The sequence below is a fragment of the Variovorax boronicumulans genome, assembly GCF_040544675.1.
GTDB classification, from domain to species: domain Bacteria; phylum Pseudomonadota; class Gammaproteobacteria; order Burkholderiales; family Burkholderiaceae_C; genus Variovorax; species Variovorax boronicumulans_D.
Genome location: NZ_JBEPKK010000014.1, coordinates 113395 through 163023 on the forward strand (window position 1 = coordinate 113395; position 49629 = coordinate 163023).

At 66.8% G+C, this 49629-nt stretch carries 51 protein-coding genes and 1 pseudogene (1 of these 52 only partly in view); 32 read left to right on the forward strand and 20 right to left on the reverse strand.

Annotated features, from left to right (window positions below; genetic code table 11):
• Together kefC and ABIC90_RS22120 are read right to left on the reverse strand one after the other, a co-directional pair.
• Window positions 1–1553, reverse strand: the 5' portion of a protein-coding gene (gene kefC / locus ABIC90_RS22115; protein ID WP_354357895.1) for a glutathione-regulated potassium-efflux system protein KefC. It extends 298 nt beyond the left edge of the window; only the first 1553 of its 1851 coding nucleotides appear in the window; the start codon lies at window positions 1551–1553; the stop codon falls past the left edge of the window.
• A 2-nt stretch (window positions 1554–1555) separates the two neighbouring features.
• The gene (locus ABIC90_RS22120) at window positions 1556–2302 is read right to left on the reverse strand and encodes an NAD(P)H-dependent oxidoreductase (protein WP_354357897.1); all 747 of its coding nucleotides are present in this window, start codon (window positions 2300–2302) and stop codon (window positions 1556–1558) included.
• A gap of 92 nt (window positions 2303–2394) precedes the next feature.
• On the opposite strand from ABIC90_RS22120, the gene ABIC90_RS22125 reads away from it, so the two are divergent.
• Complete coding sequence (locus ABIC90_RS22125) at window positions 2395–3015, forward strand: ParA family protein (RefSeq protein WP_354357899.1); 621 nt, start codon at window positions 2395–2397, stop codon at window positions 3013–3015.
• Window positions 3016–3088: 73 nt separating this feature from the next.
• The gene (locus ABIC90_RS22130; RefSeq protein WP_354357901.1) at window positions 3089–3559 is read left to right on the forward strand and encodes a MaoC family dehydratase; all 471 of its coding nucleotides are present in this window, start codon (window positions 3089–3091) and stop codon (window positions 3557–3559) included.
• A gap of 18 nt (window positions 3560–3577) precedes the next feature.
• Here ABIC90_RS22130 and ABIC90_RS22135 read toward each other — a convergent pair whose 3' ends face one another.
• The 3 genes from ABIC90_RS22135 to ABIC90_RS22145 form a co-directional block, all read right to left on the reverse strand.
• On the reverse strand, window positions 3578–3880 hold the full coding sequence (locus ABIC90_RS22135) for a DUF4148 domain-containing protein (protein WP_354357903.1): 303 nt from the start codon (window positions 3878–3880) through the stop codon (window positions 3578–3580).
• Window positions 3881–4045: 165 nt separating this feature from the next.
• Window positions 4046–4507 carry a tRNA (uridine(34)/cytosine(34)/5-carboxymethylaminomethyluridine(34)-2'-O)-methyltransferase TrmL gene (trmL, locus tag ABIC90_RS22140; protein ID WP_354357905.1) on the reverse strand — a complete coding sequence of 154 codons (462 nt, stop codon included), beginning with the start codon at window positions 4505–4507 and terminating at the stop codon, window positions 4046–4048.
• A 39-nt stretch (window positions 4508–4546) separates the two neighbouring features.
• Window positions 4547–5272: a ComF family protein gene (locus tag ABIC90_RS22145; RefSeq protein ID WP_354357907.1), complete on the reverse strand. Its 726-nt coding sequence runs from the start codon at window positions 5270–5272 to the stop codon at window positions 4547–4549.
• Window positions 5273–5295: 23 nt separating this feature from the next.
• Here ABIC90_RS22145 and ABIC90_RS22150 point away from each other — a divergent pair, with 23 nt between their 5' ends.
• The 8 genes from ABIC90_RS22150 (at window position 5296) to ABIC90_RS22185 (ending at window position 11734) form a co-directional block, all read left to right on the forward strand.
• Window positions 5296–6210 (forward strand): biotin synthase, encoded by a 915-nt coding sequence (locus ABIC90_RS22150; protein ID WP_354357909.1) that lies wholly within the window; start codon window positions 5296–5298, stop codon window positions 6208–6210.
• Window positions 6211–6388: 178 nt separating this feature from the next.
• Window positions 6389–6865: a DUF2244 domain-containing protein gene (locus ABIC90_RS22155; protein ID WP_354357911.1), complete on the forward strand. Its 477-nt coding sequence runs from the start codon at window positions 6389–6391 to the stop codon at window positions 6863–6865.
• A gap of 61 nt (window positions 6866–6926) precedes the next feature.
• The gene (coxB, locus tag ABIC90_RS22160) at window positions 6927–8105 is read left to right on the forward strand and encodes a cytochrome c oxidase subunit II (RefSeq protein ID WP_354357913.1); all 1179 of its coding nucleotides are present in this window, start codon (window positions 6927–6929) and stop codon (window positions 8103–8105) included.
• Window positions 8106–8157: 52 nt separating this feature from the next.
• The gene (gene ctaD / locus ABIC90_RS22165) at window positions 8158–9789 is read left to right on the forward strand and encodes a cytochrome c oxidase subunit I (RefSeq protein WP_354357915.1); all 1632 of its coding nucleotides are present in this window, start codon (window positions 8158–8160) and stop codon (window positions 9787–9789) included.
• Between the two features lie 17 nt (window positions 9790–9806).
• Window positions 9807–9923 carry a cytochrome oxidase small assembly protein gene (locus tag ABIC90_RS22170; RefSeq protein WP_354357997.1) on the forward strand — a complete coding sequence of 39 codons (117 nt, stop codon included), beginning with the start codon at window positions 9807–9809 and terminating at the stop codon, window positions 9921–9923.
• Between the two features lie 28 nt (window positions 9924–9951).
• On the forward strand, window positions 9952–10578 hold the full coding sequence (locus ABIC90_RS22175; RefSeq protein ID WP_354357917.1) for a cytochrome c oxidase assembly protein: 627 nt from the start codon (window positions 9952–9954) through the stop codon (window positions 10576–10578).
• Window positions 10578–10790 carry a DUF2970 domain-containing protein gene (locus tag ABIC90_RS22180; protein WP_354357919.1) on the forward strand — a complete coding sequence of 71 codons (213 nt, stop codon included), beginning with the start codon at window positions 10578–10580 and terminating at the stop codon, window positions 10788–10790. The genes ABIC90_RS22175 and ABIC90_RS22180 overlap by 1 nt, the downstream gene beginning before the upstream one ends.
• 62 nt (window positions 10791–10852) lie before the next feature.
• Entirely contained in the window at window positions 10853–11734 is an 882-nt protein-coding gene (locus tag ABIC90_RS22185) for a cytochrome c oxidase subunit 3 (protein WP_354357921.1), read from the forward strand.
• Between the two features lie 77 nt (window positions 11735–11811).
• Here ABIC90_RS22185 and ABIC90_RS22190 read toward each other — a convergent pair whose 3' ends face one another.
• The gene (locus tag ABIC90_RS22190) at window positions 11812–12042 is read right to left on the reverse strand and encodes a twin transmembrane helix small protein (protein WP_354357923.1); all 231 of its coding nucleotides are present in this window, start codon (window positions 12040–12042) and stop codon (window positions 11812–11814) included.
• Window positions 12043–12162: 120 nt separating this feature from the next.
• Between ABIC90_RS22190 and ABIC90_RS22195 the strand changes: the two genes are divergently transcribed.
• The 6 genes from ABIC90_RS22195 to ABIC90_RS22220 are packed head-to-tail and all read left to right on the forward strand — an operon-like array spanning window position 12163 to window position 17245.
• Window positions 12163–12954, forward strand: a complete 792-nt coding sequence (locus ABIC90_RS22195) for an SURF1 family protein (RefSeq protein ID WP_354357925.1) — start codon at window positions 12163–12165, stop codon at window positions 12952–12954.
• Complete coding sequence (locus ABIC90_RS22200) at window positions 12938–13621, forward strand: hypothetical protein (RefSeq protein WP_354357927.1); 684 nt, start codon at window positions 12938–12940, stop codon at window positions 13619–13621. The genes ABIC90_RS22195 and ABIC90_RS22200 overlap by 17 nt, the downstream gene beginning before the upstream one ends.
• Window positions 13622–13644: 23 nt before the next feature.
• Window positions 13645–14859 carry a COX15/CtaA family protein gene (locus ABIC90_RS22205; RefSeq protein WP_354357929.1) on the forward strand — a complete coding sequence of 405 codons (1215 nt, stop codon included), beginning with the start codon at window positions 13645–13647 and terminating at the stop codon, window positions 14857–14859.
• Window positions 14856–15761, forward strand: coding sequence for a heme o synthase (gene cyoE, locus ABIC90_RS22210; RefSeq protein ID WP_354357931.1), 906 nt, complete (start codon window positions 14856–14858; stop codon window positions 15759–15761). The genes ABIC90_RS22205 and cyoE overlap by 4 nt, the downstream gene beginning before the upstream one ends.
• 16 nt (window positions 15762–15777) lie before the next feature.
• Window positions 15778–16383: an SCO family protein gene (locus tag ABIC90_RS22215; protein ID WP_354357999.1), complete on the forward strand. Its 606-nt coding sequence runs from the start codon at window positions 15778–15780 to the stop codon at window positions 16381–16383.
• A gap of 16 nt (window positions 16384–16399) precedes the next feature.
• On the forward strand, window positions 16400–17245 hold the full coding sequence (locus ABIC90_RS22220; protein ID WP_354357933.1) for a DNA alkylation repair protein: 846 nt from the start codon (window positions 16400–16402) through the stop codon (window positions 17243–17245).
• Window positions 17246–17290: 45 nt separating this feature from the next.
• Here ABIC90_RS22220 and rpoH read toward each other — a convergent pair whose 3' ends face one another.
• Entirely contained in the window at window positions 17291–18232 is a 942-nt protein-coding gene (gene rpoH, locus ABIC90_RS22225; protein WP_354357935.1) for an RNA polymerase sigma factor RpoH, read from the reverse strand.
• A 98-nt stretch (window positions 18233–18330) separates the two neighbouring features.
• Window positions 18331–18795 carry a DUF962 domain-containing protein gene (locus tag ABIC90_RS22230; protein WP_354357937.1) on the reverse strand — a complete coding sequence of 155 codons (465 nt, stop codon included), beginning with the start codon at window positions 18793–18795 and terminating at the stop codon, window positions 18331–18333.
• A 202-nt stretch (window positions 18796–18997) separates the two neighbouring features.
• Between ABIC90_RS22230 and ABIC90_RS22235 the strand changes: the two genes are divergently transcribed.
• The 3 genes from ABIC90_RS22235 (at window position 18998) to ABIC90_RS22245 (ending at window position 22718) form a co-directional block, all read left to right on the forward strand.
• On the forward strand, window positions 18998–19672 hold the full coding sequence (locus tag ABIC90_RS22235; RefSeq protein ID WP_354357939.1) for a response regulator transcription factor: 675 nt from the start codon (window positions 18998–19000) through the stop codon (window positions 19670–19672).
• Window positions 19669–21534, forward strand: coding sequence for an ATP-binding response regulator (locus ABIC90_RS22240; protein WP_354357941.1), 1866 nt, complete (start codon window positions 19669–19671; stop codon window positions 21532–21534). The genes ABIC90_RS22235 and ABIC90_RS22240 overlap by 4 nt, the downstream gene beginning before the upstream one ends.
• 173 nt (window positions 21535–21707) lie before the next feature.
• The gene (locus ABIC90_RS22245) at window positions 21708–22718 is read left to right on the forward strand and encodes a hypothetical protein (protein WP_354357943.1); all 1011 of its coding nucleotides are present in this window, start codon (window positions 21708–21710) and stop codon (window positions 22716–22718) included.
• Between the two features lie 107 nt (window positions 22719–22825).
• On the opposite strand, the gene ftsY is transcribed toward ABIC90_RS22245, so the two are convergent.
• The gene (gene ftsY, locus ABIC90_RS22250) at window positions 22826–24112 is read right to left on the reverse strand and encodes a signal recognition particle-docking protein FtsY (RefSeq protein ID WP_354357945.1); all 1287 of its coding nucleotides are present in this window, start codon (window positions 24110–24112) and stop codon (window positions 22826–22828) included.
• A gap of 29 nt (window positions 24113–24141) precedes the next feature.
• Between ftsY and ABIC90_RS22255 the strand changes: the two genes are divergently transcribed.
• Both ABIC90_RS22255 and ABIC90_RS22260 read left to right on the forward strand, forming a co-directional pair.
• On the forward strand, window positions 24142–25593 hold the full coding sequence (locus ABIC90_RS22255; protein WP_354357947.1) for a M16 family metallopeptidase: 1452 nt from the start codon (window positions 24142–24144) through the stop codon (window positions 25591–25593).
• Between the two features lie 16 nt (window positions 25594–25609).
• On the forward strand, window positions 25610–26956 hold the full coding sequence (locus ABIC90_RS22260; protein ID WP_354357949.1) for a M16 family metallopeptidase: 1347 nt from the start codon (window positions 25610–25612) through the stop codon (window positions 26954–26956).
• A gap of 3 nt (window positions 26957–26959) precedes the next feature.
• Here ABIC90_RS22260 and ABIC90_RS22265 read toward each other — a convergent pair whose 3' ends face one another.
• A complete protein-coding gene (locus tag ABIC90_RS22265; RefSeq protein ID WP_354357951.1) occupies window positions 26960–27871 on the reverse strand; it encodes a LysR family transcriptional regulator ArgP in 912 nt (303 codons plus the stop codon).
• Window positions 27872–27948: 77 nt separating this feature from the next.
• On the opposite strand from ABIC90_RS22265, the gene ABIC90_RS22270 reads away from it, so the two are divergent.
• The 7 genes from ABIC90_RS22270 (at window position 27949) to pcp (ending at window position 33151) form a co-directional block, all read left to right on the forward strand.
• The gene (locus ABIC90_RS22270) at window positions 27949–28587 is read left to right on the forward strand and encodes a LysE/ArgO family amino acid transporter (protein WP_354357953.1); all 639 of its coding nucleotides are present in this window, start codon (window positions 27949–27951) and stop codon (window positions 28585–28587) included.
• A 54-nt stretch (window positions 28588–28641) separates the two neighbouring features.
• Window positions 28642–29304: an RsmD family RNA methyltransferase gene (locus ABIC90_RS22275; protein WP_354357955.1), complete on the forward strand. Its 663-nt coding sequence runs from the start codon at window positions 28642–28644 to the stop codon at window positions 29302–29304.
• 43 nt (window positions 29305–29347) lie between these two features.
• Window positions 29348–29851: a pantetheine-phosphate adenylyltransferase gene (coaD, locus tag ABIC90_RS22280; protein WP_354357957.1), complete on the forward strand. Its 504-nt coding sequence runs from the start codon at window positions 29348–29350 to the stop codon at window positions 29849–29851.
• 168 nt (window positions 29852–30019) lie between these two features.
• A complete protein-coding gene (gene pxpB / locus ABIC90_RS22285; protein WP_354357959.1) occupies window positions 30020–30685 on the forward strand; it encodes a 5-oxoprolinase subunit PxpB in 666 nt (221 codons plus the stop codon).
• Entirely contained in the window at window positions 30682–31680 is a 999-nt protein-coding gene (locus tag ABIC90_RS22290) for a biotin-dependent carboxyltransferase family protein (protein WP_354357961.1), read from the forward strand. Before pxpB ends, ABIC90_RS22290 begins: the two co-directional genes overlap by 4 nt.
• A gap of 50 nt (window positions 31681–31730) precedes the next feature.
• The gene (pxpA, locus tag ABIC90_RS22295) at window positions 31731–32471 is read left to right on the forward strand and encodes a 5-oxoprolinase subunit PxpA (RefSeq protein WP_354357963.1); all 741 of its coding nucleotides are present in this window, start codon (window positions 31731–31733) and stop codon (window positions 32469–32471) included.
• A 5-nt stretch (window positions 32472–32476) separates the two neighbouring features.
• Window positions 32477–33151, forward strand: a complete 675-nt coding sequence (gene pcp / locus ABIC90_RS22300; RefSeq protein ID WP_354357965.1) for a pyroglutamyl-peptidase I — start codon at window positions 32477–32479, stop codon at window positions 33149–33151.
• Window positions 33152–33187: 36 nt separating this feature from the next.
• Here pcp and ABIC90_RS22305 read toward each other — a convergent pair whose 3' ends face one another.
• Entirely contained in the window at window positions 33188–33895 is a 708-nt protein-coding gene (locus ABIC90_RS22305) for an alpha/beta fold hydrolase (protein WP_354357967.1), read from the reverse strand.
• A 134-nt stretch (window positions 33896–34029) separates the two neighbouring features.
• Between ABIC90_RS22305 and ABIC90_RS22310 the strand changes: the two genes are divergently transcribed.
• On the forward strand, window positions 34030–34626 hold the full coding sequence (locus tag ABIC90_RS22310; protein WP_354357969.1) for a Yip1 family protein: 597 nt from the start codon (window positions 34030–34032) through the stop codon (window positions 34624–34626).
• Between the two features lie 88 nt (window positions 34627–34714).
• Window positions 34715–35410, forward strand: coding sequence for a histidine phosphatase family protein (locus ABIC90_RS22315; RefSeq protein WP_354357971.1), 696 nt, complete (start codon window positions 34715–34717; stop codon window positions 35408–35410).
• Window positions 35411–35467: 57 nt separating this feature from the next.
• Here the strand turns inward: ABIC90_RS22315 and ABIC90_RS22320 are convergent, their stop codons facing one another.
• From ABIC90_RS22320 to ABIC90_RS22345, 6 genes are all read right to left on the reverse strand, one after another.
• Window positions 35468–36670: a hypothetical protein gene (locus ABIC90_RS22320; RefSeq protein WP_354357973.1), complete on the reverse strand. Its 1203-nt coding sequence runs from the start codon at window positions 36668–36670 to the stop codon at window positions 35468–35470.
• Between the two features lie 399 nt (window positions 36671–37069).
• Complete coding sequence (locus ABIC90_RS22325) at window positions 37070–38035, reverse strand: T6SS immunity protein Tli4 family protein (protein ID WP_354357975.1); 966 nt, start codon at window positions 38033–38035, stop codon at window positions 37070–37072.
• A gap of 3 nt (window positions 38036–38038) precedes the next feature.
• Window positions 38039–39877: an esterase/lipase family protein gene (locus ABIC90_RS22330; protein ID WP_354357977.1), complete on the reverse strand. Its 1839-nt coding sequence runs from the start codon at window positions 39875–39877 to the stop codon at window positions 38039–38041.
• Window positions 39877–42516, reverse strand: a complete 2640-nt coding sequence (locus ABIC90_RS22335) for a type VI secretion system Vgr family protein (RefSeq protein WP_354357979.1) — start codon at window positions 42514–42516, stop codon at window positions 39877–39879. The genes ABIC90_RS22330 and ABIC90_RS22335 overlap by 1 nt, the downstream gene beginning before the upstream one ends.
• 245 nt (window positions 42517–42761) lie before the next feature.
• Entirely contained in the window at window positions 42762–44156 is a 1395-nt protein-coding gene (locus ABIC90_RS22340; protein WP_354357981.1) for a tetratricopeptide repeat protein, read from the reverse strand.
• 30 nt (window positions 44157–44186) lie between these two features.
• Window positions 44187–44585 carry a tautomerase family protein gene (locus ABIC90_RS22345; protein ID WP_354357983.1) on the reverse strand — a complete coding sequence of 133 codons (399 nt, stop codon included), beginning with the start codon at window positions 44583–44585 and terminating at the stop codon, window positions 44187–44189.
• Window positions 44586–44694: 109 nt separating this feature from the next.
• Between ABIC90_RS22345 and ABIC90_RS22350 the strand changes: the two genes are divergently transcribed.
• The gene (locus ABIC90_RS22350) at window positions 44695–45567 is read left to right on the forward strand and encodes a LysR family transcriptional regulator (protein ID WP_354357985.1); all 873 of its coding nucleotides are present in this window, start codon (window positions 44695–44697) and stop codon (window positions 45565–45567) included.
• 38 nt (window positions 45568–45605) lie between these two features.
• Window positions 45606–46232, forward strand: a complete 627-nt coding sequence (locus tag ABIC90_RS22355; protein ID WP_354357987.1) for a YitT family protein — start codon at window positions 45606–45608, stop codon at window positions 46230–46232.
• On the opposite strand, the gene ABIC90_RS22360 is transcribed toward ABIC90_RS22355, so the two are convergent.
• The 3 genes and pseudogenes from ABIC90_RS22360 to ABIC90_RS22370 all read right to left on the reverse strand — a co-directional run.
• Entirely contained in the window at window positions 46217–47635 is a 1419-nt protein-coding gene (locus ABIC90_RS22360; protein ID WP_436318237.1) for an amidase, read from the reverse strand. The two genes, ABIC90_RS22355 and ABIC90_RS22360, sit on opposite strands and share 16 nt — an antisense overlap.
• 8 nt (window positions 47636–47643) lie before the next feature.
• Window positions 47644–49131 (reverse strand): ABC transporter substrate-binding protein, encoded by a 1488-nt coding sequence (locus ABIC90_RS22365; protein ID WP_354357991.1) that lies wholly within the window; start codon window positions 49129–49131, stop codon window positions 47644–47646.
• 216 nt (window positions 49132–49347) lie between these two features.
• Window positions 49348–49629 (reverse strand): annotated as a pseudogene (locus tag ABIC90_RS22370) (peptide ABC transporter ATP-binding protein); the annotation flags it as partial.

Consider the following 49629-nt stretch of genomic DNA (forward strand, 5'->3'; position numbering starts at 1 on the left):
ACGCCGCGGTCGCGCAGCTGGAAAAGGTGCGTCACGTTGCGCGCCCGCGCGATGATGCGGGCCTGCGGAAAGTTCTCCTTCACGAGGTCGACGATGTCGAGCGACTGCTCGATGTCGTCCACCGCCACCACGATGGCTTTGGCCGAGCCGGCACCGGCGGTGCGGAGCAGGTCGAGCCGCGTCGCGTCGCCGTAGAACACGCGAAAGCCGAACTGGCGCAGGCCCTCGACGGTGTCGGCGTCGTGGTCGAGCACCGTCACGCGCAGGCCCTGCGACATCAGCATGCGGCCGACGATCTGGCCGTAGCGGCCGAAGCCGCAGATCAGCACCTTGGCGTCCTGCTGCTCCGAAATTTCTTCCAGCTGCGGGCCGCCGGAACGGCTGTAGCGTGGCAGCACGAACTTGTCGAGCAACACCAGCAGCAGCGGCGACAGCAACATCGACAGCGCCACCGCGCCGATCAGCAGCGACGTGATCTCCGGCGGCAGCACATCGGGCCCCGCGGCCTGGAACACCACGAACGCGAACTCGCCGCCCTGCGCGAGCAGCAGGGTGAACACCGGCCGCTCCTGGTAGGCCAGGCCCATCGCCTTGGCGAGCGCGTAGATCACCACCAGCTTGATGACCATGAAGCCCGTCACCAGCGCGGCCATCAGCCAGGGGCTTGCAATCAGCACGCCGAAGTTGATCGACATGCCCACCGCAATGAAGAACAGGCCGAGCAGCAAGCCCTTGAAGGGTTCGATGTCGGTTTCCAGTTCGCGCCGGTATTCGCTTTCCGCCAGCAGCACACCGGCGAGAAAAGCGCCCAGCGCCATCGACAGGCCCACCACCTGCATCAGCGCCGCGATGGCCACCACCAGCAGCAGTGCGGCGGCGGTGAAGATTTCGGGCGTGTTGCTGCGCGCGATCCAGCGCAGCAGCGGCCGCAGCAGCAGCCGGCCGCCCAGGATGATGCCGGCGATCACGCCGACGATCTTGAGCGCTTCGAGCGCGCGGTCGAATCCGCCGAGCGAGTGCTCGGCCGCACTGGCGCCGGCCAGGAGCGGCAGCAGCGCCAGGATGGGAATCGCCGCCACGTCCTGGAACAGCAGAATCGAGAAGCCAGCCTGGCCGCTCGGCGTCTTGAGCAGGTTGCGCTCGCCGAACACCTGCAGCGCGATCGCGGTCGACGACAGCGCCAGGCCGAGAGAGGCCACCAGCGCCACGCGCCATTCCGCGCCCAAGGCGCAGCCGGCGGCGAAGAGCACGGCGGCGCAACTGAGCACCTGCGCCGCGCCCCAGCCGAAGATGGGCCGGCGCAGGTTCCACAGGCGCCTGGGTTCGAGTTCGAGGCCGACGAGAAACAGCATCAGCACCACGCCGAACTCGGCGAAATGCAGCACGTCTTCGACGCTCGACACCAGGCCCAGGCCCCAGGGGCCGATGGCGATGCCGGCCACCAGGTAGCCGATGATCGAGCCGAGCCCGAGGAATTTCGACAGCGGCACCACCAGCACGGCGGCGCCCAGGTAGATCAGGCTGCTGGTCAGCCAGGCGGGTGCGTGTTCCATGCTCAGGCCGCCTTGCCGCTGGTGTCTGCCGCGGTGGTGGCGCCGGCTGCGGTCAGGCCGTGTGCGATCGCGGCGTGGAAAGTCTTGGCGGGCAACTTGTCGATCTCGTCGGGCTCGGCCGGCCGGTCAGTCTCGGGCACGGGGCAGGCCACGCAGGCGTCGAGCTCGTCGAGCTCCGGCCATCGGGGGTAGCTGCCCAGGCGTTGGGAGAACACCTCGACGTGCGCCGCCACTTCAGCCTCGCCGGCGCTGCGTGCGCCGTGCAGCACCAGCGGCGGCAAAAAGCGCATGCCGCAGAGCGCGGCGGTCTGCTCGTACGGCGGCAGGAAGGCATCGAAGAAGTAGCGGTGGTAGTTCTGGGGGTGGTAGCTCGCCTCGGGGCTGCCGGTGGTGGCGACCAGCCAGAGGTCCTTGCCCTGCAGGGCGGTGCCGCCGGGTCCGTAGGCCCAGCCGTAGGCGAGCACGTCGTCGATCCAGAGCTTTTGCAGCGCGGGCATCGAATACCACTGGATCGGGTGCACCAGCACCACCAGGCTGGCCTTGGCGAGCCGGGCCTGTTCGGCTTCGATGTCGATGGCGAAGTCGGGGTAGCTGCCGTAGAGGTCGTTGACGTCCACGCCCGGCACCGCGCGCGCGGCGGCCAGCATGCGGCGATTGACGCGGGAATCGCGCCAGTGCGGGTGGGCTGCAAGCACGTAGATGCCCCCCGCACCGGTCGCGGGGGTCTCCGGGGATGTTGTTGTAGTCATGCCGCGAACATAGCGCAACGGCGGCCGATTCCGCGGCCGGCAAAGGGCGAGGCACTACGATGCCGGCTATTCCAACTCTGGAGGAGCACGCCATGCCGGTGGTTCTGGTCGCCAACCCCAAGGGTGGCGTAGGCAAGTCGACGATCGCGACCAACATCGCGGGTTACTTTGCAAGCCGCGGCCATGCCGTGATGCTCGGCGACGTGGACCGCCAGCAGTCCTCGCGGCTCTGGCTGGGCCTGCGGCCGCCGGTGGCCCGGCCCATTTCCACCTGGGAGGCCTCGGGCGACAGCACCGTGGTGCGCCCCCCGCGCGGCACCACGCACGCAGTGCTCGACACGCCCGCCGGCCTGCACGGCTGGCGCTTCAAGGAGGTGCTGGCGCTGGCCGACCGGGTCATCGTGCCGCTGCAGCCGAGCATCTTCGACATCTATGCGACGCGCGATTTCCTCGACCGCCTGATGGAGCAGCGCCGCGCGGAGAAAACAAGGATCGGCCTCGTGGGCATGCGCGTGAACGCCCGCACCCTGGCCGCCGACCGGCTGCACGAATTCATCGCCGGGCTGGGCGTGCCGGTGCTGGGCGAGCTGCGCGACACGCAGAACTACGTGCAGCTTGCCGCGCGCGGACTCACGCTGTTCGACATCGCGCCGGGCCGCGTGCAGCGCGATCTGGAACAGTGGCAGCCCATTTGCGAATGGCTCGACGCCTGAGGGCGTCCCCCCGGTTTTCCCTGATCCCGGTTGTCGCGATGCCGACAGCCGCGCCGAAGACCTTCACGCCAGAATGCCCCGCATGACCAAAAAGACATTCCAGACCCTTCAGGATCTCTCCGCGTGCGTTGGCCAAGAGGTCGCGGTGAGCGACTGGATCACCGTCACGCAGGAGCAGGTCAACCAGTTCGCCGAGGCGACGGGTGACCACCAGTGGATCCATGTCGACGTCGAGCGGGCCAAGGCCGGCCCCTTCGGCGGGCCGATTGCGCACGGCTTTCTCACGCTGTCGCTGCTGCCGAAATTCTTCGAGGCGGCGATCGATGTGGTCGAGTCGCGCATGGGCGTGAACTACGGCATGAACCGGGTGCGCTTCATGTCGCCGGTGCCTGTGGGCAAGCGGCTGCGCGCACGCATGAAGCTGCTGAGCTCGGAGCCCATTGCCGACGATGGCTTCCAGATGACCTGGGAGACCACCATCGAGCTCGAAGGCGCCGCCAAGCCGGCGTGTGTGGCCGAGTCGGTGGCGCGCCGCTACCGCTGAGGCAGCGGCGCTGCTTGCTTACATCCGGCGGGCGGGACGATCGGTCACTTCGCCGTAGGTGGCGGCGCCCTGGCGCGTGATGCTCAATGCGCTCTGGCGCACGGTGCCGCGGTCGGTGTTGCCGTCCCGGGCCTGAAGCGCGCCGGTGCCGCCGTTGGTGATTTTCATCGGCTGACGTGCGTCGGCCTGCACCTGCGCACGCGACAGCGTCGACTGGAACGGCGCGGGCGGCAGCGGGTTCTGTTCGCCCTGGAAGGCCTGGGCGGCGGTGCTCAGTGCGAGCGTGGCGAAGGTCGCGAGGGCAATCGACTTGGCATTCATGGTGAAACTCCTTGGGGCAAAACATTGAGGGACTCGATGCCGGTCCGACTGCATGGAAGCATTCGAGCCGGCATGTCTTTCAATACGCCGCGCGTTGCCGACCGGATGCGCCCTTGCCGCCCGCAGGGGGTGCTACTTTGTTTCTTTGTGTGAGCCGGCCGGCCGTCAGCCGAAGCCGTTTTGCCGCCAGGCCTCGAACACCGTGACGGCCACGGCGTTGGAGAGGTTCAGGCTGCGCTGGCCTTCGCGCATCGGCAGCCGCAGCCGCTGGGGCTCGGCGAAGCCGTCGCGTATCGCGGGCGGCAGGCCGCTGGTTTCGGAGCCGAACACCAGCCAGTCGCCCGGCTGGAAGCGCACGTCGTGCACGGCGCGCGTGCCGCGGGTGGTGAGGGCGAACATGCGGTCGGCGGCGGGGCTTTCCGCATCGATCAGCGCCTGCCAGTCGGCATGGCGTTTCACTTCGGCGTATTCGTGGTAGTCGAGCCCGGCGCGGCGCAGCAGGCGGTCGTCCATCGAAAAACCCAGCGGCTCGACCAGGTGCAGCGTGCAGCCGGTGTTGGCCGCGAGCCGGATCACGTTGCCGGTGTTCGGCGGAATTTCGGGGTGGACCAGGACGATATGAAACATGCGCCGATTGTCGGCGGCTCGCGCGCGGGCTTTTGCCCTTCAGCGCGGCGGATCCGTACGCGCCAGCACGACGGCGGTGATGTGGGCGGCGCCGGCCAGCTTCAGTGCCTGGGCGGCGGAGAACAGCGAGGCGCCGCTGGTCATCACGTCGTCGACCAGGACGATGCGCTTTCCGCGCGCCTTGTGCGCGCAGAGCGGCTCGACGGCAAAGGCGCCGCGCAGATTGCGCAGGCGCTCGGCGCGCGCAAGGCCGCTCTGCGGCGGGGTTTCGCGGGTGCGCAGCAGCAGGGTCGCGTCGGTCTTGGCCGGGGCGATGCGGCGCGCAAGTTCGAGCGCCTGGTTGAAGCCTCGCTCCCTCAGCCGGGCGGGCGCGAGCGGCATCGGCAGGACGATGTCGCATTGCTCCAGCGCGGGCTCCACCCACGGCGCGCTGCGCAGCAGTGTGGCGAACGGGCCGGCCCAGCCGGCGTTGCCGCGAAATTTGAAGCTGGCGATGCAGTCGGGCCAGGGCCATGCGTAGGTGCAGGCCGCCAGGCAGGCATCGAGCGGCGGCGGTTGCAGCACGCACTCGCCGCAGCGGGCAACGCCCTCGGGAAGCGGCAGGGCGCAGCCGCCGCAGCGCGCGGCCGGCGGGGCGAAGCGGGCGACGCAGGCATCGCACACCGGTTGTGACGGCCAGGCGCGGCAGACCTCGCACTGGCTGGGCAGCCGCGCAACGCCTGCAATGAGAGAGGTGAAAGGCCTCAGGGCCCCGTGGCTGAGCATGGGCTGAATATACTCAGCGCCCCATGGCCACCGACCCCGCAAGAAGACCGCCGACCATCGATCCCACGGCGGCCGAACGCTGGCGAAGGTTGGCGCCCGCCGAGGGCTCACCCTGGCTGCACGAAGAAATCGGCCGCCGCATGGAAGACCGGCTGCAATGGATCAAGGCGCAGCCCCGCAGCTGGGCCAACTGGGCGCCGCTGCGAGGCGGCCTCGAGGCGCACGAGCTGGTGGCGCGCCGCTACCGCGAGGCCGCCTGCTTCGTGATCGAGCCCGAGCCCGCGCTGGCCGCCAGAACCGGCGACGCGCTGGCCGCACCCTGGTGGAGCGCCCGCCGCTGGCAGGGCGGCAAGGCCCGTTTCGATGCGCCGCCCGAAGACGGCGTGGATCTGCTCTGGGCGAACATGTCGCTTCACATGGCGGCCGACCCCGAGGCGTTGATCTCGCAGTGGCACCGGCTGGTCGCGACCGACGGTTTCCTGATGTTCTCCTGCCTGGGCCCCGACACCGTGCGCGAACTGCGCGCGCTGCATGCCCGGCTCGGCTGGCCCGCCGCGGGCCACGAGTACACCGACATGCACGACTGGGGTGACATGCTGGTGCATGCCGGCTTTGCCGAGCCGGTGATGGACATGGAGCGCATCGTGCTGACCTGGGCCACGCCAGAGGCCGCGCTGGCCGAGCTGCGCACGCTCGGGCGCAACCTGCACCCGGCGCGCTTTGCGGCGCTGCGGGGCAAGGATTGGCACAAGGCATTGAAAACCGCGCTGCCCGAACTGGCCCCGGCCGAAGGGGGCGGGGGGCACATCGCGCTGACCTTCGAGGTCATCTACGGCCATGCCTTCAAGCCGGCGCCGCGCGTGTCGTTGTCGGCCGAAAGCGCGGTGTCGCTGCGCGAGATGCGCTCGATGCTGCAGCGAGGTCGGCCCGGCGCCTGATTGCCTAGTAGTAGTGACCCGTAGGCGTCCCATCGCGCCTGCGGTCGCCGGTATCTACCCGCTACAATCCGCCGTTGCGTGGAACTCGTGGGTATTGTCCCGCGATCGAGGGGCTGTCCGAACCTGTTGCACAAGAGGTTTTGGCGACCGTCGGCGCACCGATTTGCTGAACTCGCCCGTGTCGAATTCCGTGTTTCGTTTTGCCACCGTCTCAGGCCAGAGCACTCAATGGTTCCTGAAGCGGAACTGCTCGGTGACGCCGAGCCAGCTGGGCTGGCTCTACGCGTCGCTGTGCGTGGTGTCGCTCGGTATCGGTACGGTGTTCTGGCTGCACGGTGCGCCTCTGGTGCTGCCTTTTGCGTGGCTCGAACTCGCCGCGGTGGGCTTTGCGTTCATGCTGTACGCAAGGCATGCGACCGACGGAGAACGGATCGCGCTGCAGGGCGGCCGGCTGGTGGTGGAGCTCGAGGACGGTGGGCACTACGAGCGCATGGAATTTCTTCCGCACCAGGTGCGGATCGAACCGCAGACCAGCGATCGCTCGTTGATCGAGGTCTCGGGACAGGGTCGATCGGTCAGGGTGGGGCGCTATGTACGCCCGGAGTTGCGTGCAGCACTGGCGCGCGAGATTCGCATGGCGTTGCGTGGCGCTTGAAGCGGCTTGCGCAGCGCTGCACGGTTGGGTTTGTCGAAAAAATTGAAGAAACGTGAACACGATGAAGAGCATTTGGCGCAACAAGTACAGGCCGGCGAATCTGTTGCTGGCGGCCGGCGCGGCTTTCAGCAGCGCGGCGCACGCAGTCAACGATCTGCCCGGCGGCCCTTCGGTTCGCCAGTTGAATCTTCCGGTCGGTGTGACCAAGATCGCGCAGGAGCAGCATCTGCTCCACACGATCATGATGATTCTGTGCACGGTCATCTTCGTCGCCGTGTTCGCGGTCATGTTCTATTCCATCTGGAAGCACCGCAAGTCGGTCGGCCACAAGGCGGCCAACTTCCATGAATCGGTGGTGGTCGAGGTCATCTGGACCATCGTTCCCTTCCTCATCGTGATCGTGATGGCGCTGCCCGCCACCAAGGTGCTGGTGGCCCAGAAGGACACCACCAACGCCGACCTCACGATCAAGACCACCGGCTACCAGTGGAAGTGGGGCTACGACTACCTCAACGGCGAAGGCGAGGGCCTGGCCTTCATCTCCACGCTGGACAGCTCGCAGCGCGCCATGTCCGATGCCGGCGCCAAGGGCCCGATGCCCGACGACTACCTGTTCAAGGTCGACAACCCGCTGGTCGTGCCGGTGCAAAAGAAGATCCGCATCATCACCACTGCGAACGACGTGATCCACGCCTTCGCCGTGCCGCAGCTGGGCGTCAAGCAGGACGCCATTCCCGGCTTCGTGCGCGACACCTGGTTCCGTGCCGAAACCGTGGGCGACTACTACGGCCAGTGCCAGGAGCTGTGCGGCAAGGAACACGCCTACATGCCGATCCACGTGAAGGTGGTTTCGTCGGCCGACTACACCGCCTGGGTCGACACCAAGCGCAAGGAAGCCGCGGCCAAGCTCGACGACCCGACCAAGGTCTGGGCGTTGCCCGAGCTGCTGGTGCGCGGCGAGAAGGTCTACGCCGCCAATTGCGCGGCCTGCCACCAGGCCAACGGCAAGGGCGCCGGTCCCATCAAGCCGCTGGACGGCTCGGCGAAGGTCGTCGCAGCCGATCACAAGCTGCAGCTCGAAGTGCTGCTCAATGGCCAGAACAACGGCGCGATGCCTGCCTGGAAGCAGCTGAGCGACACCGACCTCGCGGCAGTGGCCACGTACACAAAGAACAGCTGGTCGAACAAGACGGGCCAGCTGGTGCAGCCGGCCGAAGTGCTGGCCCTGCGCGGCAAGTGACACGGCAGCATCAGCAGCGCCCCGCGAAGAAGAAATTGCAAGGAACAACGAAATGAGTGCAGTCCTCGACCCCCACGGTCACGCCCACGGCGACCACGCACACGACGAGCATCACGCGGCACCCACCGGCTGGCGTCGCTGGGTCTTCGCGACCAACCACAAGGACATCGGCACGCTCTACCTGCTGTTCAGCTTCACGATGCTGATGGTGGGCGGCGTGCTCGCGCTCCTGATTCGCGCCGAGTTGTTCCAGCCCGGCCTGCAACTGGTGAACCCGGAGCTCTTCAACCAGTTCACCACCATGCACGGCCTGATCATGGTGTTCGGCGCCATCATGCCGGCCTTCGTGGGCTTCGCGAACTGGATGATCCCGCTGCAGGTGGGTGCCTCCGACATGGCGTTCGCGCGCATGAACAACTTCAGCTTCTGGCTGCTGATTCCCGCGGCGCTGATGCTGGTGGGTTCATTCTTCATGCCCGGTGGCGCGCCGGCTGCAGGCTGGACGCTCTACGCGCCGCTCACGCTGCAGATGGGCCCTTCGATGGACGCCGGCATCTTCGCGATGCACATCATGGGCGCCTCGTCGATCATGGGCTCGATCAACATCATCGTGACCATCCTCAACATGCGCGCCCCCGGCATGACGCTGATGAAGATGCCGATGTTCTGCTGGACCTGGCTCATCACCGCCTACCTGCTGATCGCCGTGATGCCCGTGCTCGCAGGCGCCATCACCATGACGCTGACCGACCGCCACTTTGGAACCAGCTTCTTCAACCCCGCCGGCGGCGGCGACCCGGTGATGTACCAGCACATCTTCTGGTTCTTCGGCCACCCCGAGGTCTACATCATGATCTTGCCGGCCTTCGGCATCATCAGCCAGGTGGTACCGGCCTTCGCCCGCAAGAAGCTCTTCGGCTACGCCTCGATGGTGTACGCCACGTCGTCCATCGCCATCCTGTCGTTCATCGTGTGGGCCCACCACATGTTCACGACCGGCATGCCGCTCACCGGCCAGCTGTTCTTCATGTACGCGACGATGCTGATCGCGGTGCCCACGGCCGTGAAGATCTTCAACTGGATCGCCACGATGTGGCAGGGCTCGATGACCTTCGAGACGCCCATGCTGTTCGCGGTCGGCTTCATCTTCGTGTTCACGATGGGCGGCTTCACCGGCCTGATCCTTGCCGTCGCACCGATCGACACGCAGCTGCAGGACACCTACTACGTGGTGGCCCACTTCCACTACGTGCTGGTGGCCGGCTCGCTGTTCGCGATGTTCTCGGGCTTCTACTACTGGGTGCCCAAGTGGACCGGCGTGATGTACAACGAAACGCGCGGCAAGGTCCACTTCTGGTGGTCGCTGATCTCGTTCAACATCACCTTCTTCCCGATGCACTTCCTGGGTCTGGCCGGCATGCCGCGACGCTACGCCGACTACCCGATGCAGTTCGCCGACTTCAACGCCCTGGCGTCGGTCGGTGCCTTCTTCTTCGGTTTCGCGCAGGTGTATTTCTTCCTGTTCATCGTGCTGCCCACCATGCGTGGCAAGGGTGAAAAGGCTTCGGCGAAGCCCTGGGAAGCAGCCGAAGGCCTGGAATGGGAAGTGCCGTCGCCGGCGCCTTTCCACACCTTCGAGAACCCGCCCAAGCTCGATGCAACGGCCACCAAGGTGATCGGTTGAGCGACCGCACGACGACGATGACCACGCCCGAGCAAAGAAAGAACAACCGGCGCATGGGGCTGACACTGGCCTCCATTGCGGTGATTTTTTTCGTGGGCTTCATCGTCCGCATGGTCTTCTTCGGCGCTCGCTGACCGCGGCCCGAACCGAAAGCAGCACATCATGAGCCTCGGCCAACGCATCCGTCGCGCCAATGTCCGCATGGTGGGCAAGCTCGTCGTCGTGACCTGCGGCATGTTTGCCTTCGGCTACGCGCTGGTGCCTATGTATCGCGCGATCTGCGAGATGACCGGCATCAACATCCTGGCGCTCTCCGAGCTCGAGGTGCCGGGCGGGGCGAGTGGCGGCAAGAACGTGCGCGTGCCCGACAACACGCAGGTCGACATGACCCGCACGATCAAGGTCGAGTTCGACTCCAACGTGCGCGGTGGCCTCTGGGACTTCAAGCCCGCCGAGCGGACCATGGAAGTGCACCCGGGCCAGCTCAACACGGTGGTCTACGAGTTCCAGAACGTGCAGAACCGCCGCATGGCCGCACAGGCCATTCCGAGCTATGCGCCGCAGCAGGCGGCACCGTATTTCAACAAGCTCGAGTGCTTCTGCTTCAACCAGTACACGCTGGATCCGGGCGAGAAGAAGCAGTGGCCGGTCGCCTTCGTGATCGACCCGAAGATTTCCAAGGACGTGAAGACCATCACGCTGTCGTACACCTTCTTCGAGGTGGGCGGCAAGACGCCGCCGGCGCCTGTGGCCGCGGTTTCGGGCACTGCCAATGAGCCGCGCTCGTGATGACCGCGCCGTCGAACCGGCCGAAGGCCACGCTGTGGGACACCGTGAAGGCCGTGGGCTGGTCGTTCTTCGGCGTTCGCAAGAACAGCGCCTACCAGGACGACCTGGCCAAGCTGAATCCGTTGCACATCATCGCGGTGGCCTTTGTGGCGGTGATCGTCTTCGTCGTCGGCCTGGTCGTGCTGGTGCGCCATGTGGTCGCCACGGCCTGACGAAGAATCCACGATAAGCAGAATCCATTGAATCGAGAGAAGAAAGAAAGCCAGGAGCTGATATGAGTTCAACCACCCACGGCACCACGCCCTATTACTTCGTGCCCGGCCCGTCGGCCTATCCGGTGCTGGCCGCCATCGGCCTGTTCTTCGTCATCCTCGGCGCGGCTCAATGGATCAACGGCCACGCCTGGGGCGCCTGGTCGCTGCTGGTGGGCATGGTCGTCTGGCTCGGTACGCTCTTCGCCTGGTTCCGCGCCGCCGTCGGCGAGAGTGAGAGCGGCCAGTACGGCCACAAGATCGACCTCTCGTTCCGCTGGAGCATGAGCTGGTTCATCTTCTCCGAAGTGATGTTCTTCGGCGCTTTCTTCACGGCGCTGTGGTGGGCTCGTACCCATGCGCTGCCTACGCTCGGCAGCCTGGACAACGCGATCCTGTGGCCCGACTTCAAGGCGGTGTGGCCCAGCGTGGCCGCCGGCGTGACGGGTTCTCCGGCCGGCATCGTCGAGCCCTTCCAGACCGTGGGCCCGTTCTGGCTGCCCACGATCAACACCCTGCTGCTGCTCAGCTCGGGCGTGACCCTCACCATTGCCCACCACGCGCTGCGTGCAGGCCATCGTGCGCAGACCATCCGCTTCATGTGGCTGACCGTGCTGCTGGGCATCGTCTTCCTGGGCGTGCAGGGCTACGAGTACTACCACCTGTACACCGAACTGAACCTGAAGCTCAGCTCCGGTGCCTACGGCTCGACCTTCTACATGCTCACTGGCTTCCACGGCCTGCATGTGTTCATCGGCATGCTGATGCTGCTGTTCATCACCCTGCGATTGCAGAAGGGCCACTTCACGCCCGAGCGCCATTTCGGCTTCGAAGGCGCGGCGTGGTACTGGCACTTCGTGGACGTGGTGTGGCTGGGTCTTTACATTCTGGTTTACTGGCTTTGAGCGACAAACCTCGCGGCATTCCAGAAAAAAGGCGCCGTAAGGCGCCTTTTTCATGGTTCTCGTGGAACGAGCACCATCTACTTGCCGACCGGGAGCCCGGTGGGCTGGATGTAGCCGAGTTTCCAGGCCAGCAGCAAGCAGAGGAACAAAAACACCGAGAGGCCGATCCGAACGGTGAGCGCGCGCGCCATGCCGCCGCTCTTGGCGCGCCCGTTGCGACCGTCCTTCAACATGAAGTACAGCGCAAATCCGAGGCTCGCGAAGATGCCCAGGAAAGCCAGGGCGATGAAATATTTCATGACCCGCATTATCGGCCGCAAGCCCCGTCCTCTCCAGTGACCCCCGACGCCCTGGGCGACCCCGCGCCCCTTCGCACCACCGCCACCGCTGCTGCTTCGCCACGTTCCCGAAGTGGCCGCGGCCGGTTCTTGTTCCTCACCCTCGCCGCCGTGCTCACGGTGGCGGCCACGGTGTCGCTCGGCCGCTGGCAGCTCTCGCGTGCCGCGCAAAAAGAAGCGCTGCAGGCCCAGATCGACGCCCAGAAGCAGAAGCCGCCGCTCAGCCAGGCCGAGTTCCTGGCGCTCGAAAAGCCGAGCGATTCGCTGCACCGGCCGGTGCGCTTGCGCGGCCTCTGGCTCACGCCGCAGACGGTCTACCTGGACAACCGCCAGATGCACGGCGTGCCTGGCTTCTATGTGCTCACGCCCTTTGCGCTCGAAGGCACCGAGCAGACGGTGATGATCCAGCGCGGCTGGGTGCAGCGCAATTTCGTCGATCGCACGAAGCTGGGCGCGATCGAAACCCCGCCTGGCATCGTCGAGGTCACCGGCCTGATCGAGCCGCCGCCGAGCCACCTGCTTGAACTGGGCAAGGCCGAGGCGGCTGCGCCGGCGCCCGCTGCGGCCGCTTCCGGTTCGGCCTTGCAGGCACCGGCCGTCGAGGGGTCTTCCTCCATCCGGCAAAATCTCGACCTGGAGGCCTTCCGCGCCGAGACCAATTCGCCGCTGCGAACCGATGTGTCGCTGCAGCAGAGCGGACCGGCCTCCGAGGGCCTGCAGCGCGACTGGCCGGCCCCGGCGCTGGGCCTGGAGAAGCACTACGGTTACGCATTCCAGTGGTTCGGCCTCTCGGCCCTCGTCGTCATCCTCTATGTCTGGTTCCAATGCATCACCCCCTTCCGCCGCTCGCGGCGCCGTGCACGCGATGAGCGCCGCATCTGACGAACCGCTGGGCCTGACGGTGCACTCGATGCCTTCGCCCAACCAGGCGCTGGACGGCGCCGAGGGCCGGCGCACGGTCGTCGGGCGCTGGAAGATGATCGCCGTGCTGCTGATGTGCGCGGCGCCGGTCATCGCGTCTTACTTCACCTACTACGTGATCCGTCCCGAGGGCCGCAGCGTCTTCGGTCAGCTGATCGACCCGCAGCGCCCGCTGCCCGCGCTGACAGCGACCGACCGCAACGGCGCGCCGGTCGATATCGCCACGCTCAAGGGCCAGTGGCTGTTGGTCGCGGTGGCCGATGCGGCCTGCGACGCGCTGTGCGAGCAGCAGCTCTACCTGCAGCGGCAACTGCGCGAAAGCCTGGGCCGCGAAAAAGACCGCATGGACCGCGTCTGGCTGGTGAGCGACGCCGCGCCCGTGCCCGAGCGCCTGAACAACGGCCTGCACGGCGCCACCGTGCTGCGCGTGCCGGCCGAGCAGCTGGCCAGGTGGCTGGCTCCCGATGCCGGTCACACGCTGGCGGAACACCTGTACGTGATCGATCCCATGGGCAACTGGATGATGCGCTTCCCGGCCCGCATGGACGCCGCGGGCGCAAGCCGCGCCAAGCGCGACGTCGACCGCCTGCTGCGCGCCTCCTCGTCGTGGGACGAGCCCGGCCGCTGATCGATCCATCGACGCACTGACGCATGGACACGACGAGCTCCCTGTACGACCTCACACCGATCGCCTGGCTCATGGCGGCGGGCGTGCTGATCGCGCTCGGCCCGCTGCTGTGGGTGTGGCGCCGCAATGCGGGCGCGGGCCCGGCGCGGCGGCTGCATGCGCTGACGGTGCTCACGCTGTTTCTCACCTTCGACCTCACGCTCTTCGGCGCCTTCACCCGGCTCACCGATTCGGGCCTGGGCTGCCCCGACTGGCCCGGCTGCTACGGCAACGCCAGCCCGGTCGGCGCGCGGCATGAAATTGCCATGGCGCAGTCGGCCCAGCCGACCGGCCCGGTCACGCACAGCAAGGCCTGGGTCGAGATGGTTCACCGCTACCTCGCGACCGGCGTGGGGGTGCTGATCCTCACGCTGGCGGGTGCGACCTGGGTGGTGCGGCGGCGGCAGCGGCGATTGCCCGCGCCGAATGCGGATGGCGAGCACGTCACGCTGAGTGCGTGGTGGCCGGCTGCGACGCTGGTGTGGGTCTGCCTGCAGGGTGCCTTTGGCGCGATGACGGTCACCTGGAAGCTGTTTCCCGCGATCGTCACACTGCATCTGCTTGGTGCGATCGTGCTGCTCGCGCTGTTGTGCATCCAGGCCGTGCACTACCGGCAGGCTGCCGCACGGCGCCTGCCGACGCCCGTGTCGCCTGCCTTGCGCAGCGGGCTCATCGCAACCGCCGTGCTGCTCGTTCTGCAGATCGCGCTCGGCGGCTGGGTCAGCACCAACTACGCGGTGCTGGCCTGCACCCAGTTTCCGACCTGCCAGGGCAGCTGGTGGCCGGCAATGAATTTTGCGCAGGGCTTCGAGATCTGGCGGCACCTTGGCGTGACGGGCGAAGGCCAGCCGCTCGACTTCTCCGCGCTCACCGCCATTCACTATGTGCACCGACTGATGGCCTATGTGGTCTTCGTCGCGCTGGGCGTGCTCGCCTTGCGGCTGCGCCGTATCGGGTCGCTGCGTCCGCAAGCCCACTGGCTCGCCGGCCTGGCGTTGCTGCAACTGGCCACGGGCCTGGGCAACGTGCTGCTCGGCTGGCCGCTGGCGGCGGCGGTGCTCCACACCGGCGGCGCCGCGGCGCTCGCCGTGGTGCTGACCTGGGCGCTGTGCGAGAGCCGCCGCGACCTCGCCATCGCGACCCGGCGTGCCGACGACAATGCACGCACCGCCCCTCCTTCGAAGAAAGCCGCCGCTTGAGCACCCCGATCCCCGTTCAGCACACCAGCACCGCGAACGTGTTGCGTCAGTTCTATGCGCTGACCAAGCCGCGCGTGGTGCAGCTGATCGTGTTCTGCGCGCTGATCGGCATGGTGCTGGCGGTGCCCGGCCTGCCGACGTGGGCCGACGTGCAGCGCGCCGTGCTCGCCTGCATCGGCATCTGGCTGGTGGCCGGCGCGGCGGCGGCGTTCAACTGCCTGGTCGAGAAGGGCATCGACGCCAAGATGAAGCGCACCGCCTGGCGCCCCACGGCGCGCGGGCAGCTCAGCGACCGGCAGGCGCTGGTGTTCTCGGCGCTGCTGTGCGCGGCGGGCTCGGTGCTGCTGTGGTTCACCGTCAACCCGCTCACCATGTGGCTGACCTTTGCCACCTTCGTCGGCTATGCGGTGATCTACACCGTGATCCTGAAGCCGCTGACGCCGCAGAACATCGTGATCGGCGGCGCCTCGGGCGCGATGCCGCCGGTGCTGGGCTGGGCCGCGATGACGGGCGAAGTGGGCCCGCAGGCGCTGATCCTCTTTCTCATCATCTTCCTGTGGACGCCGCCGCACTTCTGGGCGCTGGCGCTCTACCGCGTGGAGGACTACCGCAAGGCGGGCCTGCCGATGCTGCCGGTCACGCACGGCAACGAGTTCACGCGGCTGCAGGTGCTGCTCTACACCTTCATTCTTTTCGCGGCCTGCCTGATGCCCTTCATCTACGGCATGAGCGGCTGGCTGTACCTGGCCGTGGCCGTGGTCGTGAGCATCGGATTCACGGGCTACGCCTTTGCGCTGTGGCGCAACTACTCGGACCTGCTTGCGCGCAAGACCTTCCGGTTTTCGCTGATTCACCTGAGCGTGCTGTTCCTGGCGCTGCTCGTCGACCACTACATCCACTGAATTGACCACCGTTCCCATGAACAAGCGCAACGCTCTCCAATTGATCGCCGTCACTGTCGGCGCGGCGGCGTTGGGCGTGGGCTTGTCGGCCTGCGGCGAGAAGAAGCAGAGCTTCACCGCCGTCGACATCACCGGCGCCGACTACGCCAAGGACTTCTCGCTGAAGGACGCCGACGGCAAGGTCCGCACCATGGCCGACTTCAAGGGCAAGGTGGTCGTGCTGTTCTTCGGCTACGCGCAATGCCCGGACGTCTGCCCGACCACGATGACCGAGATGGCGCAGGTCAAGCAGCAACTGGGCAAGGACGCTGACAAGCTGCAGGTGCTGTTCGTCACCGTCGACCCAGCGCGCGACACGCCCGAGGTGATGAAGGCCTACATGGGCGCGTTCGACCCCAATTTCGTCGCGCTCATCCCTACGCCCGACGAACTGGTCGCGACCGCCAAGGACTTCAAGGTCTACTACAAGAAGGTCGAAGGCAAGACGCCGACCAGCTACTCGATGGACCATTCGGCCGCCAGCTTCGTCTACGACACACAGGGCCGCCTGCGGCTCTATGCGCGCTACGGCGCGGGTGTGCCGTCGATGGTGTCCGACGTGAAGGCGCTGCTCGCTTCCTGAACGGGGACCGGCCCAGATGCATGCCGTTTCGGCCGCCCTTGCCGGCCCGGTCGATCACCTGAAGGGGCGCAAGGGTGCCTTCCGCATCGCGCTGATCCCGCCCGAGGTGCTGCGCGCCCTGAACGAGGGGCTGCTCGAAACCGTCAACCTCAACGAATTCATGGCGCTGGAGCTGCCACAGCTGGCGCGCAGCGTGGCGGGCCACATCGGGCTTGATGCTGCAAGCGAGCGGCTGCTCGACACCATCGCCATGCTCGATGCGTTCAAGCCGATGCAGCGGCACACACACATTGCCCGCGCGCTCTACGACCTGACAGCGCTTCATGCGGAGCGCGATGCTGTCGCGCACCGGCTGGCCACGCATCCCAGCGACGTGGCGCGCTGCTGGGCGGCGCAGTGGATCACTCTGTCCGGATTGCCTTTGCCTCTGCAACTCGAAGCGGTGCGCCGCTTTGCCGCCGACCCGCATTTCGGCGTGCGCGAGATCGCCTGGATGGCGGTGCGCGACCCGGTCATCGCTTCGCTGGACGAAGCGCTCGCGCTGCTGCAGCCGTGGGTGGTCGATGCCGACCCGAACATCCGCCGCTTCGCTTGCGAACTCACGCGTCCGCGCGGCGTGTGGTGCGCGCAGATCGAGGCGCTCAAGGCCGAGCCGTGGCGCGCCTTGCCGCTGATCGAGCCGCTGCGGGCCGACCCTGGCCGCTACGTGCAGAACTCGGTGGCGAACTGGCTCAACGACGCGAGCAAGACGCAAGGGGAGTGGGTCCGGAAACTGTGCCTTCGCTGGATCGAGGAATCCGACACGGATGCGACCCGGTACATCGCGAAGCGCGCGCTGCGGACCTTGTCCAGAACGCCATGAAAAAACCCGGCAGCGCCGGGTTTTTTCGTGGGGGCGAGCAACCGCTTACGCGTAGTCCGCCAGCGCCTTCTTCATCTTCTTCATCGCTGCGACTTCGATCTGGCGAATGCGCTCGGCGCTCACGCCGTACACCGCAGCCAGGTCGTGCAGCGTCATGCCGCCCGAGCCGTCGTCATTGACCTTGAGCCAGCGCTCTTCCACGATGCGGCGGCTGCGGTCGTCCAGCGCTTCCAGCGCTGTTGCGATGCCGTCGCTCGACAGGCGATCGCGCTGCTGCGATTCGAGCAGGGCGGTCGGTTCCTGCGCGGCGTCGGCCAGGTAGGCGATGGGGCCGAAGGCGTCGTCACCGTCGTCGGACGGACCCGGGTCGAGCAGCACGTCGCCGCCCGACAGGCGGGTTTCCATCTCGATCACCTCTTCGGGCTTGACGTTGAGCCGGGTCGCCATTTGCGCGACCTCGTCGGGGCTCAGCGTTTCGCGGTGCGTGCCGTTGTCGGACGCGGCCGAGTCGGCCTTGAAGCCCTGCTTCATCGAGCGCAGGTTGAAGAACAGCTTGCGCTGGGCCTTGGTCGTCGCGACCTTGACCATGCGCCAGTTCTTCAGGATGTACTCGTGAATCTCGGCCTTGATCCAGTGCATGGCGTAGCTCACCAGCCGCACGCCCTGGTCGGGATCGAAGCGCTTCACGGCCTTCATGAGACCGACGTTGCCCTCCTGGATCAGGTCGCCGTGCGGCAGCCCGTAGCCCAGGTATTGGCGGGAAATGGAAACCACGAGGCGCAGGTGCGACAGGATCAGCGCGCCGGCGGCGTCGAGGTCGTTCTGGTCGCGCAGCTTGCGTGCGAAGCCCTGCTCTTCTTCGAGCGTGAGCAGCGGCAGGCGATTGGCGGCCGAGATGTAGGCATCCAGGTTACCCAGCGGAGGCACCATCGACCATGGGTTGGCGACTGCCAGCTGGTTGGCAGAGACTCCAGACAGCGTTGTCATCAGGGGGAACTCCTTTGTGTGGGTCATATTAGCACTCGGTTAGAGGGAGTGCTAAACCAAGGGTTCCCTTGAGTTTCTATCGCTTGGATAGCCACAGGCTACCAGCGGACGCCCAGCTTTAGAAACAGCTTCGACAGCACGAAGAGCGGGCCGACCCAGAGATACTGGATGTCTTCGAAGAACGAAGGTTTCTTGCCCTCGATCTTGTGGCCCACGAACTGGAAGATCCACGCCACCACGAAGATAGCGGCTGAAACCGGCAAAACAAGCCCGCCCATCGCATGCACCAGCGCCAGGGCCACCACGGTAAGCATGAGCATCGTCAGCAAAAAGACCGGCGCGCGCAGCAGCGCGTAGTAGACGAGGCTGGCAGCCACGAAGCCGTAAGCCACCCACGGGTGAATCGCAAAAAGCAGCCCGACGATGCTCAGCATGATGGCCGGGATCGCCACGAAGTGGATCCGCTCATTGGTCGGGTTGAGATGGCTTTCCTCGTAGTGGGCAAGCAAGCGGTCGACCTTGCGATCGCTCGTTTCCAGTGGCGGGGCAGCGGTGTGCATCATGGTGAGCCTTCGAAAGCGCCGTGCGACGCGGCAAGGCTTCGATGGTGCCCACGGCGGCCGGCAATGGCAAGCGCTACTGAAAAAGTAGCAATTCCGCCCCGGCTGGCGCGCGATCTCATGACTTTGGGCACTGTTTCCAGACCGTTGCGCCGCTAAGATCCAACGCGTGCCGCCTTCAGATTCTTCTTCCACGCCCCCGTCCATGACCGAGGCGCCGGGTTCACCCGCCCGCGCGCCGACGGCGATCCTGGTCGTGGACGACCACGATCTGCTTCGCCTGGGCGTCTGCGCGCTGGTGCAGGCGCAGGCCAGCTCTTCGGGCGCGCGCATCGAAGTCTTCGAGGCCGGCAATGTCGCTGATGCCCTTGTGCTGTACGAAACCCACCAAGCCTCCATCGGCCTCGTGCTGCTCGACCTGGCGCTGCCCGACACCCACGGCCTGAGCGGCCTTGCGGAGTTCCGGCTGCGTTTTCCGGCCGCACGCATCGTCGTGCTCTCGGGCACCGGCAACAGCACGCTCGCGCAGGGCGTGCTGGCCCTGGGCGCCAGCGCCTTCCTGCCGAAGTCGGCCGACCTGAAGGAAGTGGTGAGTTTCATCCGCGCCTGCGGCCTGCTCGACCCCGACGCCGCGAGCAACCCGCCGCCCGCCGTTCCCAAGGCGCTCACCGGCTATGCCGAGTTCGCCCACGCCAGCGCCTGGCAGGAGCTCACGCCGCGCCAGATGCAGGTGCTGCAGTGGGTGCTCGAAGGCAAGGCCAACAAGGAGATCGCCCAGCTCGCGAACCTGAGCGAAGGCACGGTGAAGAACCACGTCTCCACCATCCTCCTGCTGTTCGGCATGCGCTCCCGCGCCCAGTTGATCAGCACGCTGCATTGAGCGAACCTGCCTTGGCGTCGAACGATCCGTACGCCGATCACGCACTCGCCCAGCGGGTGCTGCGGGAGCACGTGGCCTCGGTGTACGACACCTACGTCGCCTCGACGCTGACCCACATGGCGTTCGTGGTGGTGTTCGGCTGCATCATCTATTCGCAGCTGGGCAACGCGAGCCTCCTGTTCTGGATCGGCGGCCTGATGCTGGCCGACATCTACGTGTTCTTCACGCCGCGCTGGACCCCCTCGCGGCCCGCGCGCGAAAGCGCCTACTGGGCGCGCAAGATCTCCCGCATGGTCACGCTGGTCAGCATGATCACGGCGGTGGTGCCCTGGCTCATCGTGCCCTACGACAACCTGCCGATGACCTCGCTCTTGATGGCGGTGATCGTAGGCAGCTGCGCGCGCGCATCGCAGTCGCTCTGGCCTTTGAAGTCGGCGCTCTTCGGCTACACGCTGCCGATGTCGCTGGGCCTGATCACCGCGCTCGCCTGGCAGGGCGACGGGCTGCACCTGTTCCTGGCCGCGGCCGGTGCCGCCTACCTGCTGCTGACCCTGCGCGCGGGCATCGGCCAGCACAAGCTCCTGACCGAATCCCTCATGCTGCGCTTCGAGAACGAGGCGCTCGCCGCCCGGCTGGGCGAGCAGATCGCCGCCACCGAGCGTGCCAGCCAGGAGAAAACCCGCTTCCTCGGCACCGCCAGCCACGACCTGCGCCAGCCGCTGCACGCCATCGCGCTGTTTGGCGCGGCGCTGGAGAACGAACTGCGCGACCGCCCCGAAGGCCGCAATGCCGAACGCCTGATGCGCGCGGTGAATGCGCTGGGCGCCTCGTTGGACACCATGCTGGATGTCTCCCGGCTCGACGCCGGCGTGATCACGGCCGCGCCGCAAGCGGTGCAGCTGGATGCGCTGTTTTTGCCGCTCAACCACACCTTCTCGGCGCGGGCCGAGCAGAAGCAGCTGCAGCTGCGCGTGCGCGCCAGCGGCCTCTGGGTGCACAGCGATCCGCAACTGCTGCACCGCATGCTGTCCAACCTGATGGACAACGCCCTGAAGTACACAGCCCGCGGCGGCGTGACGGTGATGGCGCGGGCGCGCGGCGATTCGGTGTGGGTCGAGGTGCGCGACACCGGCATCGGCATCGCGCCCGAGCAGTCGGGCCGGATCTTCGAAGAGTTCTACCAGATCGACAATCCGGGCCGCGACCGCTCGCGGGGGCTGGGCATCGGCCTGTCGATCGTGCAACGGCTGTCGCGCCTGCTCGGCCATCCGGTGCAGATGCATTCGCGGCTCGGCCGGGGCACCCACTTTCGCGTCGTGCTGCCGATGACGCAGGCGCATGCCGGTGCCCTGTCGCCGACGCTGGCGGCCACCGCCGGCGCGGGTGAAGTCCAGGCGCCGCAAGCCCCGGCCCTGCCACCCCTGCCGACGCTGCCCCGCCGCGTGCTGCTGCTGGACGACGAACTGGAAATCCGCGAGGCCATGACGGGCCTGCTGCGCTCCCATGCGATCGATGCGCATGCGGTAGCGGACGAACGCGGCGCTGCGGCCGCGCTGCGTCAGGCGAACGGCGAGGGGCGCCCCTTCGACCTGCTGCTGTGCGACTACCGGCTGGCCGACGGCGTCGACGGGCTCGATGCGGGCCTGCGCCTCGCGCAAAAAGGAGGCGCGGAGCGGGGCGAGGGCGCCGCCATGCCGTTGCTGCTGATCACCGGGGAAACCTCGCCCGATCGCCTGCTGCGCGTGCGGGCGTCGAAGGTGCCGGTGCTGTTCAAGCCGGTGGTGGCGGCGGAACTGCTCCAGGTGATGGCTGAGCTTGTGGCGAAAAAGCCGACGCCGGAACCCGCCGAGATCGGCCTTTGAATCCATTGGTATTCACAGTGCGCTGCCTGTTCGGGTAGCCCGCGGCAGTCGTGACTTTTGACACTGGTGAGCAATCACCCCTCCCCGTAACTTCGTGCGGTCGGCCAGCGCTCAGCCGGCGCAACCGGGCATTGCCCGTGTTGATTCGAACAATCAGTACCGGAGGTTTACCAATGAATTTCAAACTCGCAGCGGTGGCCGTTGCAGTGGCGGCCACGCTCGCCCTGACGGCATGCGGTGGTGGCAGCAGCGGCGGTGGCGGCAACGGATTCGTGCTGCCGCCTCCGCCTCCACCCCCGCCGCCCCCACCCCCGCCACCGCCCGCTCCGCCGGCGCAGGCCACCAGCACCTTCATGTACGAAGCGCTGGCGGTGTCGGGCGACAGCAGCGCCTTTGCCGCCACGCTCAACGCCCAGGGCGCCCGAGGCTTCCGCTTTCTGAGCGGCTTCGCCTTCACGACCGGCCCCACCGCCTCCGAGCAGGTCGAAGGCTACGTGCGTGACGCCGACGCCACCTACAGCTACGAAACCAAGCCGATCACCGCCGACAACGCGGCCTTCCTGAGCCAGGTCAACGAGGCGGGCGGACGGGGCTTCCAGTGGGTCGGTTCGTACAGCGTCAACGGTGCGCAGTTCTACGTCTACCGCAGGAACAACACCACGCCCGGCACCTTCAGCTATCGCGTCGAGGCCACGGACACGAGCAAGGCCGGCTTCCTGGCCCAGGCCAACAGCCAGGGCGCGGAGGGCTTCTACGCCGTGTCGCCGTCGTTCATCGCGGGCGGTCCGCCGGCCGTGACCATCTACGAGAAGAACTCGGCCGTCAACGCCACCTACGGCTACGAGATCGGCGACTTCGCCGGCGACGATGCCGGCTACCTGGCCCAGCTGAACGAACGGGGCGCGCGCGGCTTCCGCTACAGGACCGAATTCGTCTTTTCCGACGGCAACGGCGTGATCTACGCCAAGGACCTGTCGCAGTCGGCCACCTTCAGCTTCTACGGGCTGCCGCCCGAAGCCAACAGCGCGGCCTTCATCCAGCAGGCGAACACCGAAGGCGCCAAGGGCGCGGGGCTGATCGGCGGCATCGGGCTGCCGAGCGGCACCATCCAGACGCTCTACTTCACGCCGCTCAACTGCACGCGCGGGGCGCTGTGCGTTCCGGTGTCGCTGTTCGGCGTCTGAGCCTCAGGCGCCAGCAACACACAGGCGAAAAAATAAGGGGAGAGAGGGAGAGAAGAAGATGAAGGGCGGCCCCGGCGCAAGCGGGGGCCGCTTCTTTTTTTGGGGCGTTACCCGAGCAGCGCCTGCGCGAACTCGCGCGCGTCGAAGGTTTCCAGGTCTTCGAGCTTTTCCCCCACGCCGATGAAATACACCGGAATCGGCCGCTCGCGCGCAATGGCGCACAGCACACCGCCCTTGGCGGTGCCGTCCAGCTTGGTCACGATCAGGCCGGTGAGGCCCAGCGTCTCGTCGAAGGCCTTGACCTGCGCGAGCGCGTTCTGCCCCGTGTTGCCGTCGATCACCAGCAGCACTTCGTGCGGCGCGGTGGCGTCGGCCTTGGTGACCACGCGCTTGATCTTCTTGAGCTCGTCCATCAGGTGCAGCTGCGTCGGCAGCCGGCCGGCCGTGTCGACCAGCACCACGTCCTTGCCGCGCGCCTTGCCGGCGTTCACCGCATCGAAGCTCACGGCCGAGGGGTCGCCGCCCTCGTTGCTCACAATCTCGACCGTGTTGCGGTCGGCCCAGACCAGCAGCTGCTCGCGCGCCGCCGCCCGGAAGGTGTCGGCCGCGGCCAGCAGCACCGAGGCGCCTTCGGTGGCCAGGTGCTTGGTGAGCTTGCCGATGGAGGTGGTCTTGCCCGCGCCGTTGACGCCCGCCACCATGATCACCGTGGGCGTGAACCGGCCGATGACCAGCGGCTTTTCGAGCGGCTTGAGCAGGTCGGTGATGGCGTCTGCCAGCAGCAGCTTGACCTGCGAGGCGTTGGTGGCCATCTGGCGCTTGACGCGCACCTTCAGGTCGTCGAGCAGGTACTCGGTCGCCTTGACGCCGGTGTCGGCCATCAGCAGTGCGGATTCGAGCTCTTCGTAGAGCGCATCGTCGATCTGCGCATTGACGAACACGGCCTGGATGCCGGTGCCGGTCTTGCGCAGGCCGGTCTTGAGCTTGTCGAACCAGCCCTTGCGCTCGGCGGCCGCGGCGGGTTCGGCGACGAAGGCTGGCGGCGCAGGGACGGGAGCAGGAGCGGAAACCGGGGCAGGTGCTGCAACCGGCGTTGGCGTGGGCGCTGGTGCCGGCGCTGGAATCGGGGCCGGGGAGGGCGCCGGCGCCACGACCGGGACTGGCGCGGGAGCCGCCTCGGCGGGCGGTGCGACCGGCGCGGGCGGCGCCTCTTCGGCCGCGGGCTTGCCGCCGAACCAGCTCGAAGGCGAAAACACCGAGCGCGTGGGTGCGGGCTCGGCAACAGGTGCGGGTGCAGGTGCGACTGCGGGTGCGACGACAGGCGCGGCGGGCGAGGGAGGCGCCGGTGCGACCGGGGTTTCGGCAGGCGGTTTTTTCTTGAAGAAACTGAACATCAGGAGCTTTTTACAATCCGACCCATTCTATGAAACACCTCTCGCCACGCAGTGCTGCGTCTGGTGCGGTGCTGGCGGTGGCGCTTTCGGCGTTGCTGGCCGTGCCTGCACAGGCCCAGCCGACACCGGCTCCCGCCGCTGCTTCCGCCGCCGCCGCGGCCGCCCCGGGCCCCCAGCAATTCACTCTCGCGAACGGCATGACACTGATCGTGCAGCCCGACCGGCGCGCGCCGACCGCGGTGCAGATGGTCTGGGTTCGCGTGGGCTCCATCGACGAAGTCGATGGCACCTCCGGCGTTGCACATGTGCTCGAACACATGATGTTCAAGGGCACCAAGGACATCAAGCCCGGCGAATTCTCGCGCCGCGTGGCGCAGCTGGGCGGGCAGGAAAACGCCTTCACCTCGCGCGACTTCACCGGCTATTACCAGCAGATTCCGGTGGGCAGCCTCGAGCAGATCATGAAGCTCGAGTCCGACCGCTTCGCCGGCAACCAGTGGCCCGACGACGAATTCAAGCGCGAGATCGAAGTCGTCAAGGAAGAGCGTCGCCTTCGCACCGAAGACCAGCCGCGCGCGCTGCTCGGCGAGCAGCAGAACGCCGCCGTCTTCACCGCCTCGCCCTACCACCGCCCGGTAGTCGGCTGGATGAGCGACCTGGACGCGATGACGCCCGACGACGCGCGCGAGTTCTACAAGCGCTGGTACGTGCCCGCCAACGCGGTGCTGGTGGTGGCCGGCGATGTCGACATCGCGCAGGTGCGCGCGCTCGCCGAAAAATACTACGGCCGCATCCCGTCGCGCGCCGTGCCCGCGCGCAAGCCGCGCGTGGAGCCCGCGCAGCGGGGCATTCGCCGCATCGAGTTCAAGGCGCCGGCCGAGCAGGCGTACGTGTCGCTCGCCTTCCGCGCGCCGCAGCTGGCGAGCATCGACGACACCGACAGCGATGCCTGGGCGCTGGTGGTGCTCTCCGCCGTGCTCGACGGCTACGCCGGGGCCCGGCTCGACCGCGCGCTCACCCAGGGCCCTGACCGCGTGGCCGATTCGGCCGGCGCCTATTCGGGCTTCGTGGGCCGCGGCCCGCAGCTTTTCGTGCTCGACGGCGTGCCCGCTGCTGGCAAGACCGCCGAAGCGCTCGAAGCCGCACTGCGCGCCGAGGTGGCGCGCGTGGCGAAAGACGGCGTGGGCGAGGCCGAACTGGCCCGCGTCAAGACCCAGTGGGTCGCGAGCGAAACCTACAAGCGCGATTCGGTGATGGCGCAGGCGCGCGAACTCGGCAGCAACTGGATCCAGGGCCTGCCGCTGGACGCCAGCGAGCGCATCGTCGCCCGGCTGCAGGCCGTCACGGCCGCCCAGGTGCAGGCGGTGGCCGCGAAGTACTTCGGCGACGACCAGCTCACGGTGGCCACGCTGCGTCCGCTGCCGCCCGAAGCCAAGCCCCGCGGCCGCGGCTTTGCGGCGCCCGCAGGCGAGCTGCGCTGAAAGATCCGGAACTCACATGATCACTCTCAAGAAACTGGCGCTGCGCGCCGTGTTGGCCGGCACCACGGCCTTGCTGGCCGTCGGCAGCGCGCAGGCCGCGCTGCCCATCCAGCACTGGACGCTCGCCAACGGCGCCAGGATCTATCTGGTGTCCACCAATGCGCTCCCCATCGTCGACGTGCAGGTCGACTTCGACGCCGGCAGCCGGCGCGACCCGGCGCCGCAGGCGGGTCTGGCCAGCGTCACTTCGGCCATGGTCGAGAAGGGCGTGCGCGCCGGCAAGAACGGCGAACCCGCGCTCGACCAGAACGCGCTGGGCGAAGCCTGGGCCGATCTGGGCGCGAGCTTCGACGCGAGCGCGGGCACCGACCGCACCAGCTACTCGCTGCGTACCCTGTCCGACCCGGCACTGCTGGGCAAGGCGGTGGCGCTGGCCTCGCGCGAGATCGGCGAGCCTTCGTTCCCCGACGACGTGTGGCAGCGCGAGCGCGAGCGCATCAACGCCGCCATCAAGGAGGCCAACACCAAGCCCGCGACCATCGCCGGCCGCGCGTTCGGCCAGGCCGTGTACGGCGTGCATCCCTACGGCCAGGAAGTGACCGAGCAAACGCTCGCGCGCATCGACACCGCCGCCATGCGCCAGCGCTACCAGCAGCTCATCGTGCCGTGCCGCGCCAAGCTCAGCATCGTGGGCGCCGTCACGCGCGCGGAGGCCGAGTCGGTGGCGACCACGCTGCTCTCGCGCCTGCCCGCCACCGAAGGCTGCGCGCCGCTGCCGGCCGTCGCGCCCGTGGCCGCGCTCACCGCGCCCAGGGACGAGCGCATTCCCTTCACCTCGGCCCAGGCCCATGTCTTCATCGGCCAGCCCGGCTACCCGCGGAACGACGCCGACCACTTCGCGCTCACCCTCGGCAACTATGTGCTGGGCGGCGGCGGCTTCGTCTCGCGCCTGACCAACGAGGTGCGCGAGAAGCGCGGCCTGACCTACAGCGTGTACAGCGGCTTTGCCCCCGGGCTCGATGCGGGCGCGTTCCGCGTCGGCTTCCAGACCCGGCCCGACCAGGCCGAGGAGGCGATCAAGGTGTCGCGCGAGGTGCTCGCGAAGTTCGTGGCCGAAGGCCCGACCGCCGCGGAGCTGAAGGCCGCCAAGGACAACCTGATCGGCGGCTTTCCGCTCCTGCTCGACAGCAACCGCAAGCTGATCGGCAACGTCGCCAACATCGCCTGGTACGACCTGCCCCTGGACTACCTGGACACCTGGACCGCGCGCATGAATGCGGTGACCGCGGCCGACATCAAGGCGGCGTTTGCACGCAAGCTGCAGCCCGAGCGGATGGTGACGGTGGTGGTGGGGGGCAAGTAGCGGCTAAACCAGCGCGTGCGGGCCGCTGTTCGCGGCGGCCCGCACCGCCGCGCCGAGTTTCCTGAGCAACTGCGGCGCCGCACGCGCCTGCTGCCAATAGAGCGGCACCGGCAGCGTCGAGCCCGGCACCAGCGCCACCAGCGCGCCTTCGCTGATCGCATCGGCCACCATGCTGGCCGGGTGCATGCCCCAGCCCATGCCCGCGCACGCCGCTTCGACAAAAGCGTTCGGCGACGGAATCCAGTGGCGCGGCGTCTCGACGTTGCGGTGGCAGATGCGGCGCACCCAGCGCGCCTGCAGGCGGTCCTTGCGGTCGAACACCAGGCTGGGCGCATTCGCCAGCGTTCGCGCGCCCACGCCCTTGCCGAAATGCCGCTTCACGAACTCGGGGCTCGCGGCCGCCACGTAATGCATGGTGCCCAGCGCCTCGCTGTTGCAGCCGGCCACAGGATGTGCCAGCGCGGTCACGGCAGCGAGCACGGCGCCGCTGCGCAGGCGCTCGGCCGTGTGGTCCTGGTCGTCCACGGTGAGGTCGAGCAGGGCGATGTCTTCCTGTGCCGCGAAGGCGGCCGCCGCGGGCATGAACCAGGTCGCCAGGCTGTCTGAATTGACGGCCACGCGCACCGTGACCCGCTCGCCCGCTTCGCCGCCGCCCATGCCGAGGGCGGGCAGGGCGTCGCGCAGTTCGTGCTCCAGCATGCCCACGCGCTCCACATGCCGGCACAGCTGAAGGCCGGCTTCGGTGGCCACGCAGGGTTGGCCGCGCACCAGCAGCGCGCCGCCGGTGCGCTCTTCCAGAAGCTTCACGCGCTGCGAGACGGCCGAGGGCGTGACGTTCAGCGCGCGGGCTGCGCGCTCGAAGCTGCCTTCTCGCACCACGGCGGCCAAGGCATGAAGGGCGGCGTAGTCGAGCATGCGGGATTAAGTTGAACTGAATCGAAGTTAGGAAGTTTAGTTTGAGTTAATTGACTGCAAACGGCAAGCTCGCACCCATGCCTGCCGAACTCGCCACCACTGCCTTCCTCAACGGATTCTTCATGAGCCTGGTGCTCATCGTCGCCATCGGCGCCCAGAACGCCTATGTGCTGCGCCAGGGCCTGCGGCGCGAGCACGTCAGCGCGGTGGTGCTGTTCTGCGCGGCGGGCGACGCGGTGCTGATCGGCGCGGGCGTGGCCGGCATGGCGCAGGCGCTGAACGGGCGGCCTATGCTGGCGACGGCGCTCGCGGGGCTGGGCGCGGCGTTCCTGTGCGGCTATGGCCTGCGGGCGCTGTGGCGGTCGCGGCAACCCGGCGCGTTGCAGGCGGCGTCGCAGCAGGGGGCTTCGCTTTCGCGCGCCGCGGTCGTGGCCCAGGCGGCGGGGTTCACGCTGCTGAATCCGCATGTCTACCTCGACACGGTGCTGCTCGTGGGCAGTGCGGGCGCGCAGTACGCGGGGCTGCTCAAGGTCTGGTTCGTGGTGGGCGCATCGATGGCGAGCTTGCTGTGGTTCACGGCGCTGGGCTTCGGCGCGCGCCTGCTGGCGCCCGTGTTCGCCCGTCCGCGCGCCTGGCAGATGCTCGATGCGCTGATCGGCGGCACCATGCTCGTGCTGGCCGCCATGCTGGCCCGCCGCGCGCTGACGGGTGCTTGATGGATGCCTGATCGGACTCGATGTGCACGGATGCGGTGGCGTTAAGCTCCCCGCATGCCCAAGAAAACCGCCGCAGCCCCCCGTTCGCCGGCTGCAAAGACCCCCAAGAGCCCTGCGCGCCCCAAACTCCCCAGCGAGGTCCGCATCATCGGCGGCCAGTGGAAGCGCACCCGCCTTGCCGTGGCCGACAAGCCCGGCCTGCGCCCCACGCCCGACCGCGTGCGCGAGACGCTCTTCAACTGGCTCGCGAGCCTGGCCGGCGCTGGCGGCGGCGAGCTGCCGGGCTGGCATTGCATCGATGCCTTCGCCGGCACCGGCGCCCTGGGCCTGGAAGCGGCGTCGCGCGGCGCGGCGAACGTGCTGCTGTGCGAGCAGGACGGCGACCTGGTCGTGAAGCTGCAGGCGGCCAAGGCCAAGCTGTCGGCCGAGGCGGTGCGCATCGAGCGCGGCAACGGCGTCACGGCGCTGGAGCGCACCACGGCCGGCAGCCTGCACGCGGTGTTCCTGGACCCGCCTTTCGAGAGCGTCGCCCTCTACGAACCCGCCCTGCGTGCGGCCGCACGCACGCTGCGCCCCGGCGGCGCCGTGTACCTGGAAGCCCCGCGCCGCTGGAACGACGAAGAACTCGCCGCACTCGGCCTGGCGAGCTTCAGATACCTCAAGGCCGGCGCGGTGCATGCGCACCTGTTGCTTTCGGCCTCGGAAGCGACTGCATAATCCGCCGAACAAGCCGCACCGGCTGCATGAGGAACGAGCAACCATGGCCAGCAACGTCATCGCGGTTTACCCCGGCACCTTCGACCCCATCACCCTCGGCCACGAGGACGTGGTGCGCCGTGCCACCCAGCTGTTCTCCAAGGTGATCGTCGCCGTCGCGGCGGGGCACCACAAGAAGGCACTGTTCAACCTGACCGAACGCATGGACATGGCGCGCGAAGCCGTCAAGCCCTACAGCGACCAGGTCACGGTCGAGAGCTTTTCGGGCCTGCTGCGCGACTTCGTGGTGGCGCGCGGCGGCAAGGCCATGGTGCGGGGCCTGCGCGCCGTGACCGACTTCGACTACGAGTTCCAGCTTGCGGGCATGAACCGCTCGTTGATGCCCGACGTGGAAACCGTGTTTCTCACGCCCAGCGACAAGTACCAGTTCATCTCCAGCACCTTCGTGCGCGAGATCGCGATGCTCGGCGGCGAAGTCAACAAGTTCGTCTCGCCCAATGTCGAGCACATGCTTTCCGCGAAGGTCCGCAGCCTCGGCCGTGAATAGGTACTCCCCCAGGCTTCGCGCACTTCGTGTTGTTTCCAGGTACTCCCCCAGGCTCCGCGCACTTCGTGTCGCTTCTCCTTCCCCCTCGCCGGGGGCAACACCTGCAGCCCGGCAAAGCCGGTTCTGCGGTGTTTCGCGAATGGCTCTCGCTGCGCCGGTCTGGTTCAGATGACTGATAGATTCTCACCACCCCGCCTGCATCTGCTCGGGGATGCCGCGCTGCTGTGCGAACTGCCGGCCCCGGCCACGCTGGCGCAGCAGCAGCACATCTGGGCGCTGGCCGCGCTGGCCCAGGACTGGTCCGGCGTCGGCGAAGTGCTGCCGGGCATGAACAACCTCACACTGACTTTCGACCCTGCCGCCGTCGACCTGGACGCGCTCACCGCGCAGGTGCACGCGGCCTGGCCGAAGCTTTCGGCCAGATCCATCGAAGGCCGGCGGATCGAGATCCCCGTCGCCTACGGCGGGGAGCACGGCCCCGACCTGGGCGATGTCGCGGCGCACACCGGCCTCACGCCGGCCGAGGTGGTGCGGCGCCACAGCGCAGGCGAATATGTGGTGTACCTGCTGGGCTTTTTGCCCGGCTTCGCCTTCATGGGCGGCCTTGCGCCCGAGCTCGCCACGCCGCGCCGCGCGGAGCCGCGCACCGCGGTGCCCGCGCGCTCGGTCGGCATCGGCGGCGAGCAGACCGGCATCTATCCGCTGGCCTCGCCGGGCGGCTGGCAACTCATCGGCCGCACCTCGCTCGAAATGTTCGACCCCAAGGCCGAATCGCCCACCTTGCTGCGCCCGGGCGACCGCGTGCGCTTTGTCGTCGAGAGCGTGCAGACATGATCGTGGTGCAGAAACCCGGCCTGCTGGCCTCGGTGCAGGACCTGGGACGGCACGGCCATCGCCAACTGGGCATCTGCCCCGGCGGCGCGCTCGACGTGCTGGCGCTCACGCTCGCGAACCGGCTGGTCGGCAATGCCGATGGCGCCGCGGGGCTCGAACTCACGATGGGCGGTTGCGAACTGCGCTTCGAGGCCGACACCCGCATCGCGCTCGCCGGTGACGACTTCGATGCGCACCTGGACGGTGTGCCGCTGCGGCCCTGCTGGAGCGTGCCGGTGTCCACCGGCCAGGTCCTCAAGCTCCAGGGCGCGAACGCGCCGGGTGCGAAGAAGGCCGGCTTGCGCACCTGGCTCGCGGTGGCGGGCGGCATCGACGTGGCGCCGGTGCTCGGTTCGCGCAGCACCGACCTCAAGGCCGGCTTCGGCGGCCACGAAGGCCGCGCCCTGCGCAAGGGCGACAAGCTGCCGCTGGGCGCCTCGCGCCTCGACGCCGCGCAGCGCGCCCGCAAACCCTTCGGCCTGCGCGGCCCCGACTGGGGCGCTGAAGAAGCCGATGGCGCGATCGCACTGCGCGTGTTGCCCGGCCCCGAGTTCGAACAGTTCACGCTGGCCGCGCGCGACCTGCTCTGGGGCGAGCGCTGGCGCATCACCTCGCAGAGCAACCGAATGGGCAGCCGGCTCGCGGGCACCGAACTCAAGCGCAAGCAAGCGGGCGACATGCTCTCGTCGGGCGTGATTCCCGGCACGATCCAGGTGCCGCCCACGGGCCAGCCGATCATTTTGATGGGCGACGCGCAGACCACAGGCGGCTACCCGCGCATCGGCGTGGTGATCCGCGCCGACCTGTGGAAGCTCGCACAGGCGCCGCTCAACGGCAAGCTGCGGCTGGTGCAGGTCGACATGGCCGAGGCGCTCGCCGCATGGGCCGATCAGCAGCGCTACCTGGCGCAGGCGGCACAAGGGCTGGCCATGGCAGGCTGGCCGGGCACGGCATAGACTGTGCGAGGAACCCGCCAGTGGGCGGCGGAAGAAGAAGGAGCATCCCCATGCACATCGACCTCAATGCCGACCTCGGCGAAGGCGCAGGCAGCGACGAAGCGCTGCTGGGCCTCGTGAGCTCTGCCAACATCGCCTGCGGCTGGCACGCGGGCGACGCGAAGACCATGCGCCAGTGCGTGCGCTGGGCCATCGAACACGGCGTGGCCATCGGCGCGCACCCCAGCTTTCCGGACCGCGAGAACTTCGGCCGCAGCACCATGCACCTGCCACCCGACGAGATCGTCTCCAACGTGCTCTACCAGGTCGGCGCGCTCGCCGCGATCGTCAAGGCCGAGGGCGGAAAGCTTTCGCATGTGAAGGCGCACGGCCAGCTCTACAACCAGGCGGTGAAGGAGCCCGAGCTCGCCGATGCGCTCTGCGAGGCGGTGCGACGCTTCGACCCCACGCTCAAGTTCTTCGGCCTTGCGGGCAGCAACATGATCGACGCCGCGCGCCGCGCCGGGCTCACCCCGGTCGAGGAGGTGTTCGCCGACCGCGGCTACATGCCCGACGGCAGCCTGGTGCCGCGCAGCCAGGCCGGTGCGCTGATCGAGAGCGAAGAGCAGTCGATCGCGCAGACCCTGTCGCTGGTGCGCGACCACAAGGTGACCGCCATCGACGGCAGCACCGTGGCCGTCAATGCGCAGACCGTGTGCCTGCATGGCGACGGCGCCCATGCGCTGGCCTTTGCGCGCCGCATCCGCGAGCGCTTGCAGGCCGAAGGCATCGCCGTCCGCGCGATGGCCTGAACGCCATGCGCAAAAAGACCGAGGCGACACGCGCGAATGTGCTGCTGACCGGCTTCGATCCGTTCGACCGGGAAGCCGTCAATCCGTCATGGGAGGCGGTGCGCGCGCTGGACGGCTGGAAGGTCGAGGGTGCCACGGTGCATGCGCGCCAGGTGCCCTGCGTCTTCGGCGAGGCCATCGAAACACTGGCGAGCGCCATGGATGAACTCAAGCCGCAACTGGTGCTGTGCATCGGCCAGGCCGGCGGACGCTCGGAGATCACGCCCGAGCGCGTTGCGATCAACATCGACGACGGCCGCATCGCGGACAACGCGGGCCATCAGCCCATCGACCTGCCGGTGATAGCGGGCGCGCCCGCGGCGTATTTCTCGACCTTGCCGATCAAGGCCATGGTGCGCGACTTGCGCGCGGCCGGCGTGCCGGCGTCGGTGTCGAACAGCGCGGGCACCTTCGTCTGCAACCACATCTTCTACGGCCTGATGCACCGCATCGCAACCCATCCGGTGGACGGGCTGCGGGGCGGTTTCATTCACATCCCCTACCTGCCGGAGCAGGCCGCGCGCTTTCCGGGCGCGCCGAGCATGTCATTGGCGGTGATGGTTCAGGCGCTGCGCATCGCGGTCGCGACCGCGCTCTCGGTGAAGCGCGACGTGGCCGAGACCGGCGGCCAGCTGCACTGAGCTTCTTGCCCAGGCCGCGCAGGCCGCCCAGCCCGCTCAGGCCGGGAAGTGCTTCGCGAGCCAGGCGTTCAGCGCCGGATTGACGACTTCGGGCTTTTCCATCGTCAGCATGTGGCCGCACTGCGGCACCCACACCACCTCGGCATGCGGCATCAGCGCGGCCATTTCGCGGGTGAACTCGGGCGGCGCCAATTTGTCGTCATCGCCGCACATCAACAGCACCGGCGCGCGCAGCGCGGGCAGGTGGGGGCGGGCATCGGGGCGGCGCATCACCGCGCGGTTCTGGCTGATGAGCTGGGCCGCACCGGAGCCCAGCACCATGTCCAGGTAGCACCGCACCAGCACTTCGTCGTCCGCCTGCGCGGGGTGGAACGCGAAATAGACATTCGGCTCGATCACCTCGCGCAACTCGCCGCGTTCGAAGAACTCGATGGCGCCCTCGCGCAGCGTGAACATCTCGGGCGTTTCGGGCCGCGCGCTGGTGCCGAGCAGCGCAAGGCCGGCGATGCGCTCGGGCGCCTGGCGGGCCGCTTCCATCGCGACCATGCCGCCCATCGATGCGCCGCAGAGCACCAGCGGCCCGGCGTTCTCGCGCAGCACGGCCGCGGCCATGCCTTCGATGGTGTCGTAGCGCGTCTGGACGTCGCTCACGCGGGCTTCCAACGCGGGGGGAAGGGCAGGCTGCTGGGCTTCCCAGAGGCGCTCGTCGCAAGCGAGGCCGGGCAGAAGAACAAGGTGGGACATGCCTGGATTCTGCGCGAGGGCCGCGGGCCGGCGCAACGGCATAGGCTCGATGGCCAGCAGTCGTTTCACGCATCGCGCCACATACTTTCCCGCACTGCGCGCACGCGTTTGCGCGTCATGCCGAGGACAAGACAATGAATCTGCTTCAACGAGTGCAGGACATCCTGCTCAGGCCCCGGGTCACCTGGCCGGTGGTCGACGCCGAGCCGGCCGACACCGCCTCGCTCTACAAGAACTACGTGATGATCCTCGCGCTGATCCCGGCGGTGGCGAGCTTCATCGGGCTGTCGGTCATCGGGGTCGGTGCCTTCGGCGTGAGCTTTCGCGTGCCCGTCGTCGCCGGCCTGGCGAACATGGTGGTGGGCTATGTGCTGTCGCTGGCCATGGTGTTTGCGCTGGCGCTGATCACCGACGCCATGGCACCGACCTTCGAAGGCACCAGGAGCCAGATCGGTGCGCTCAAGCTCACTGCCTATGCGAGCACAGCGGGCTTCGTCGGCGGCATCCTCAACCTCTTGCCTTCGCTGTCGGCGCTGGGCGGGCTGGCCGCGCTCTACGGGGTGTACCTGCTCTACCTGGGCCTGCCGGTGCTGATGAAATGCCCGCTCGACAAGGCACTGCCGTACACGGTGGTGGTGCTGATCTGCGCCATCGTGGGCGGCTTCACCATGGCCTGGGTGCTGGCGCTGCTCACGCCGTCGCCGCTGCGCATGGGGCTGGGCCCGGGGTAGGGGTTGGCGAGCAACGCGGTGGCGGCCGTGCAACAGCCGGTGGCCGCCAACGCCTGAGCGTCACGCGCACGGTGGAAAATGGCAGTCAATGCCAACGCCCAAACCCGACACCACCACCGACATCATCCTGATCCGTCACGGCGAGACCGCCTGGAACCGCGAGCTGCGCTTTCAGGGACATGCGGACGTGCCGCTCAACGACATCGGCCACGAGCAGGCTCGGCGCCTGGGCTTGCGTCTTGTGGGCGAGACGGCGCAGCAGCTCATCAGCAGCGATCTCATGCGCGCCCAGCAGACGGCCGCCCCGGCGGCGCTGCAGTTGTCGCTGCCGGTGGTCACCTCGGCGTCGCTGCGCGAGCAATTCTTCGGCATTGCCGAGGGCATGCGCTCCGATGAAATCCAGACCCTGCATCCGCGCGCCTGGGAAGAGTGGCTGGAGTTCCGCGAAGACCACTCCATGCCCGAAGGCGAGACGGCGCGCGAGTTCCACACCCGCATCCTCGCGGCGCTGGGCACCATCGCCGCGACGCACAAGGGGCAACACCTGATCGTCGTCACCCACGGCGGCGTGCTCGACATGGTGTGGCGCACCGCCAGGGGATTGAGCCTGAGCGGGCCGCGCCGCAGCGACATTCCCAACGCGGGCTTCAACCGCATCCGCATCGCGGACCCGGCCGCGCCGGAGGCGATCGAGATCGTCGACTGGGCCGATACGCGCCACCTGGCCGACCTGCCGCCGCAGCCGACGTACGACCAGACGCGGCATCTCAAGGGAAAGGGCTGAGGTCGGGCGTTGGCGCGGTTTTATTTGATGACCGGGCTCGTCGAAGTGCCTGCGTCATCAGTTCCGTGTCATGGTTGCCGGCTTTCCTTCTGATTGCGCTGCATCGAACAGGTCGGCACGTATCAACGTCGGTTTGATGAATATCAATTTGCGTTGTTTGCCCCGCAGCCCGTACATCTGCTGGCGAAAGTGACCACGCCGCCAGTGCGGTGACACCTGTCCATCCAAGCTCAATTCACCGGCCTGCGCGCCAGCCCAATCAGCCGCTCTAGCAGGGCCGACGATGTATCGGTCATAGAGCTGCTCAGTCTGTGCCTGCCGGAGTTCACGCTTGCGCCGACCCAGACCAGGAAACGTCGTTGGCGCATTGCTATATGCCCGATCCTGCGAGATCGTGGCATCGTCCAGGCTCAGATACAGCAAAGTCTTGACCGTGTAGTCAAGCACTGTGGACCATAGTGCCTGCATGCTCGCGTACCGGTCATCACCGTCCCGCTGACAGCACTTGATGAGCTCTGTGAGTAGATCGTGCACCGTGCGTGTTTCATCATCGATGTCCAGCCGCAGATGGAACTCCTGGATGACCCCCGCGCCATTGGCTCTGGTCGCGTGCAGTGCGATCGCACGCTGTGTGCGTCCAGTTTCCGTGCACTTTGGATGGGAGGTGAATACCAAAATCGATTCCACATCTGCACAACGCCTTCGGTGTTCTACGGGGACAAGAATGCACATGGTATTTTTCGGCGGACGCAACAAACTTACCGGGAGGTCCAGTGAAAAGTCAGCGCCCCCTAGCAAACTTCCCAAGGCGGGTGTCGGCTCATACAAAGAGCCTCCGCGCAGCCAGAACGACAACGCGACGCTGGCATGTCCCAGCCGGCTCAGTGCGTAGTTGGTCGCCTCCCTTCCCGTCTTTTCGTCCGTTGCGTCGCGAAGGCATAAGCTTTCCATCAGGACGCTTAATGTCTTCAGCACATTGCCTGCCGGTTCGTCCGGGTTGCTGGCCATATCGCGAATGGATCGTAAGGCGGGCAATGCTTCGAACACCGAATTCCAAGCTCGCAGTCCACCGCAGGCGCGAAAGGCCACGGGCATCGGAAGATGCCGAAAAGGTGGATGCAAGCCGCGCTCGGTGAGCACGAACATCGCATGCACGATGGGATCGGTGATCCACAGGCCCACGGAGTCCAAACGCTGCAGTGCGACCTGACAGGTTAGATCGACATGTGCAATTTGTTGACGTGCCGCGCGCTTCTTCATTCGACACCTGTGCTCGACACGAATCGCCACTGCTCGAACTCTGGATCGAAGAGTCCGAATTCGCATTTGTCGATCACACCTCCCGGATGAATGAATGCCTGCGACGAGCGCCTCGCCGGTTCAGCGAGTCTGTGCAGTCTCCTTGGCTCCCAGTTCCAGGCCGCATCGCTTGTTTCTCTCACAGCGATGGCGACTGAATGCGAGGCCTGTTGTCGTGTACACCGGCCCGCTCCCACAGGGAGCCTGCAGGCCGCCACTGGCAGTTGGTGGGTTCTTCCGCGAACTTGAGAATGATGGGGGGTGAGGCGTGGGAGGAGATGGGAAAAACGGTCATCGCACCCAATGCGAGCAAAGTCTCTCGGCGCGTTGGCGTTGTATTGCCGGTCATCGATGATTGCTTCATTTGATCGCCACCGCATCGGCGGGTGCGCCGGGCACGGCAACGCGAAACTTGAACCCGTCGAGCAACTTGTCCCACAAGGCAATGGCTTCTTCGTCGTTGAGCGAAGAGACGGCGGCAGCCCCCACTCGATCCGATGCGACCTTGGTATGCATCGTCACATTCAGCCGCGCGGGGCGTGCGACGTTGCCGCTCTGGCCGATGAACAGCCATTCGAATTCTTGGGTTCCGTCAGGGTAGCGCACGAGCGACTCTTCGCCATCCCAGCCGTGAACATTTTTCTTGCCTTCGCGCAAGGTGGTGAGCTTGGGGTAGCTGCTGCCTGCTTCGCGCTTGCGGTCATCGATCAGTTTGAGAAGGCTGTAGCCGTTGCTGCCTTGGGTGCTGGCGGCTTGATTGCTCTCGACGCTGAAGACCACGTCGGGCAATGCGGCCATGTGCAAGCCAACTTGCGAGAGTGCACTGCTGAACGACCCATCATGGGTGAAGCCGTATTCGTGGCAGAGGCCCTGGTCCTTGGGCACTTCATCTTGCTCACGCAATCGCAAATTTTGCGCAATATCGACGGTCCGTTGAAGAATCGTTTTTGCAGTCACATTCTTGCTTTTGGCCGTTCCCCCTCCACTCACAAAGATGTGCGGGCCAACAACGAAATAGATGTCGAATCCTTCCAGTTCGAGTTTTTTGGCTGTGTCGTCCATATAGGAGCGGATCAGCCACGTGTTTGGCGCGGGACCTTTGCCGAAGTAGGTAATCTCGGCGGTCTTCTCCGCCGTCAAAATCTTCGCCCGCTTGGCAGTCATCACTGCCTCGATGTTCTTCGCCTGGTTGGGCAAGGTTGGAAAGTCACTCCCAAAGGTCAAACGTGAGTTCGCGGGTGCCGTCAGCACGTAGCGCCCAAAGCACACTAGCTTGGCGTGCTCAAACAACTTCTCAATGCGAGAGTTCATGGTTGCATTCTTCATTGCTTATTTCTTCGAGGGATAGTCCCAGTCTTTCTTGGCCCACCATGCCGAATCGTAGGCGTTGGCAATGCGCACAATGCTGTACAACGTTGCAGCGGTGGCGCCTTGGTTCATGTAGCTGCCCTGATGGTCATAGCCAGTCTGGGAAAACTTTATTCGGGCTTGCACCTTGTCCGCACTGCGCTGCACCGGTACCGTTCCGTCTGCCGCCGTGTCGGGCGGCTGTAACCTGAGCTGAAGTTCTGCCCCATGAGCACCTCTTACTCTCAGGGTACCGGTGCCATCGTCCCCGAGCGGCGTCCACGTTAATGGGTTGCCCGCTGCCGTGGCATCGCCATTGACTACGCGCCAGACCACGTCATTCCAAGCCGGTTGATCAGGGTCGTTGCCATAGTGCGCATAGGTGCAGTCGTGGAAGGTATCCTGGATTGCATCGGCGAATTTCATGGCATTAATGACTCGCCGCATCGTTGCTTCTGTACCAATCTGAATTTCAGTCTTGCCACCACGATCTTTTGGCATCTCAGCCTGCCCCGCCGGATCAATCCACGCAGGGTTGATCAGCCGCCACCATTTATTCGGGGCCAGCGTGTAGATCTCATCCAGCGCATTGGCATCCGGTAGTCTTGCCAGGACCTTTCCATGCTGGTCCTGCACCTGCAACCACTGCGTGCCGTAGGCCGTCGCCGGCAACAACTCCAGCCCACCTTGCGCATTGGCCAGCACGGCGGTCACCTTCTCGCCGTTTTCACCCAGCACTTTCTGGGTGATGTTTCCCTTCACATCCCAGAAGCCTTTGCCGCCCTCGAAACCCGCGCGAATGCGCTTGTAGGCTGCGGCTGCGCCGGTCGTAGGCATCACCCCGTGCACGATGCCCAGCACCTTGCTCTTGATGTTGCCGTAGTCCGGATGAATGAGAGCGCGCGCCAGAATCCCGCCCATGCTGTGAGTCACGAGAATCACGCCCGGACAGTTGAATCCGTTTTCGCTGTAGGTCTCCACCAACTTGTCGATCTTTGGCGCCAGAGACTTCGCCTCGTCGCCGTTGCTCTTGAGCCAGTTGTAGCCAAAGGCATGTACCGGATACCAGCAATCGCCGATCTTCTTGAGGTCGTCTTCCGTCAACGGGTCTCCGCTTGCGCCGCCGAAGCTCGAAGGCTCCCGCCCTACCAGCGCTTCACGGCGACCCTGGTCGGACCAGCTTTTAGAGACGTTCACCGCCTCGCCCTGACCCTGAAGCATGTCATTGAGTTGCCGCTCCATGCATTGGATGATGTCGCCGTAGGAGCCGAACATCACCTCGCTCCAACCCCGTGCCCGCGCCTTCTGCGCGGCGGTGAAGCTCTGCCGGTTGCTGGCCAGCGGATGGTGGGGATCGGCCTTGGGGTCGCTCACCAGAAGTTTGCTGATATTGCCAAGATCGTCGGGTACGTTGTTGTGGCGCTTGTCGGAGTTGACGGTCTCGTCGCCCGTCGCGTCAAAGAGATTGGAGCCGTTGTCGGTGACCTTGTAACGGTCCACTTCCACTTCGTCGGGGTCCAGGCGCATCTGGCGTTCGGCGGCGCTCGCGTTGCGCCGATTCCAGGCATCCCCCGTCTTGTCGGGCCACCAGGAGATGTTGTTGTCGCGGTTGATCTGTGTCTGTCGTGTGTTGGACAAGCGCAGGTTGCTGCCCATGATGCCGGGCAAGAACACAATGGGAATGAGCTTGCCAGGTGGCACACGCACATGGACCTTGCGCTTGTCCGCGGTCGGTGTCGTCACAACAGCTACGTCGGCAAAACCACCAATCCCCAAGCTGAAGTCCAGCCAGGCATCTTCGTCTTCGCCCTGTACCGCCATTACTTGCTCCCGTTCTTGGTTTTTCCCGTCCAACGAACCCTGTAGACCTCCGGCCCGTCAGAGCGCTGCATGCGTGTGGCGCCATCCGTGCTTGTGGTGGCGCCGCCCTGCTTTGCCTGATTGCCGGGAGGTGGTGCAGGCCAGCCGTCGCGGGTGATCTTGAAACCCTGTTTGGCCGCAGGGGTGTTCTTCTCGTCGAGGTGATGAAAGATCACGTCCTGGTCAAACGGGGCCTTCACATCCTGGTTCATCATTTCGGACGTCCGGCTGTCGGGTCCTGCAAAGCTGTGCGTTGCCGCATGCTCGCGCCACCCGCCTTGGGTGCCATGCACGATGCCAGAGGTGTTCCATCGGGTGTAGCTGCTCCCCCCGTTGATCAGGATTTCCTCCTTGGCGGTGAGGGTGATCCTGTTGGCCTCCAACTTGATGTCCAGCTTGGCCATGAGCTTGATGCTGTCCTGCAGCGCCACGATGTCGATGCCCGCGGTGGCCGCCGTTAGGCGAACGGCCTTGTAGGCGAAGAGGCGTACAGCGTCCCTGACGCTGGCCAACAGGCTCTTGCCCGCACTGATGCTGGTATGCCCGCCGCTGCTCAGCGCGTTGTGCGCGATGCTGGCAATGTGCGTCGTCGTGCCTGCAGTGCTGTGAATGCCTGTCGGGCTGGCAAGCACCAGATGAGGTTCATCGAGTTCCGGAAACTGCCCTTGCGCCGCGTTGCCGCCCTTGCCCTTGATCGTGTCGTTCTGCTCCTTCAGAGCCTTCGTGACGGCACCCTGATCGCCCGCCTGGTGCGCCTTGGCCTGCTGCGCCAGCTCGCTCATCCCCTCGTGCAGATCGCGCGCTTGCGTGAGCCTGAAGATGGTCTCGCCCATGTCGGTGATGTGTGCCTGCGCATTGGGCCTGGCTTCAGTGGTGAGTAGCAGGCCCTTGGCGGCGCGGACGGCGCCATGGCCGTCCGTGCGCAGTTCGACCCCTTGGCCACGGTCGGCCTTGCGGCCGGCCGTGTCCTCGATGCGCCCGATGTGCCCCAGACTCAAGCTGCTGCTCAGGTGATCGCTCTTGAGTTGCGTCTGGATCTTGCCGGGATGGTCGTCCAGTTCGAGGTGGTTGCCGCGCGCGCCCAGGCCGCTGCCGTCGGCACTCAGCTCGCGGGTGCGAAAGCCCGAGAGATTCTTCTGCCCCGGCAGCTGCCTTGGCGGCATGTTCAACCGGTTGTAGACACGGCCGGTGATGATGGGACGGTCGGGGTCGCCGTGCTCGAAGTCGACGATCACCTCCTGGCCGATGCGTGGAACCTGCATGCCGCCGAACTGAGAGCCGGCCCAAGGGGAGGCCACTCGGATCCAGCAGGAGGAGTTCTCGTCCTTCGTGCAATAGCGGTTCCAATGGAAGCTGACCTTGATCCGGCCATATTCGTCCGTCCATATCTCCTGACCGCTCGGGCCGGTGACGATCGCCGTCTGCGGGCCCGTGGTGTGCGGCTTGGGCTGGGTCTGCGGCGAGCGAAAGATATTGTTGGCGGGCTGGACCTCGAAGTCGGTGTGGCAAACGTAGCTTTCCTGGCCGCTGGCATGCCCGCTTTCATGGAGGCGCAGGGCGCTGGCGATGACCAAGTATTCCTGGTTTGCAGCATCCTGCGGATGGTTGAGCAAAGAGAAGGTGGACCCGGTCACCACGGCGCGCAGGTTGCCGCTTCCCCGGCCACGGCTACCGGGCGCTCCAGTTGCTTCCATGCGCGTTCGCGCGAGGCCGCGGCCTTCGTCCGGATCGCTGTAGTCACCTGGCCACTTGTACATCTCCTGCGTGTTGTTGCCGGTGTTGCGCGGCATTCTTGAGATTTGCCGAAGCCGGGCGCGCGGCTTGGTGAAGTCGAAGTCATCGGTCACCCACTGGCCCGATTCCAGGTTTTCGATGCTGCAGAAGTGGTCGCAGTATTCCTCGTCGATCTTGTGCCCGGGCGGGTAGTAGCTGATGGCCTGATAGGCCTCGCTTTCGAACCGTTTGTGAGCGCCAAGGTCGTCCACCAGCACCAGCTTGTGGGCACCCTCCCTGTGTTCGAAGAAATAGTAGATGCCGAATTCCTGCATTAGCCGGGTGATGAACTCGAAGTCCGTCTCGCCGTACTGGACCTGGAAAATGCGGTTTGGATAGCGATGAGTGACGCGTTTTTCAGTCGGGAAGTTGTACTCGGCAAGAACCTCCTCGATGATCGCCAGCGGAGTCTTGTTCTGGAAGATCCTGTAGTCGCTGGTGCGTGTGGCCAGTGCCAGCCATGGCTGCAACGTGACTTCGTAGATGCCGCGGCGGTTTTCGTGCTGAACGAACCTTGCGCTGGTCACCAAGCCGTTGATCTCTCGCATTCCGGCGCCCATACGGACCGCAAAGCCCTTGCCGTCGAGCTCGATGCCGATACCGAACTCCTTGCCGATCAGTTGTTTGACCGGAACATTGGCTGTGACGTACTCGGTCAGGGCCGGGCTGTCGGGGGTTTGCAGCCGGACGGTGTATTCGAAGAGCTCGCCCAACGCCTCGCGGCCGTCAAGCGACTTGAACTCCAGCGCGGGGCTGCCTAGCAGGCTGGGCATGGCGGCACTGCCGACGGAGATGGTTCGCGAGACAGCAAAGACGGATGAAGACACGCACAGACCTTGACGAGTGATCGTCCAAAAAGTCTGAGGCCTGTATCGACGGCACCATTGCAAACAATGGTCGCCCGACTGCAATCACCGAACAATCCCAAAAAGAGTGCGGAGTAGTTGGCAAAGTCTGTTGTGTGGTGACTTAGTCGACGCATCGCTGAAGTCGCGGTGGAGCGAAATCGCCAGTGCATTGGCCACATCCGCGCAGCCCTTGGCTCCTTTGGCGATGCTTCCGTCTTCGAACATCATGACCGCGAGCGCTTCGCCCAGGGTGACGGCCGCCTGCTTGCGGCGAGCTGCCCGAGGCCCAGGCGCGCATAGACCGCACCGGTCTGCCGCCGCAGACGCAGCGATTCAGGCTGCCCATTGAGCTGTTGCTGCAAGATGCCCTGCGCCGCAGCCAACCCCGATTCGGTTCCGCTGCGCACCAGCGCATCCAGGTACACCTGCTCGAAGAGATCGCGCTGCGCATGGCTGCCGCCGATCTCGATCATGCGCGGCAGCGCCACGCCCAGCCCTTCGATGGCCCCTGCGAAATCGCCGCGCGCATGAGAGGCCAGCCCGTGCGCGGCCGGCACGCAGACGCGCTGCCATGCGGCCCGTGTGGACGGCGGTGCGCCGGGTGCGAAGGCCTCGATGTTGCGCAGCAACGCATCGGCCTCGGGCCTCCCGGCGCGCGCGAGTCCGTAGAGGTATTGCAGGTCGAGAAACGGCAGCACATGGTCGGCCTGGCGCTGCAGCAGGTAGTTCGCCACATCGTTCCAGCGCGAGCCGACATCGATGCCCGCAAGCTCCAGCCGCGCGAGCAGCGACACCGCGCCGATCTGGTCCTGCGAGTAGTCCTTGACCACGCCCCAGGCATGCTCGTCGTACACCGCGAGCGCATCGGCATCGCGGCCCAGGTCGATGAGGAACAGCGCCACATGCCACCAGTTGTGCGTGACCATGAAGGAGTTCAGGCCGGTCCAGGTGTCGCTCACGCTCTCCATGAACGCGAGCCCCTCGGCAAGCCGGCCTTCGGTGAGCATGACGTGCGCGAGCGCGTGGTGCGCCCACGGTTCCTTGCGGCACATGGCAATGGCACGGCGCGCGCTCGCCTCGGCTTCGCGCATCAGGTGGCACTGCTCGTAGCCGAAGGCCACCATGCCGTGCAGGTAGGGCACCTCGGATGCGAAAGGCAGCGCGGCCAGCGTCAGCCGCAGCATGCCCGGGCAGTCGCCGGTGTTGAAGCAGTGGTACTGGCCGAGCTTGACCGAGACGAGGTCGCGCGGAAATTCGCGCGCCTGCTCCGCATGCAGTGCGATGGCACGGGCGATGTCGCCCTCGGCCCAGGCCTCGATGGCTGCGATGTAGCGCTGCTCGCGCGGCGTGGCGCGCGCAGCGCCCTCACGCGCCTTGGAAAGAAACGGCCGCGCATTGGCAACGGCCTCGCGCGATTCGGCAAACAGGTGCAGCGTCGCGCAGTACGCCTGCACGATGGGGCTCGCATCGGTGTCGGCCAGTGCGATCAGGTTGACGGCGCGCGCCTCGGCCGAGATGAAGCCCATGACGAAGTCGTCGACCAGCGCGAGGCTGGCGGGGTCGTCGAGCGTGAGCGGATTGCCGAGGCTGTCGGCGGCGTGCGGATTTCCGGAGGGCATGGCGGCATGGTGCCATGCCCCGCAAAGCCTTCAAACCCCGGCTTGCTGGTGGCGGTACTCCTGGGTCTTTCCGCCGTAGCCGTAGGCCGCACCGCGCGCGTCGATCACATGGATGTACGACACCTCGTGAAGGTCGGGCCGGATCTTCGCCATGGCCGCATGCACCTCGCGCAGATAGCGCGCCTTCTCGGCCTTGGTGTTGGTCTCGTCGGTGACGCTGATGTCCAGGTGAAAGGCCGACTTGCCGAGCGACGCCAGCGTCTGGCCGCCGATGAACCAGGCGTCGGCGGCGATGTACTGCACCGTGATGGCGATGACCGGCAACTGCTTGCCGAGCACGCTCTGCGTGAGTTCGGCGACGGCGTCGACGGTCTTGCGGGTGAGGGCCGCGTCGGGCTGGCCGGAGAGGTGGACAACGATGTGGGGCATGGCGGACTCCTGTGGAATGAATGAACGATGGGTGATTGTGAGATTGCCCTATCAATCGGAAAAGCGGGAAGATATGATGTCATCCATCGTTTTATCGGATGGATAGGCCATGCAGACATTCGACCTGGAGCAGCTTCGCACCCTGGCGGCGGTGATCGACGCAGGCAGCCTCACGGCCGCCGCGCCGCGCGTGTTCCTTTCGCAGTCTTCCGTCAGCGAGCAGATGCGTAAGCTCGAAGAGCGGGCAGGGCAGTCGCTGCTCACGCGCAGCAAGGCCGGCGTGGCGCCCACCGAGGCGGGCACACGGCTCCTGGCCTACGCGCGGCGCATCCTTGCGCTCAGCGACGAGGCCTTCCGCGACCTGCACGGCGAAGCCCTGCAAGGCGAGTTGCGGCTGGCCGTGACCGACTACTTCCGGCCGGGCGATCTCACCCAGTTGTTGGGCCGTCTCGGCGAGAGCTATCCGCAGGTGCGGCTGAACGTGAGCATCCTCAAGAGCGACGCGCTGCGGGCGGCCTATGGGCGCGGCGAGTTCGACGTGGGGCTGGCGATGGACATCGCGGGCGCGTCGTCCTCCCCAAAGCACGGCGCGGCGAAGGCGTCGGTGCTGCGGCGCGAATCGCTCGCGTGGCTGGGCGCGACCGGCCTCCGGCTGGCGCGAGGCGAGCCGGTGCGCCTTCTGGCGCTGCCGGACACCTGTTCGCTGCACCAGTTCACCGTGGCGCTGTTGCGGCGGCGGCGGGTGCCGTATGTGCTCGCGCATGTGGCGTCGGGCGTGGCGGGCTTGCAGTCGGCGCTGGCCGCGGGGCTGGGCGTGGCCTGCCTGAACGAATCCGCGGTGTGCGAAGGCGTGAGCCGGCTGGCGGCACCGCACGGCCTGCCCGCACTGCCCAAGGTCGCGTTTCAGGTTTTGCCCGGACGCCGGGGCGAGACGGCGTTCGTGACTCGCGCCCGCGAGATGCTGGCGACCCATCTGACATGAACTTGCCGAGGTGGCGCAGGATTTGCGTCAGGTCTGCCATGGACGCGCCCAAACCCACCAACCTGCCAGATCTGCTGCGCCATTCCCGTTTCGACGACGCCCAGGCGATCTTTTCGGGCACCTTGTTCGTCGCCATTGCCATGATGCTGTTCGGGCAGGCGGGGCTGCTCACGGGCGGCACGGCGGGCATCGCGTTCATCCTGCACTACGCAACCGGCGTGAGCTTCGGCAAGTTGTTCTTCCTCGTGAACCTGCCGTTCTACTGGTTCGCCTGGCGCCACATGGGCCGGGCCTTCACGCTCAAGACCTTCTCGGCGATCGCGCTGCTGTCGGTGATGACCGATTGGGCGCCGCGCTATCTGTCGATCGATTCCCTGCATCCTGCGTTTGCGGCCGTGTTTGGCGGCCTGCTGCTGGGCACCGGCTGCCTGTTTCTCGCCCGCCATCGCGCGAGCCTGGGCGGTGCGACCGTGCTCACGCTGTATCTGCAGGAAAAGCGCGGCTGGCCCGCCGGCAAGGTGCAGATCGGCATCGACTGCACGGTGGTGCTGCTCGCGCTGTTCGTGATTCCACCGCAGCGCGTGGGATGGTCGGTGCTGGCTGCGGTGGTGATGGGGCTCTTCTTGTGGATCAACCACAAGCCGGGGCGCTACGCGGCGACTTGAGGCGCCACAGGCCAGGGCCGCTGCAACTCGCGGATCTGCTCGAACGCACGCGACACGCGCAGCACGCCCAGGTCGTCGAAGCGGTGTCCGGCAATCTGCAGGCCGATGGGCAATCCGTTCGCCGAGTACCCGCAGTTCACCGACGCCGCCGGCTGCTCCGACATGTTGAACGGCACCGTGAAGCCGATGTGCTCCAGCGGCCGCAGCGGATCGTTGGTCGGCGACGGCGCCTCGGCCGCCGCGGGCATGTTGGGCGATACCGGCGAGATCACGTAGTCGAAGCGCGCACACGCCTGCACCGCCGCCACGCGCGTCGCATGGAACTGGCTGAACCCGCGAAACACATGCTCGCCGCTGAACTCGGCCGCGCTCTCGGCCCATTCGCGGATGTAGGGCAGCACCTTGGCACGCTGGTCGGGGCGCAGGGCCTTCATGTCCACCAGCGAGCGCATGCGCCACAGGTGGTCCATGCCGTCGAGCATGGCTTGCGACATGAAGGGCTGCATGGTTTCGACGACCGCGCCGGCCTTCTCGAACAGGCGCGCCGCATGCTCGACCGCCGACTGGATCTCGGGCTCGACCGCGAGGCCGCAGCCCGCGTCGAGCAGCAGCCCGATGCGCAAGCCGCGCAGGTGGTCGGGCGAGACGTCGAAGCTCGCCCAGTCGATGTCCTGTGCCGGCAGGCTCATGCTGTCACGCGCATCGGGCTTGGAGAGCACCTGCATCATCAGCGCGGCATCGCCCACGGTGCGGGTCATCGGCCCTGCCGCGCGGCCCATGTACGGCGGGTCGATCGGAATGCGGCCCAGGCTGGGCTTGAGCGTGAAGATGCCGCACCAGCTCGCGGGCAGCCGCAGCGAGCCGCCGATGTCGGTGCCCAGGTGCAGCGGGCCGTAGCCTGCAGCGGCCGCGGCGCCGGCACCGGCGCTGGAGCCGCCGGGCGTCTTGCCCAGGTCCCAGGGGTTGCGCGCCAGCTTGTGAAAGCTCGAAAGCCCCGACGACAACATGCCGTAGTCCGGCATGGTGGTCTTGCTCACGATCACCGCGCCGGCTTCCTTCAGTCGCGCGGCCGGCGGTGCGTCGGCGGCTGCGGGCTTCAGGTCGACGGCGGCCGTGCCGGCGGGCATCGGGTCGCCGCGCGTGGCGATGTTTTCCTTGATGGTGGCCGGCACGCCGTCCAGAGGGCCGAGCGCATCGCCGCGCTGCCAGCGCGCCTCCGAGGCGCGCGCCTGTTCGAGCGCGGCCTCGGGCCGGAAGAGCCAGGTGGCCTGCAGATGCGGCTCCCAGCGCTCGATGTGCGCGATCACGGCCTGCGCCACCTCGACCGGCGAGAGGCGCTTGTCGCGGTAGGCGGCGGAGAGTTCCTGGGCCGACAGGTCGCTCAACAAAGGGGCATCGGACACAGTGCCGCTCATCCCCACGAGAGTGCGGACAGGTCGTTCACGAAGATCGGGTTCTCCTTCCAGAGGCCCTTGACGTTCTTCTTGGCGATGGTCGGGAACTGCGGCTGGTAGAGGAAGCCGTTGGCCGCGTCGGTGGCCAGCATCTTCTGCGCGTCGCCCAGCAGCTTGTTGCGCTCGGTGGCGTTGGCCGTGGACTTGATCTTGTCGAACAGCGTGTTGAAGGCCTTCGACTGGTAGCCCCAGTAGTAGTCCGACTTGGCGTAGTTGCCCAGGTCGAAGGGCTCCACGTGCGAGACGATCGACAGGTCGTAGTCCTTGTTGCCGTAGGTGCCGCTGAGCCACTGCGCCCACTCGACGTTCTGCACCTTCACCACGATGCCGATCTTGGCGAGCTGCGCCACGATGACCTCGCCGCCCTGGCGCGCGTAGGGCGGCGGCGGCAGCGTCATCTTGAGTTCGAGCGGCGTCTTCACGCCGGCTTCGGCGAGCAGCTTCTTGGCCTTCTCGATGTCGAAGGGATTGATGCCCGTGGTGTCCACGAAGCCGGCCGCGCCCGGCACGTAGTGGCTGCCGATGGCCACGCCCAGGCCGTCGGCCGCGCCCTCGATCACCGCCTTGCGGTCGATGGCCGCGAGGATGGCGCGGCGCACGCGCACGTCGTCCAGCGGCTTCTTCTGGTTGTTGATCGACAGGATGGTCTTGGCGCGCGAACCGGCCAGGATCACCTGGAACTGCGGGTTCATCTTGAACTGCGGCACCACGCGCGTGCCGATGCGGGTGAACACGTCGACGTCGCCCGCCATCAGCGCGGCGGCCTGCGCGGCGGTGTCGGCGATGAAGCGGAAGGTGACCTTGTTGATCTTGGCGGTGGCGGGGCTGCGAAAGCCCTCCCACTTGCTCAGCGTGAGCGACGAACCCTTGGCCCAGCTGTCCAGCTTGTAGGGGCCGGTACCCACCGGCTTGGTGGCGTTGCTGTCGGCGCTCTTGGGCTCGACGATCACGGCGGTGGCCTGGCCCAGCACGAAGGGCAGGTCGGGGTCGATCTCCTTGTTGATGACCACCACGGTGTAGTCGTCCACCGCCTGCGTGGCGAGGTTGGCGAAGGTGCGCTTGTCCTTGTTGGTGCTCTTGTTGCCGCCCGCGCGGTCGAAGGAGAACTTGACCGCGGCCGCGTTGAAGGGCTCGCCATTCTGGAACTTGACGCCGCGGCGCAGCTTGAAGGTGTAGGTCTTCAGGTCGGGCGAGACTTCCCAGCTCTCGGCCAGGAGCGGCGTGACGCTGCCGTCGGCGTTGATCTTGGTGAGCGTTTCCAGGATGTTGTATTGCACGATCTCGGCGATCGCGGCGGCGGCGCCGGCGGTCGGATCCAGGCCCGGCGGTTCGAGCGCCATGCCGATCACGAGGGCGTCCTTGCGACCTTGCGCCATGCCGGCCAGCGGGGTGGCCAGCGCGACAGTGGCGCCGGCGGTGGTGAGGAGGGTGCGACGGTTCAACATACTTGGGTATCTCCGGAAAACGGCCAGGGATCGAATGACTGCTCGTGCGCCCACCGTGCCCCGAAGGGAGGCGCGGCGCCACGAAAGACAGGGTACGCAGCACGAAAGATGCCACCTGCGCAGCGAATCATTCTCTCGCAGCGGGCGGCCCGACGCCCGGGCCCCGGAACGGTTTTTCCTCGGGACGTTCCCGGATGCCGGGACGCGGCGCGGGCCTCAGGCCTCGAGCAGCGTGCCGCCCGTGGGTGTTCGCGGCACTGCCTGGAGCAGCGTGCGCGTATAGGCATGCCGCGCGTGGCGGAACAGCTCACCGGGCGCGCCCTGCTCCACGATCTGGCCCTTGAAGACCACGGCCACGTCGTCGCACAGGTGGTTGACCACCGCCAGGTCATGGCTGATCAGGAGGTAGCTGATGCCGAACTGCTGCTGCAGGTCCTGCATGAGGTTGAGCACCTGCGCCTGCACCGACACATCGAGCGCGCTGACCGGCTCGTCGGC

What these genes read in the sequence shown, in the direction of transcription:
- ABIC90_RS22120 (WP_354357897.1), bottom strand. Translation starts at nt 2,302, where the DNA reads ATGACTACAACAACATCCCCGGAGACCCCCGCGACCGGTGCGGGGGGC.
- ABIC90_RS22125 (WP_354357899.1), top strand. Translation starts at nt 2,395, where the DNA reads ATGCCGGTGGTTCTGGTCGCCAACCCCAAGGGTGGCGTAGGCAAGTCG.
- ABIC90_RS22130 (WP_354357901.1), top strand. Translation starts at nt 3,089, where the DNA reads ATGCCCCGCATGACCAAAAAGACATTCCAGACCCTTCAGGATCTCTCC.
- ABIC90_RS22135 (WP_354357903.1), bottom strand. Translation starts at nt 3,880, where the DNA reads ATGAATGCCAAGTCGATTGCCCTCGCGACCTTCGCCACGCTCGCACTG.
- trmL (WP_354357905.1), bottom strand. Translation starts at nt 4,507, where the DNA reads ATGTTTCATATCGTCCTGGTCCACCCCGAAATTCCGCCGAACACCGGC.
- ABIC90_RS22145 (WP_354357907.1), bottom strand. Translation starts at nt 5,272, where the DNA reads ATGCTCAGCCACGGGGCCCTGAGGCCTTTCACCTCTCTCATTGCAGGC.
- ABIC90_RS22150 (WP_354357909.1), top strand. Translation starts at nt 5,296, where the DNA reads ATGGCCACCGACCCCGCAAGAAGACCGCCGACCATCGATCCCACGGCG.
- coxB (WP_354357913.1), top strand. Translation starts at nt 6,927, where the DNA reads ATGAAGAGCATTTGGCGCAACAAGTACAGGCCGGCGAATCTGTTGCTG.
- ctaD (WP_354357915.1), top strand. Translation starts at nt 8,158, where the DNA reads ATGAGTGCAGTCCTCGACCCCCACGGTCACGCCCACGGCGACCACGCA.
- ABIC90_RS22170 (WP_354357997.1), top strand. Translation starts at nt 9,807, where the DNA reads ATGACCACGCCCGAGCAAAGAAAGAACAACCGGCGCATGGGGCTGACA.
- ABIC90_RS22175 (WP_354357917.1), top strand. Translation starts at nt 9,952, where the DNA reads ATGAGCCTCGGCCAACGCATCCGTCGCGCCAATGTCCGCATGGTGGGC.
- ABIC90_RS22180 (WP_354357919.1), top strand. Translation starts at nt 10,578, where the DNA reads ATGACCGCGCCGTCGAACCGGCCGAAGGCCACGCTGTGGGACACCGTG.
- ABIC90_RS22185 (WP_354357921.1), top strand. Translation starts at nt 10,853, where the DNA reads ATGAGTTCAACCACCCACGGCACCACGCCCTATTACTTCGTGCCCGGC.
- ABIC90_RS22190 (WP_354357923.1), bottom strand. Translation starts at nt 12,042, where the DNA reads ATGCGGGTCATGAAATATTTCATCGCCCTGGCTTTCCTGGGCATCTTC.
- ABIC90_RS22200 (WP_354357927.1), top strand. Translation starts at nt 12,938, where the DNA reads ATGAGCGCCGCATCTGACGAACCGCTGGGCCTGACGGTGCACTCGATG.
- ABIC90_RS22205 (WP_354357929.1), top strand. Translation starts at nt 13,645, where the DNA reads ATGGACACGACGAGCTCCCTGTACGACCTCACACCGATCGCCTGGCTC.
- ABIC90_RS22215 (WP_354357999.1), top strand. Translation starts at nt 15,778, where the DNA reads ATGAACAAGCGCAACGCTCTCCAATTGATCGCCGTCACTGTCGGCGCG.
- ABIC90_RS22220 (WP_354357933.1), top strand. Translation starts at nt 16,400, where the DNA reads ATGCATGCCGTTTCGGCCGCCCTTGCCGGCCCGGTCGATCACCTGAAG.
- rpoH (WP_354357935.1), bottom strand. Translation starts at nt 18,232, where the DNA reads ATGACAACGCTGTCTGGAGTCTCTGCCAACCAGCTGGCAGTCGCCAAC.
- ABIC90_RS22230 (WP_354357937.1), bottom strand. Translation starts at nt 18,795, where the DNA reads ATGATGCACACCGCTGCCCCGCCACTGGAAACGAGCGATCGCAAGGTC.
- ABIC90_RS22235 (WP_354357939.1), top strand. Translation starts at nt 18,998, where the DNA reads ATGACCGAGGCGCCGGGTTCACCCGCCCGCGCGCCGACGGCGATCCTG.
- ABIC90_RS22245 (WP_354357943.1), top strand. Translation starts at nt 21,708, where the DNA reads ATGAATTTCAAACTCGCAGCGGTGGCCGTTGCAGTGGCGGCCACGCTC.
- ftsY (WP_354357945.1), bottom strand. Translation starts at nt 24,112, where the DNA reads ATGTTCAGTTTCTTCAAGAAAAAACCGCCTGCCGAAACCCCGGTCGCA.
- ABIC90_RS22255 (WP_354357947.1), top strand. Translation starts at nt 24,142, where the DNA reads ATGAAACACCTCTCGCCACGCAGTGCTGCGTCTGGTGCGGTGCTGGCG.
- ABIC90_RS22260 (WP_354357949.1), top strand. Translation starts at nt 25,610, where the DNA reads ATGATCACTCTCAAGAAACTGGCGCTGCGCGCCGTGTTGGCCGGCACC.
- ABIC90_RS22265 (WP_354357951.1), bottom strand. Translation starts at nt 27,871, where the DNA reads ATGCTCGACTACGCCGCCCTTCATGCCTTGGCCGCCGTGGTGCGAGAA.
- ABIC90_RS22270 (WP_354357953.1), top strand. Translation starts at nt 27,949, where the DNA reads ATGCCTGCCGAACTCGCCACCACTGCCTTCCTCAACGGATTCTTCATG.
- ABIC90_RS22275 (WP_354357955.1), top strand. Translation starts at nt 28,642, where the DNA reads ATGCCCAAGAAAACCGCCGCAGCCCCCCGTTCGCCGGCTGCAAAGACC.
- coaD (WP_354357957.1), top strand. Translation starts at nt 29,348, where the DNA reads ATGGCCAGCAACGTCATCGCGGTTTACCCCGGCACCTTCGACCCCATC.
- pxpB (WP_354357959.1), top strand. Translation starts at nt 30,020, where the DNA reads ATGACTGATAGATTCTCACCACCCCGCCTGCATCTGCTCGGGGATGCC.
- ABIC90_RS22290 (WP_354357961.1), top strand. Translation starts at nt 30,682, where the DNA reads ATGATCGTGGTGCAGAAACCCGGCCTGCTGGCCTCGGTGCAGGACCTG.
- pxpA (WP_354357963.1), top strand. Translation starts at nt 31,731, where the DNA reads ATGCACATCGACCTCAATGCCGACCTCGGCGAAGGCGCAGGCAGCGAC.
- pcp (WP_354357965.1), top strand. Translation starts at nt 32,477, where the DNA reads ATGCGCAAAAAGACCGAGGCGACACGCGCGAATGTGCTGCTGACCGGC.
- ABIC90_RS22305 (WP_354357967.1), bottom strand. Translation starts at nt 33,895, where the DNA reads ATGTCCCACCTTGTTCTTCTGCCCGGCCTCGCTTGCGACGAGCGCCTC.
- ABIC90_RS22310 (WP_354357969.1), top strand. Translation starts at nt 34,030, where the DNA reads ATGAATCTGCTTCAACGAGTGCAGGACATCCTGCTCAGGCCCCGGGTC.
- ABIC90_RS22315 (WP_354357971.1), top strand. Translation starts at nt 34,715, where the DNA reads ATGCCAACGCCCAAACCCGACACCACCACCGACATCATCCTGATCCGT.
- ABIC90_RS22320 (WP_354357973.1), bottom strand. Translation starts at nt 36,670, where the DNA reads ATGAAGAAGCGCGCGGCACGTCAACAAATTGCACATGTCGATCTAACC.
- ABIC90_RS22325 (WP_354357975.1), bottom strand. Translation starts at nt 38,035, where the DNA reads ATGAAGAATGCAACCATGAACTCTCGCATTGAGAAGTTGTTTGAGCAC.
- ABIC90_RS22330 (WP_354357977.1), bottom strand. Translation starts at nt 39,877, where the DNA reads ATGGCGGTACAGGGCGAAGACGAAGATGCCTGGCTGGACTTCAGCTTG.
- ABIC90_RS22340 (WP_354357981.1), bottom strand. Translation starts at nt 44,156, where the DNA reads ATGCCCTCCGGAAATCCGCACGCCGCCGACAGCCTCGGCAATCCGCTC.
- ABIC90_RS22345 (WP_354357983.1), bottom strand. Translation starts at nt 44,585, where the DNA reads ATGCCCCACATCGTTGTCCACCTCTCCGGCCAGCCCGACGCGGCCCTC.
- ABIC90_RS22350 (WP_354357985.1), top strand. Translation starts at nt 44,695, where the DNA reads ATGCAGACATTCGACCTGGAGCAGCTTCGCACCCTGGCGGCGGTGATC.
- ABIC90_RS22355 (WP_354357987.1), top strand. Translation starts at nt 45,606, where the DNA reads ATGGACGCGCCCAAACCCACCAACCTGCCAGATCTGCTGCGCCATTCC.
- ABIC90_RS22365 (WP_354357991.1), bottom strand. Translation starts at nt 49,131, where the DNA reads ATGTTGAACCGTCGCACCCTCCTCACCACCGCCGGCGCCACTGTCGCG.